Origin of the sequence: Pseudomonas helleri (genome assembly GCF_045830615.1) — a bacterium.
GTDB lineage: Bacteria > Pseudomonadota > Gammaproteobacteria > Pseudomonadales > Pseudomonadaceae > Aquipseudomonas > Aquipseudomonas helleri.
In genome coordinates, this window is the sequence record NZ_CP174501.1 from 5,380,813 (window position 1) to 5,438,483 (window position 57,671).

General features: G+C 56.1%; 43 protein-coding genes, 3 tRNA genes, 6 rRNA genes and 2 pseudogenes (2 of these 54 only partly in view). 17 read left to right on the forward strand and 37 right to left on the reverse strand.

Features of this window, described 5'->3' with window-relative positions:
* Positions 1-229: the 5' portion of a LytTR family DNA-binding domain-containing protein gene (locus ACJJU9_RS24220; protein ID WP_048366914.1), read on the reverse strand. 518 nt of this gene lie to the left of the window's left edge; 229 of the gene's 747 nt are visible here — the first part of the coding sequence; the start codon lies at positions 227-229; its stop codon lies off the left edge, out of view.
* Positions 226-348: pseudogene (locus ACJJU9_RS24225) on the reverse strand (sensor histidine kinase); the annotation flags it as partial. The gene ACJJU9_RS24220 and the pseudogene ACJJU9_RS24225, both read right to left, overlap by 4 nt.
* Positions 349-613: 265 nt before the next feature.
* On the opposite strand from ACJJU9_RS24225, the gene argH reads away from it, so the two are divergent.
* Positions 614-2,008 carry an argininosuccinate lyase gene (argH, locus tag ACJJU9_RS24230; RefSeq protein ID WP_407729711.1) on the forward strand — a complete coding sequence of 465 codons (1,395 nt, stop codon included), beginning with the start codon at positions 614-616 and terminating at the stop codon, positions 2,006-2,008.
* 80 nt (positions 2,009-2,088) lie between these two features.
* On the opposite strand, the gene ACJJU9_RS24235 is transcribed toward argH, so the two are convergent.
* On the reverse strand, positions 2,089-2,748 hold the full coding sequence (locus ACJJU9_RS24235; RefSeq protein ID WP_153326068.1) for a glutathione S-transferase family protein: 660 nt from the start codon (positions 2,746-2,748) through the stop codon (positions 2,089-2,091).
* A 125-nt stretch (positions 2,749-2,873) separates the two neighbouring features.
* Between ACJJU9_RS24235 and ACJJU9_RS24240 the strand changes: the two genes are divergently transcribed.
* Complete coding sequence (locus ACJJU9_RS24240) at positions 2,874-3,158, forward strand: hypothetical protein (protein WP_048366917.1); 285 nt, start codon at positions 2,874-2,876, stop codon at positions 3,156-3,158.
* Between the two features lie 8 nt (positions 3,159-3,166).
* On the opposite strand, the gene dibA is transcribed toward ACJJU9_RS24240, so the two are convergent.
* Complete coding sequence (gene dibA / locus ACJJU9_RS24245; RefSeq protein ID WP_407729712.1) at positions 3,167-5,089, reverse strand: phosphodiesterase DibA; 1,923 nt, start codon at positions 5,087-5,089, stop codon at positions 3,167-3,169.
* A 149-nt stretch (positions 5,090-5,238) separates the two neighbouring features.
* On the opposite strand from dibA, the gene desA reads away from it, so the two are divergent.
* Positions 5,239-6,423, forward strand: a complete 1,185-nt coding sequence (gene desA, locus ACJJU9_RS24250) for a delta-9 fatty acid desaturase DesA (RefSeq protein WP_048390508.1) — start codon at positions 5,239-5,241, stop codon at positions 6,421-6,423.
* Positions 6,424-6,564: 141 nt separating this feature from the next.
* Here desA and ACJJU9_RS24255 read toward each other — a convergent pair whose 3' ends face one another.
* From ACJJU9_RS24255 to gabD, 3 genes are all read right to left on the reverse strand, one after another.
* Positions 6,565-7,791, reverse strand: coding sequence for an HDOD domain-containing protein (locus ACJJU9_RS24255; RefSeq protein WP_407729713.1), 1,227 nt, complete (start codon positions 7,789-7,791; stop codon positions 6,565-6,567).
* A 143-nt stretch (positions 7,792-7,934) separates the two neighbouring features.
* Positions 7,935-9,218, reverse strand: coding sequence for a 4-aminobutyrate--2-oxoglutarate transaminase (gabT, locus tag ACJJU9_RS24260; protein WP_048366921.1), 1,284 nt, complete (start codon positions 9,216-9,218; stop codon positions 7,935-7,937).
* A 176-nt stretch (positions 9,219-9,394) separates the two neighbouring features.
* Positions 9,395-10,837 (reverse strand): NADP-dependent succinate-semialdehyde dehydrogenase, encoded by a 1,443-nt coding sequence (gene gabD, locus ACJJU9_RS24265; protein WP_048366922.1) that lies wholly within the window; start codon positions 10,835-10,837, stop codon positions 9,395-9,397.
* A gap of 348 nt (positions 10,838-11,185) precedes the next feature.
* Here gabD and ACJJU9_RS24270 point away from each other — a divergent pair.
* From ACJJU9_RS24270 to ACJJU9_RS24280, 3 genes are all read left to right on the forward strand, one after another.
* Positions 11,186-11,262: transfer RNA gene (locus ACJJU9_RS24270), tRNA-Arg, on the forward strand.
* Between the two features lie 115 nt (positions 11,263-11,377).
* Complete coding sequence (locus ACJJU9_RS24275; RefSeq protein WP_407729714.1) at positions 11,378-12,055, forward strand: Shufflon-specific DNA recombinase; 678 nt, start codon at positions 11,378-11,380, stop codon at positions 12,053-12,055.
* Positions 12,052-12,459 carry a tyrosine-type recombinase/integrase gene (locus tag ACJJU9_RS24280; RefSeq protein WP_407729715.1) on the forward strand — a complete coding sequence of 136 codons (408 nt, stop codon included), beginning with the start codon at positions 12,052-12,054 and terminating at the stop codon, positions 12,457-12,459. Before ACJJU9_RS24275 ends, ACJJU9_RS24280 begins: the two co-directional genes overlap by 4 nt.
* 123 nt (positions 12,460-12,582) lie before the next feature.
* Here the strand turns inward: ACJJU9_RS24280 and ACJJU9_RS24285 are convergent, their stop codons facing one another.
* The gene (locus ACJJU9_RS24285) at positions 12,583-13,476 is read right to left on the reverse strand and encodes a hypothetical protein (RefSeq protein ID WP_407729716.1); all 894 of its coding nucleotides are present in this window, start codon (positions 13,474-13,476) and stop codon (positions 12,583-12,585) included.
* A 221-nt stretch (positions 13,477-13,697) separates the two neighbouring features.
* On the opposite strand from ACJJU9_RS24285, the gene ACJJU9_RS24290 reads away from it, so the two are divergent.
* Complete coding sequence (locus tag ACJJU9_RS24290; protein ID WP_153331462.1) at positions 13,698-13,958, forward strand: helix-turn-helix domain-containing protein; 261 nt, start codon at positions 13,698-13,700, stop codon at positions 13,956-13,958.
* A gap of 53 nt (positions 13,959-14,011) precedes the next feature.
* On the opposite strand, the gene ACJJU9_RS24295 is transcribed toward ACJJU9_RS24290, so the two are convergent.
* Positions 14,012-14,587 (reverse strand): SLATT domain-containing protein, encoded by a 576-nt coding sequence (locus ACJJU9_RS24295; protein WP_407729717.1) that lies wholly within the window; start codon positions 14,585-14,587, stop codon positions 14,012-14,014.
* A 35-nt stretch (positions 14,588-14,622) separates the two neighbouring features.
* On the opposite strand from ACJJU9_RS24295, the gene drt3a reads away from it, so the two are divergent.
* Positions 14,623-15,888, forward strand: a complete 1,266-nt coding sequence (gene drt3a, locus ACJJU9_RS24300) for an antiviral reverse transcriptase Drt3a (RefSeq protein WP_407729718.1) — start codon at positions 14,623-14,625, stop codon at positions 15,886-15,888.
* 2 nt (positions 15,889-15,890) lie between these two features.
* Positions 15,891-17,879: an antiviral reverse transcriptase Drt3b gene (gene drt3b / locus ACJJU9_RS24305; protein WP_407729719.1), complete on the forward strand. Its 1,989-nt coding sequence runs from the start codon at positions 15,891-15,893 to the stop codon at positions 17,877-17,879.
* A gap of 940 nt (positions 17,880-18,819) precedes the next feature.
* Here drt3b and ACJJU9_RS24310 read toward each other — a convergent pair.
* Positions 18,820-20,463, reverse strand: coding sequence for an RNA-binding domain-containing protein (locus ACJJU9_RS24310; RefSeq protein ID WP_153334440.1), 1,644 nt, complete (start codon positions 20,461-20,463; stop codon positions 18,820-18,822).
* A 518-nt stretch (positions 20,464-20,981) separates the two neighbouring features.
* On the opposite strand from ACJJU9_RS24310, the gene ACJJU9_RS24315 reads away from it, so the two are divergent.
* Entirely contained in the window at positions 20,982-21,449 is a 468-nt protein-coding gene (locus ACJJU9_RS24315) for a helix-turn-helix domain-containing protein (protein WP_407729720.1), read from the forward strand.
* A gap of 82 nt (positions 21,450-21,531) precedes the next feature.
* Here ACJJU9_RS24315 and ACJJU9_RS24320 read toward each other — a convergent pair whose 3' ends face one another.
* Positions 21,532-22,557 (reverse strand): 5'-nucleotidase, encoded by a 1,026-nt coding sequence (locus ACJJU9_RS24320; protein ID WP_407729721.1) that lies wholly within the window; start codon positions 22,555-22,557, stop codon positions 21,532-21,534.
* Between the two features lie 151 nt (positions 22,558-22,708).
* Complete coding sequence (locus tag ACJJU9_RS24325) at positions 22,709-22,972, reverse strand: DUF3077 domain-containing protein (RefSeq protein ID WP_048390979.1); 264 nt, start codon at positions 22,970-22,972, stop codon at positions 22,709-22,711.
* A gap of 456 nt (positions 22,973-23,428) precedes the next feature.
* On the opposite strand from ACJJU9_RS24325, the gene ACJJU9_RS24330 reads away from it, so the two are divergent.
* Together ACJJU9_RS24330 and ACJJU9_RS24335 are read left to right on the forward strand one after the other, a co-directional pair.
* The gene (locus tag ACJJU9_RS24330) at positions 23,429-24,625 is read left to right on the forward strand and encodes a colicin E3/pyocin S6 family cytotoxin (RefSeq protein ID WP_407729722.1); all 1,197 of its coding nucleotides are present in this window, start codon (positions 23,429-23,431) and stop codon (positions 24,623-24,625) included.
* On the forward strand, positions 24,622-24,852 hold the full coding sequence (locus tag ACJJU9_RS24335) for a hypothetical protein (RefSeq protein WP_153375805.1): 231 nt from the start codon (positions 24,622-24,624) through the stop codon (positions 24,850-24,852). The genes ACJJU9_RS24330 and ACJJU9_RS24335 overlap by 4 nt, the downstream gene beginning before the upstream one ends.
* Before the next feature lie 80 nt (positions 24,853-24,932).
* Here ACJJU9_RS24335 and ACJJU9_RS24340 read toward each other — a convergent pair whose 3' ends face one another.
* The 5 genes from ACJJU9_RS24340 to ACJJU9_RS24360 form a co-directional block, all read right to left on the reverse strand.
* Entirely contained in the window at positions 24,933-25,904 is a 972-nt protein-coding gene (locus tag ACJJU9_RS24340) for a biotin-dependent carboxyltransferase family protein (protein ID WP_331368039.1), read from the reverse strand.
* A complete protein-coding gene (locus ACJJU9_RS24345) occupies positions 25,901-26,773 on the reverse strand; it encodes an allophanate hydrolase subunit 1 (protein WP_048390973.1) in 873 nt (290 codons plus the stop codon). The genes ACJJU9_RS24340 and ACJJU9_RS24345 overlap by 4 nt, the downstream gene beginning before the upstream one ends.
* Complete coding sequence (locus tag ACJJU9_RS24350; protein ID WP_407731031.1) at positions 26,770-28,143, reverse strand: acetyl-CoA carboxylase biotin carboxylase subunit; 1,374 nt, start codon at positions 28,141-28,143, stop codon at positions 26,770-26,772. Before ACJJU9_RS24350 ends, ACJJU9_RS24345 begins: the two co-directional genes overlap by 4 nt.
* Before the next feature lie 10 nt (positions 28,144-28,153).
* The gene (locus ACJJU9_RS24355) at positions 28,154-28,399 is read right to left on the reverse strand and encodes an acetyl-CoA carboxylase (RefSeq protein WP_048366929.1); all 246 of its coding nucleotides are present in this window, start codon (positions 28,397-28,399) and stop codon (positions 28,154-28,156) included.
* 88 nt (positions 28,400-28,487) lie between these two features.
* Entirely contained in the window at positions 28,488-29,246 is a 759-nt protein-coding gene (locus tag ACJJU9_RS24360; protein WP_331368038.1) for a 5-oxoprolinase subunit PxpA, read from the reverse strand.
* 124 nt (positions 29,247-29,370) lie between these two features.
* On the opposite strand from ACJJU9_RS24360, the gene ACJJU9_RS24365 reads away from it, so the two are divergent.
* A complete protein-coding gene (locus tag ACJJU9_RS24365) occupies positions 29,371-30,288 on the forward strand; it encodes a LysR family transcriptional regulator (protein WP_262126075.1) in 918 nt (305 codons plus the stop codon).
* A gap of 134 nt (positions 30,289-30,422) precedes the next feature.
* Here the strand turns inward: ACJJU9_RS24365 and ACJJU9_RS24370 are convergent, their stop codons facing one another.
* From ACJJU9_RS24370 to ACJJU9_RS24380, 3 genes are all read right to left on the reverse strand, one after another.
* Complete coding sequence (locus ACJJU9_RS24370; protein WP_407729723.1) at positions 30,423-33,119, reverse strand: TonB-dependent hemoglobin/transferrin/lactoferrin family receptor; 2,697 nt, start codon at positions 33,117-33,119, stop codon at positions 30,423-30,425.
* Positions 33,120-33,219: 100 nt separating this feature from the next.
* On the reverse strand, positions 33,220-34,215 hold the full coding sequence (locus ACJJU9_RS24375; protein WP_407731032.1) for a FecR family protein: 996 nt from the start codon (positions 34,213-34,215) through the stop codon (positions 33,220-33,222).
* Between the two features lie 90 nt (positions 34,216-34,305).
* A complete protein-coding gene (locus ACJJU9_RS24380) occupies positions 34,306-34,812 on the reverse strand; it encodes an RNA polymerase sigma factor (RefSeq protein WP_331368036.1) in 507 nt (168 codons plus the stop codon).
* A 203-nt stretch (positions 34,813-35,015) separates the two neighbouring features.
* Between ACJJU9_RS24380 and ACJJU9_RS24385 the strand changes: the two genes are divergently transcribed.
* The 3 genes from ACJJU9_RS24385 to ACJJU9_RS24395 all read left to right on the forward strand — a co-directional run bounded on the left by ACJJU9_RS24385 (position 35,016) and on the right by ACJJU9_RS24395 (position 39,069).
* Positions 35,016-35,564 carry an RNA polymerase sigma factor gene (locus tag ACJJU9_RS24385; protein WP_407729724.1) on the forward strand — a complete coding sequence of 183 codons (549 nt, stop codon included), beginning with the start codon at positions 35,016-35,018 and terminating at the stop codon, positions 35,562-35,564.
* Between the two features lie 10 nt (positions 35,565-35,574).
* Positions 35,575-36,501, forward strand: coding sequence for a FecR family protein (locus ACJJU9_RS24390; RefSeq protein ID WP_407729725.1), 927 nt, complete (start codon positions 35,575-35,577; stop codon positions 36,499-36,501).
* Between the two features lie 114 nt (positions 36,502-36,615).
* Positions 36,616-39,069 (forward strand): TonB-dependent receptor, encoded by a 2,454-nt coding sequence (locus ACJJU9_RS24395; protein WP_407729726.1) that lies wholly within the window; start codon positions 36,616-36,618, stop codon positions 39,067-39,069.
* A 56-nt stretch (positions 39,070-39,125) separates the two neighbouring features.
* On the opposite strand, the gene ACJJU9_RS24400 is transcribed toward ACJJU9_RS24395, so the two are convergent.
* From ACJJU9_RS24400 to ACJJU9_RS24430, 7 genes are all read right to left on the reverse strand, one after another.
* Positions 39,126-40,607 carry a YdgA family protein gene (locus tag ACJJU9_RS24400; protein ID WP_407729727.1) on the reverse strand — a complete coding sequence of 494 codons (1,482 nt, stop codon included), beginning with the start codon at positions 40,605-40,607 and terminating at the stop codon, positions 39,126-39,128.
* 308 nt (positions 40,608-40,915) lie between these two features.
* Positions 40,916-42,361, reverse strand: coding sequence for an efflux transporter outer membrane subunit (locus ACJJU9_RS24405; protein WP_123750938.1), 1,446 nt, complete (start codon positions 42,359-42,361; stop codon positions 40,916-40,918).
* Positions 42,358-43,260, reverse strand: a complete 903-nt coding sequence (locus tag ACJJU9_RS24410; protein WP_048390953.1) for an HlyD family secretion protein — start codon at positions 43,258-43,260, stop codon at positions 42,358-42,360. The genes ACJJU9_RS24405 and ACJJU9_RS24410 overlap by 4 nt, the downstream gene beginning before the upstream one ends.
* Entirely contained in the window at positions 43,257-43,466 is a 210-nt protein-coding gene (locus tag ACJJU9_RS24415) for a DUF1656 domain-containing protein (RefSeq protein WP_048366939.1), read from the reverse strand. Before ACJJU9_RS24415 ends, ACJJU9_RS24410 begins: the two co-directional genes overlap by 4 nt.
* The gene (locus ACJJU9_RS24420; protein WP_153326104.1) at positions 43,463-45,553 is read right to left on the reverse strand and encodes an FUSC family protein; all 2,091 of its coding nucleotides are present in this window, start codon (positions 45,551-45,553) and stop codon (positions 43,463-43,465) included. The genes ACJJU9_RS24415 and ACJJU9_RS24420 overlap by 4 nt, the downstream gene beginning before the upstream one ends.
* Positions 45,550-45,981, reverse strand: a complete 432-nt coding sequence (locus ACJJU9_RS24425; RefSeq protein ID WP_048366941.1) for a MarR family winged helix-turn-helix transcriptional regulator — start codon at positions 45,979-45,981, stop codon at positions 45,550-45,552. The genes ACJJU9_RS24420 and ACJJU9_RS24425 overlap by 4 nt, the downstream gene beginning before the upstream one ends.
* Before the next feature lie 100 nt (positions 45,982-46,081).
* A complete protein-coding gene (locus ACJJU9_RS24430; RefSeq protein WP_407729728.1) occupies positions 46,082-47,704 on the reverse strand; it encodes a glycosyltransferase family 39 protein in 1,623 nt (540 codons plus the stop codon).
* A 287-nt stretch (positions 47,705-47,991) separates the two neighbouring features.
* Here ACJJU9_RS24430 and ACJJU9_RS24435 point away from each other — a divergent pair, with 287 nt between their 5' ends.
* Positions 47,992-48,690: a GntR family transcriptional regulator gene (locus tag ACJJU9_RS24435; protein ID WP_048390987.1), complete on the forward strand. Its 699-nt coding sequence runs from the start codon at positions 47,992-47,994 to the stop codon at positions 48,688-48,690.
* 47 nt (positions 48,691-48,737) lie between these two features.
* On the opposite strand, the gene ACJJU9_RS24440 is transcribed toward ACJJU9_RS24435, so the two are convergent.
* The 10 genes and pseudogenes from ACJJU9_RS24440 to ACJJU9_RS24485 all read right to left on the reverse strand — a co-directional run.
* Complete coding sequence (locus ACJJU9_RS24440; RefSeq protein ID WP_407731033.1) at positions 48,738-49,523, reverse strand: methyl-accepting chemotaxis protein; 786 nt, start codon at positions 49,521-49,523, stop codon at positions 48,738-48,740.
* Positions 49,524-49,592: 69 nt separating this feature from the next.
* A pseudogene (locus tag ACJJU9_RS24445) lies at positions 49,593-50,618 on the reverse strand (cache domain-containing protein); the annotation flags it as partial.
* 271 nt (positions 50,619-50,889) lie between these two features.
* Positions 50,890-51,005, reverse strand: a 5S ribosomal RNA gene (gene rrf / locus ACJJU9_RS24450).
* Positions 51,006-51,111: 106 nt separating this feature from the next.
* Positions 51,112-51,227 (reverse strand): 5S ribosomal RNA (gene rrf, locus ACJJU9_RS24455).
* 160 nt (positions 51,228-51,387) lie between these two features.
* Positions 51,388-54,279: ribosomal RNA gene (locus ACJJU9_RS24460) — 23S ribosomal RNA — on the reverse strand.
* 245 nt (positions 54,280-54,524) lie between these two features.
* A tRNA-Ala gene (locus tag ACJJU9_RS24465) sits at positions 54,525-54,600 on the reverse strand.
* A 30-nt stretch (positions 54,601-54,630) separates the two neighbouring features.
* Positions 54,631-54,707 (reverse strand) — tRNA-Ile (locus tag ACJJU9_RS24470).
* A 122-nt stretch (positions 54,708-54,829) separates the two neighbouring features.
* Positions 54,830-56,366 (reverse strand): 16S ribosomal RNA (locus tag ACJJU9_RS24475).
* 470 nt (positions 56,367-56,836) lie between these two features.
* Positions 56,837-56,952 (reverse strand): 5S ribosomal RNA (rrf, locus tag ACJJU9_RS24480).
* 160 nt (positions 56,953-57,112) lie between these two features.
* Positions 57,113-57,671 (reverse strand): 23S ribosomal RNA (locus ACJJU9_RS24485) (it continues 2,333 nt past the right edge of the window).
* The 16S, 23S and 5S rRNA genes sit together here with 2 tRNA genes alongside, the layout of an rRNA operon.

Below are 57,671 nucleotides of genomic sequence, written 5' to 3' on the forward strand. Positions count from 1 at the left end.
CGGGTGGCAATTCGCGCTCGCATAATTTGGCAGCGACCTGCAAACCGTCGAGGCCCGGCATGTGGATGTCGAGAAGTACGACATCGGGCTTCAGGCTTTCGATCAGGCTCAGAGCCTCTTCGCCATGAGTAGCGGCGGGCTCCAGCGGCGTATAACCCCCAACAGCATTGAGCAAACGGCTCAAGTGCTCTCGGGCCAAGGTTTCGTCATCAACGATCAGGACATTCATATAGCGCTGTATTCCTGCGTGAGTCTCGCACAAGGATAGCGTAGACAGGTGAAGTGACGGCTGTCACAGCGATCCACGCTAAGACTAGCGTGAAGGCCAAAAAGTGCCGCAAGTCGCACAGCAAAATTCACCTGTGTCTGTTGCTCGATTTAATACCGGATGCGTCCAACAAGCTACAAAGACCTGCAAAGACTGCTCCATACGACCAACTGTAGACGGTTGCCAAGACGAATGGGGCCAATCTATACAATTCGTTTCGGTATTTTGTTTATACCTCAAATCCGTTAAAACCTGCCGACCTGCGTCAACGCCTTGAATGGCAACCCTGTTATGATCCGCAGTAACTTTTTATGTACTCCCCCTCAGCCGATTACGAGCGAATCCATGAGCACCGACAAGACCAATCAGTCCTGGGGCGGCCGCTTCAGTGAACCCGTCGACGCCTTCGTTGCGCGCTTCACTGCCTCGGTCACTTTCGACCAGCGCCTTTATCGCCACGACATCATGGGCTCCGTGGCCCACGCCACCATGCTGGCCAATGTCGGTGTGCTGACCGATGCAGAGCGCGACAGCATCATCGACGGTTTGAAAACCATCCAGAGCGAAATCGAGGCCGGCACTTTTGACTGGCGCGTCGATCTGGAAGACGTGCACATGAACATCGAAGCGCGCCTGACAGACCGCATCGGCGTGACCGGTAAAAAGCTGCACACCGGGCGCAGCCGTAACGACCAGGTCGCCACCGATATTCGCCTGTGGCTGCGTGATGAAATCGACCTCATCCTGGCTGAAATCACACGCCTGCAAAAAGGCCTGCTGGAGCAAGCCGAGCGCGAAGCCGAGACCATCATGCCGGGCTTTACGCACCTGCAAACCGCTCAGCCGGTGACCTTCGGGCATCACATGCTGGCCTGGTTCGAAATGCTCAGCCGCGACTACGAGCGCCTGGTCGACTGCCGTAAACGCACCAACCGCATGCCGCTGGGCAGCGCCGCACTGGCGGGCACCACCTACCCGATCGACCGTGAGCTGACCGCGCAACTGCTGGGCTTTGACGCCGTGGGCGGCAACTCGCTGGACAACGTCTCGGATCGCGATTTCGCCATCGAATTCTGCGCCGCCGCGAGCATTGCGATGATGCACCTGTCGCGCTTCTCCGAAGAGCTGGTACTGTGGACCAGCGCGCAGTTTCAGTTCATTGATCTGCCTGACCGTTTCTGCACCGGCAGCTCGATCATGCCGCAAAAGAAAAACCCCGACGTGCCAGAGCTGGTCCGTGGCAAAAGCGGCCGCGTGTTCGGCGCCCTGATGGGCCTGCTGACCCTGATGAAAGGCCAGCCATTGGCCTACAACAAGGACAACCAGGAAGACAAAGAGCCGCTGTTCGATGCCGCCGACACCCTGCGTGACTCGTTGCGTGCGTTTGCCGACATGATCCCGGCGATCAAGCCCAAGCACGCGATCATGCGTGAAGCGGCGCTGCGCGGCTTCTCGACGGCAACCGACCTGGCCGACTACCTGGTGCGCCGTGGCCTGCCGTTCCGTGACTGCCACGAAATCGTTGGCCATGCCGTGAAATACGGCGTGGAAACGGGCAAAGACCTGGCCGAAATGAGCCTGGAAGAACTGCGCCAGTTCAGCGATCAGATTGAAGACGACGTGTTTGCCGTGCTGACCCTGGAAGGTTCGGTCAACGCCCGTAATCACATCGGCGGCACAGCGCCGGCCCAGGTGAAAGCGGCAGTGGTTCGCGGCAAGGCCTTGCTGGCCAGCCGTTAAACACAGCGCTTGTAGGAGCGAGCTTGCCTCGCGATCTTTTTAAGGTCAAAAGATCGCGAGGCAAGCTCGCTCCTACAGGCTTATTTTTTGCTGCTAATCCACGCCAAAAACTGCGGCATGGCTGCGTCTTTGTCTGCCGCGATGCGTTTAACGTGCGGGTTTTGCTCAAGGTGCTCCAGCAGCGCCTTGGCGCCTGGCAACTCGGCCAGCAGGTCCAGGCCGAAGACTTTCTTGCCCACGCCACAGGCCAGGGTGACGCTGTACAGGAAGTAAATGTCTGCCACGCTCAGGGTGTCGCCTGCAACATAGGGTGCGAATGTTGCGTGACGCGCCAGCGACGCAATGCCGTGCAGCAACTCGGCCTTGGCTTTGGTCTTGATCGCCTCAGGGACTTGCGTGCCGAAGAACGCTTCGGCGTAGCACGCACGGGCGGGCAACTCGATGTACAACTCGATTTCTTTGGCGATGGCCAATACTTGGGCACGCTCGAAGGGATCGGTCGGCAGCAGTTTGGGGCCCGGCTGGGTCTGTTCGATGTAGTCGAGGATCACGCTGGTTTCGTTGACGTAGCCCTGCTCGACGCCCAAGACCGGCACTTTGCCGCAAGGGCTGACCACCAGCGCCTCTGGGGTTTTGCCAGCAAAAAAAGCGACCTCTTCAAACGGCAGGCCCTTTTCCAGCAGCGCCAGCTTGACCATGTTGTAGTAGTTACTGACAGCGAATCCATAAAGCTTGAGCATCGCAAAGCCTCCAGGCCATGTTGGGGTTGGCAGCAGCTGTTATAGAGCTTCGCCGCTAAGCTGACCAGCAGCATCATTGCGCTGAATACCGCTAAACTGCCGGCCTTACCTTAAGGAGCCTGCCCATGAGCGAGCCAACTGATATCGACAACGACGAAGAAGAATTCGCCGAATCCACCCTGACCCAGGCGATTGAAAACCAGATCGAAAGCGACAATCCGCCCGCGGCCAAGGCCACCTTCAATAAGCTGACCTTGGTTGGTTACGAGCGCGAAGAGATTTTGAACTTGATGGCCCACGTACTGGCCATCGAGATCGACGCGATGCTCGACGAGGACCGCGCCTTCAACACCGAGTGGTACGAGACAGCCCTTCGCGCACTGCCTGAGCTGCCACCCGAGAAAGCCTGAGGCAGCGCTCAGGTGCGAATGGCGGGCGCCCGCTGCCAATCCAGTTCGCTGGCAGGCACCGGGCGGCCAAACCAGTAGCCCTGGCCCAGATCGCACTTGAAGTCGAGCAGGAACTGCGCCTGCTCGATGTGCTCGATGCCTTCGGCGTGCACCTGTAAGCCCATGCTTTGGGACAGAGCAATGACCGCGCGCACAATCGCCACGTCGTCATTGTCTTCCGGCAAGCCTGCGACAAAACCCTGATCAATTTTGAGTTTTTGCACAGGCAATTGCTTGAGGCGCAGCAGCGATGAAAAGCCGGTGCCAAAGTCATCAATGGCCAGGCGCAACCCCAGCGCACGCAGACGGTGCATCTGCTCCAGCGCCCCTTGTGAATCTTCCATCACCGCGCTTTCAGTGACTTCCAGCTCCAGCAAGGCCGGGTCCAGGCCGCTGTCGGTCAACACGGTGGACACCAGCGTGTAGAGCTCCGGGCGGGCGAACAGACGGCTGGAGATATTCACCGCCACGAACGACAAATGCACGCCTGCCGATTGCCACTGGCACATCTGCCAACAGGCTTGCTCCAGCACCCAAGCGTCAATTTCGGCTATCAGGCCGGTGCGTTCAGCGATAGGGATAAACTCCCCCGGAGGCACCAGCCCCCGCAGCGGGTGCTCCCAGCGCACCAAAGCTTCAACCCCGATCAGGCGGCTGGTTTTCAGGTCATGCACCGGCTGGTAATACACCCGCAACTCTTGCTGCTCGAGCGCCCGGCGCAAGTCGCTGGCCACCTCGATCCGGTTAAGGGCGTGCACAGTCAGCTCTTCGGTGTACAGCGCGTAGCCTTCGCGGCCCGCACTTTTGGCCTTGAACAGCGCCGAGTCGGCATTGCGCAGCAGTTGCTCGGCGTTCAGCGCATCGCCGGGGAACACACTGATGCCCACGCTGGCGCTCACAAACAGTTGATGGCTGGTGACCTCAAACGCTGCTTTCATGGCCTCCAGCACTTGCTGCGCCAGCACCTCGGCGCGGCTCGCATTGGAGCAATTTTCGATCAGCACGGCGAACTCGTCGCCGCCCAGTCTGGCCACCGTATAGCCTTTGCCGAACACGCGCTGTAAACGCCCGCTGACCGCCTTGAGCAACAGGTCGCCGACGTTATGCCCAAGGCTGTCGTTAATAATTTTGAAATGATCAAGGTCGATCATCAGCAGCGCGCAGCCTGTGTTGTGGCGCTGCGCAGAGGTCAAGGCTTGCTCGGTACGGTCGGTGAACAGCAGGCGATTGGGCAGGTCCGTGAGCGGGTCATGGTGGACCAGCCGCGCCAGGTCTGTTTGAGATTTTTTAATCGCCGAAATGTCGGTGAACACCGCGACATAGTGGGTGAGCTGGCCTTTTTCGTCGGTGATGGCCCGCACGGTTTGCCACTGCGGGTAGATTTCACCGTTTTTGCGCCGGTTCCAGATCTCGCCGTGCCAGTCGCCGGTTTCTTGCAAGGACTTGAAAACACCCTGGTAAAACTCAAGGTCATGGTGACCGGACTTGAACATGTTGGGCCGTTTACCCAGCACTTCTTCGACCGTATATCCGGTGATTTCAACCAGCGCCCGATTCACATGCACAATTGCACCCGTACGGTCAGTGACCAGCACCCCTTCACGGGTGCAGTCAAACACCGCTGCCGCTTGGCGCAGACGCTCGCGATCCTCGCGTTGGCGCTTCAAGCTGGCGCTCCCGCCGAGAAAACTCAACAGTTGGGAGCGGGCGACAAAGATCAAAACGGCGCTGACAAACACCCACACATAGCCATTGATGAGCTGCCAGTGCGCCAACTGCGCCGAATCGTCAAAAAAACTGCTCAAAAAATGATCAGTTATTTGCAGCCAGACTACCGATAACAACCCGTAAAGCAGGGCTGCACGCAAGGCATTGCGAGAAGAAACCGACATGAGAAAGTTATAACGCCTACAAAAAAATGGGAATTATAGAGTAAGAAACATCCAGCCACTCTTATCTCAAAGGGCGACTGGTTTTAAATGGCTGCATGGTGATAATGCGTGTTGCAATTTATTTCATCTTCCCGAGGGCCAAACAGCCTATGTGGTACAACGGTTTTCTTGACTTGTCAGCCTGGCAACTGGTTGCAGTCACCCTGTTGATGACCCACGTGACCATTATCGGTGTCACGGTTTATCTTCACCGCTACTCAGCTCACCGCTCACTTGAACTGAACGGTGGCCTGAAACACTTCTTCCGCTTCTGGCTGTGGCTGACCACCGCGCAGAACACCCGCGAGTGGACGGCCATTCACCGCAAACACCACGCGAAATGTGAAACCGCCGATGACCCGCACAGCCCGGTCGTCAAAGGGTTATCGACCGTTTTGCGAAAAGGTGCAGAGCTGTATCGCGAAGAAGCACAGAATCCTGAAACGCTGCGTATTTACGGCAAAAACTGCCCTGAAGACTGGATCGAGCGCAATCTTTATTCGCGATACAAGCTGCTGGGCGTGGCCTTGATGCTGGTCATTGATTTGCTGCTGTTCGGCGCCATCGGCCTGACCATCTGGGCCGTGCAGATGATGTGGATCCCGGTGTGGGCTGCGGGCGTGGTCAACGGCCTGGGCCATGCGGTCGGTTATCGCAACTTTGAGTGCCGCGATGCTGCGACCAATCTGGTGCCGTGGGGCATCCTCATTGGTGGCGAAGAGCTGCACAACAACCACCACACCTACCCCAACTCGGCCAAGCTGTCGGTCAAGAAGTGGGAGTTCGACCTGGGGTGGGCGTGGATCAAAGTGTTCAGCTTTTTGCGTCTGGCCAAGGTTCAGCGGGTTGCGCCTATCGCCCACCGGGTCGAAGGCAAAGGCAGCCTGGACATGGACACCGCGATGGCGATCCTCAATAACCGGTTCCAGATCATGGCGCAGTACCGCAAGCTGGTGATCGCACCGCTGGTGCAGCAAGAGCTGGCCAAGGTCGATCACTCGGTTCGCCACCAGTTCCGCCGGGCCAAGCGCCTGCTGTCGCGTGAAACCAGCCTGCTGGAAGAGCGCCATCACCAGCGTATCGAAACCCTGCTGGAGCACAGCCAATCGCTCAAAGTGATCTATGAAAAGCGTCTGGCGCTGCAACAGATCTGGATCAAGACCAGCACCAATGGTCACGACATGCTGGCGGCGATCAAGGAGTGGGTCCATGAGGCGGAAGCCAGCGGGATTCATTCGTTGCGTGAATTTGCCAAACAGCTGAAAACCTACTCACTGCGCCCTGCGGCGGTTTAAGAGCGGTTGCGGGCAGCGACTACCACGGTAGTCGCTGACGAAGCATGAGGCTGCGATGGGTTGCGAAGCGACCCAAAACAGCGGTCCTGCGGCCCGCATCGCAGCCTTCGTGCCTCGTCAGCGCCTACAGAGTTGCAAGGGTTAGACGGTGCTTTGCACCTTGCCCATCAGGCGCGACAGTTCTGCCGTGCCTACCCGCAGCAAACGCGCGGTCTTGCTGCTGGCCAGCGCATCCAGGCCTTCTTCTGATTCCAGCACCGCCAGCTGCCCGGCCAGGTTCATGACCAGCGCCTCTCGTGAGTACACCCCGCCTCCCAAGTGATACACCGCCGCGATCAACTCGCGCAGCTCCAGCGGCAAGCGCCAGCGTGTGCGCAACGCAGAGCCGTAGGCGGCCCCGAACTCGGCCAGGGACTCGTCAATCACCTGCGTGTCCAACTCGCCACCCGCCTGCTGCCATTCTTGCAAACAGCGCAGCACCGCCAGATCACCCAGGCGGTACAGCAAACCCGCGCAGTAGCAGCGCTGCTGATCGAGGTTGAGCATGCCTGCCAAGGTGCGACCGTACTCTGCCGCGCGCAACGACACCGCCCACTGGTGCTCGGCGTAATCGGCCAGACGCGGGTCGTTCAGTTGCGCGCTGTGCTTGAGCGTCAGCCCTTGCACCAGGTTCATGCTTTGCGCCGGGCCCAGCCGCTGCAAGGCGTGGGTCAGCGTCTGGGCGGGCCGCGCAAGGTGCTGCGCAGCGCTATTGGCCGCGGCAATCAGCACGGCGGTAATTTGCGGGTCTTTGCACACTTCATCTTCCAGCGCCGCAAGGTTGAGACCTTCAGGGCTGAGGCTGCGCTTGACCGCTGCCCGTGCGTCGATCCACAGCGGCGCGCCGTCCGAAGACGCCCGGCGCTGTGTCAGAAAACGTTTAAGGGTCATGCCGGGCGCCAGTGACGGCACGTCACACAGCACCTCTTGCCCCGCGCTCAGTAGCAGCCCCTGCAGACGCTTGGTCAGACCGCTCAGGTCCAGTGGTTTAGTCAAGTAGGCGGTGGGCGCCAACGGCAAGGCTTCGCGCACGCTGGCGCTGTCATTGCGGCTGCTGACTAAAATAAACGGCAAGGCCGGGCTGCGGCGACGCTGGCGAACACTGCGCAACACATCCAGCCCGCTGACACCGGGCAGGTCGCGGTCTGAAATCACCAGGTCATAACTTTTTTGGCTCAGCAGCAAGAGTGCCTGCTGCCCTTCACCGCACACATCCAACTGCGCGTCACACCGAACACTCAGCACCACTTGCTTGAGTAGATCCCGGGACCACGGATCGGCCTCGGCAATCAATACACTCGGTATAACGGATAAATCTACAACGGCCATTCAATCTGCTCCCAGCGCAATGCCTGCACCTTAGACAATGGCAACGCATGGATACAGAAAAATCACATATCTGAATCGCTTAAAGCAAAAAAAACCGCCGAAGCGGTTTTTTTTGTCTATCGAGTCACACCTTCACGGCGGGCTTACGCCAGCTCAGCAAAGCACTCTTCGATAATGGCCAGGCCTTTGTCCAGCAGTTCGTCTGGAGCGGTCAACGGCACCAGAACACGCAGAACGTTACCGTACGGGCCGCACGACAGCAGGATCAGACCTTTCTCACGCGCTTTAGCAACGACTTGAGCCACGGCTGCTGCGTTTGGCTTGTGTGCGTCGCCGCCTTCGAACAGCTCGACTGCGATCATGGCGCCCAGCGCACGAACGTCGCCGATCACCGGGTACTTGGCCTGGATAGCCTTGAGGCCAGACACCAGGTGCTCGCCCACTGCCTTGGAGCGGTCCAGCAGGTGCTCTTCTTCGAACACCTCCAGCACAGCCAGTGCCGCCGCACATGCGATCGGGCTACCGGCGTAGGTGCCGCCCAGGCCGCCTGGAGCGATGGCGTCCATCAGCTCGGCCTTGCCGCACACGCCCGCCAGCGGGAAGCCGCCAGCGATGGATTTAGCGAAGGTGGTCAGGTCAGCTGCAACACCCATTTGTTCCATGGCGAAGAAGGTGCCGGTACGACCCGCGCCTGTTTGTACTTCGTCAGCGATCAGCAGGATGCCGTGCTTGTCGCACAGTTCACGCAGGCGAGCCATGAACGCTTTCGGCGCCACATAGAAACCACCTTCGCCCTGAACTGGCTCGATGATGATAGCGGCGATGTCTTTAGGCTCGGCATCGTTTTTGAAGATGCGTTCGATGCTGGCGATGGAGTCGTCAACGCTGATGCCATGCAGCTCGCATGGGTACAGAGCGCGGAAGATACCGCCTGGCATCAGGCCCATGCCAGCCGAGTAAGGCACGACTTTACCGGTCAGGCCCAGGGTCATCATGGTACGGCCGTGGTAAGCGCCGGTGAACGCGATCACGCCAGCACGGCCAGTGGCTGCGCGGGCAACCTTGATGGCGTTTTCAACGGCTTCCGAACCGGTGGTCACCAGCAGGGTCTTCTTGTCGAAGTTGCCTGGGACCTTGGCGTTGATTTTTTCGCACAGCTCTACGTACGGCTCGTAAGCCAGTACCTGGAAGCAAGTGTGGGTCAGCTTGGTCAGTTGCTCTTGCACGGCGGCAATGATTTTCGGGTGCAGGTGACCGGTGTTCAGTACCGCGATACCGCCCGCGAAGTCGATGAATTCACGACCTTCAACGTCGGTTACGGTCGCGTTTTTTGCCGACTCGGCAAAAATCGGGTGGATCTGGCCAACGCCGCGAGGGACAGCGGCTTCACGGCGTTTCATCAAAGATGCGTTGGTCTTGTTGCTCATGGTGTTCCTCATTCGCCGTTTATCTAACGGCGTGGTTCAAGGCTGACGCGCCTGGGTAGCACCGATGCCAGCATGCGATGATCGACTGGCATGGCGCGCCCGGCCACAAAAATTAACAGTTTGAAACACAGAGGGAGCATCGCTCTCGTGCCCCTTCTGCTGAACCACCCGCCGAGTTAAATACTCAGGCAGAGATATTTGATTTCCAGGTAGTCTTCGATGCCGTACTTGGAGCCTTCGCGGCCCAGGCCCGACGCCTTGATGCCGCCAAATGGCGCGACTTCGTTGGAAATGAGACCGGTGTTAACGCCGACCATGCCGTATTCCAGTGCTTCTGCAACACGGAAAACGCGGCTCATGTCACGCGCATAGAAGTACGACGCCAGACCGAACTCGGTGTCGTTGGCCATCTCGATCACTTCGGCTTCGTCTTTGAAACGGAACAGCGGTGCCAGCGGGCCGAAGGTTTCTTCTTTGGCCACGGCAGCGTTTTTCGGCACGTTCACCAGAATGGTCGGCTCGAAGAAGCTGCCTTCCAGGCTGTTGCCGCCTGCCAGCAGGGTTGCGCCCTTGCTCAGTGCATCCGCGATGTGTTCTTTGACTTTGGCCACCGCCTTGTCATCGATCAGCGGGCCGGTGGTGGTGCCTTCTTCCAGACCGTTACCGATTTTGAGCTTGGCCACAGCCGCTTTGAGTTTTTCAGCGAACGCGTCGTACACGCCGTCCTGAATGTACAGGCGGTTGGCGCACACGCAGGTCTGGCCGTTGTTGCGGTACTTGGAGATGATCGCGCCTTCGACGGCCTTATCCAGGTCAGCGTCGTCAAACACGATGAACGGCGCGTTGCCGCCCAGTTCCAGAGAAACTTTTTTAATGTCCTTGGCGCATTCGGCCATCAGTTGACGACCGATTTCGGTCGAACCGGTGAAGGACAGCTTGCGCACGATCGGGTTGCTGGTCAGCTCGCCGCCGATGTCGCCAGCGCTGCCTGTCACAACGCTCAACACGCCTTTTGGAATGCCGGCACGGTGCGCCAGCTCAACCAATGCCAACGCGGAGAACGGGGTTTGCGAAGCGGGCTTGATCACCATGGTGCAACCTGCGGCCAGTGCCGGGCCTGCTTTACGGGTGATCATGGCGGCCGGGAAGTTCCACGGCGTAATGGCAGCGGTCACACCGATCGGTTGTTTGATCACGATCAGGCGCTTGTCAGGCTGGTGGCCTGGAATCACGTCGCCATAGACGCGCTTGGCTTCTTCAGCGAACCACTCGATGAACGAAGCGGCGTAAGCGATTTCACCCTTGGCTTCGGCCAGTGGCTTGCCTTGCTCCAGGGTCATGAGACGGCCCAGGTCGTCCTGGTTTTCAATCAACAGCTCAAACCAGCGACGTAGTTTGCCTGCACGCTCTTTGGCGGTCAGTGCACGCCAGGCTGGCAACGCCTTGTCTGCGGCTTCAATCGCACGACGGGTTTCAGCCGCGCCCATTTTTGGCACGGAACCGATGATTTCGCCCGTGGCCGGGTTGTTAACCTTGATCGTCTGACCACCGTCCGCATCGACCCAAGCACCATCGATATAGGCTTGTTGGCGGAACAGTTGTGCGTCTTTGAGCTGCATGTTGGCTTTCCTTAACAGCACCGCACAGAGGCGGGGCGAATTATTGATAGAAGAAAGGCGCCATAGAAGGCTGCCGTCAGGAAGTCATTCACTGCCAAAGTACTTAAAGGCCGCACAAAGAATAAGCCGTGCGATTCAGCACTCAGACAAGAGCGTTTGAAATCTCAAACGAATCCTAGGGTCAACAGGGGTAAAGGACAATAGGCTGTTCGAAAAAAAGAACAAACGGCCTGATTTCATCCTTTTCTCACCTAGTCCTCATTAATACCCCATAACGCACAAAGAAACACCCGACGAATCAGCGGCATGGACGGGCGACACGCAGATGAGTATCATGGCGCCCGCGTTGCACCAGTAGCTCAGCTGGATAGAGTACTGCCCTCCGAAGGCAGGGGTCGTGGGTTCGAATCCCGCCTGGTGCGCCATCTTCTTTCCCTTGTATTACAAAGGGATAGCGCTCCTGACAGAAACCTGTCCTAGTCCTGAAAGTCGTTTTTGCCACAAATTTGCCACAAATTTGCCACACTTAATGTGGCGGGAATGGTCGAAATGGCAACAATCAGGAATCGCGGCGAGTATCAGTGGGAAGTGCAAATTCGCCGTAAGGGCTATCCAGCCCAAAGAAAAACCTTCGAAACCAAAGCCGATGCCCAAGCCTGGGCGCGCATGATCGAAAGCGAAATCGACCGAGGCATCTTTGTCTCTCGTGTCGAGGCTGAACGCACCGCCTTTCATCAACTCATTGATCGCTACATCTCCGAGATTGCTCCGAAGCACAAGGACGCGTATTCCGAAATTAAACGCCTGGAAGCACTCAAGCGTAATCCGCTCGCGACGCGCATCGTTGCCACCCTCACCTCTTCAGACTTTGCCCGCTACCGTGACGAGCGCCTGAAGATTCGCAAAGGCAACACGGTGAAGCGTGAGCTTGCGTTGTTTCAGTGTGTGATCGAGGTCGCCCGCCGCGAATGGGGAATTCACCTTGCGGAAAATCCAGTCAGGATGGTCAGCCGTCCCAGCTACAATGACGAGCGCTCGAGACGGCTTGACCCAATTGAAGAGCAATACATGCTCGGTGCCCTAGAACTACGTGAGCGCTGTGCTGATGGGACCTACGCCGATGCATCACACAATCCATGGATACGGCCCATCGTCCAGTTGGCGATTGAAACCGCCATGCGCCGAGGCGAAATTTTGAGCTGCGCTGGAAGCATGTGAACCTGGATCGTAGAACCGCGCACCTGCCCGCAACCAAAAACGGCTTGTCCAGAACTGTACCGCTTTCGCCGAAGGCTATTCAACTTTTGAAGGACTTGCCGCGCTCACTGTGCGGGCGAGTTTTCACCACCACTGCCGATGCACTCAAGAAAGCCTTTGTCCGAGGTCTGGAGCGTGCAAGGCTGAAATACTTGGGAGATTGCGACGTAGCGCAGGTCAGGCCTCAGGAAGACTTTCTGATCAATCTGCGCTTTCATGACCTTCGGCATGAAGCGACCTGTCGGCTTGCGACCAAGCTGCCGAATCTAATCGATCTGGCCAGCGTGACGGGGCATCGGGAGGTGAACATGCTCAAGCGGTATTACAACATTACTGCTGAAGAGCTGGCGGCCAAGCTGGCATAAGGATTGGACGTTATAAGGTGACACCAGTGCGCGATCAACCTGATGGGAGCGTCTGCAAGCAGCGCGACAACCGCCTAAGCAGCCAGATTTTTTATAGGTCTGGCTGCTTAACAGACCGATTTATTAGCCGCGCAGGTCCGCAGGGAAGTACTGAGGTAGCGTGCAACCGACCTCACCAGCGATGCATAACGCGCTATTTTCATCCATATAGTCTTTGTAAGTTCCCTGACCGATAAATGATGATCCGTCACCACGACAGTTAGGGCCATCCGCCCCTTCATCAGCACAATAGGCAGGCTGACCATCGAATTGAAAAATCACGATTTTCTCCTTGCTTGGATTACCCGCGACAGTGTTGCTTTCAAATTTCCCTGATGTCGATGCTGCAGGTGAGAGAGGTCGGGCAGCCGCCGATTCAAGGTTTTTACTGCGCTCACGCTCCTTGATACCTGCTACGGCCAAGTCGAAACGATTAGTGAGACGCTGTACCGACTCACTCCCACCTTTCCCTGACTTTTCGAATAGAGCCCAGATATAGGTTTCATCAGACGGGTCGTCGACCATGTTGATAGTGTGTTTCCCGTCCGACACCTGTACACCGAGTATTCCTGTGACTGCAGCCCAATCACGTAAGAAACGTTTGGGAACTACAGAAAACAGCATAGCTAGGCGCTTTCCACCTCCCATTTCTGCGCTGGCCTCCACAACCTTCATGCCTGTAGCGGCAAAAATCCTATTGGCATCCGCGGACTCTACATAGTGAATATCTACGTGAGTAAGCGATTTATTCTCCTCAAGCGCATCCCCAAGCTCCATGCCTGTGTCCACGCCGATACTAGCCAAAAGTCTTTCCTTACGTTCCGGATCTTGGCCGCGAATGCCAGTCAGGGGAATCAGATCTTTAGGGGTAAGCTCTTCGACAGCGCTTAGTGCATTGTTCGAAAAAATATACATAGGGAGATAAAAGATCATCCCAAAGAGGAACACGGACAGCCAAATTTTGAACAGGGTACGCATGCGTAATCCTTTACTCGCAAATGAAAAGCCCACGAAACGCTGATGCCCAAGGGCGACTCGGCAACATAGACAGTGGTCGTGCCTTGAGACTATCGGACGAATTGTCGATAGCTTTAAACATACTGGCCATCCGATCTGCTTCGCTGTGCACCCGGCATCGAGAACAAGGCGCTGTCGACGCTGTTCATCCGACATCAGCCGAACCTTGCTAGGACACGGCTATGACCAAGGCTATTTATCGACGCGAGCACGTGATCTTTTTGCAGGTGTTAAAGCGCATGAGGGTTGAATCAGGCATGACCCAAGCCCAGTGCTCTGCCGCGCTGGGAAGGCCGCAATCGTTCATGAGTGATGTGGAAAGAGGGGTACGGCGGCTGGATACGGTTCAGCTTCGTGATTTATGTCATGTATTGGGCGGAGACCTTATCAGCTTTACTAAAACTTTTGAGCAAGCTCTCAGTCCTGACAATGCGCCGGGATGAAGAATTCATGTCGGAAAATATACGTGCATGGGCAGCGGCGAACTCAAATATAGCTAAGTAAAATCAGCTCTACCCACGATGATAAAAAACCAAAAAACAGCCATAGCAATTAAGAGAAAATAAATAAAGAACCTTGAATAATATTTAAAACCACTAACGCCAAGATGACAAAACTCTTTGTTCACTCTATCATTATCAGCATCAGTATGGTTTTCATATTTTTTTAGGATATCGAAGTACTCAGATAGCCGGAGGTCGTAATCCTGATCACTAAGAACCACACCCCACTTGTTCATCAATCTATAGACCAATTCATTTAGTTGAATTCCACATTCATGAAATCTGGATGACCTAAGACTGAAGTCACTCATGCTTATAGCGATAGAAAAACAAAGAATGACTATAGTTAGAAAAACCTGCCCTATATTAATCACTTGATCACTGAAAACAAACTTAAACCCAGCCAACTGAAACAGCGAAACTAAAATCAAGACGATGGAAAACAACGAAATACTAAACAACGACATTCTATTATGAAAATCTAAGCGCCTACTGGCTTGAAATCGAGCAGCAACAGTCTTAGAAATCATTTGCCTCAACGCATCACAATTGGTATCTTTCGAAGACATGGCTTTCTCTATTTGTGACTACAGGAGTGGTTTAAGTGATTGAGTCACCGTTCACTGTACGAAATATTTCTCGCATTGTTGCAAGACACCGCAAGGATGACTCAAAGGATCTTAAAGCAGAGTACGATCTGGCCGCAAGAAAAATATTGGAGAAAATCGAGTCAGGAACTGTATTTCACGAAGCAACTGAAAATTTTTTAATCAACAACAAAACTGTTTTAAGCTACACCACCGAAGACGCTACAGTCGCATCGAGCCTAATTGTTCGCAACTTAGAAATTAACGCGCGCATAAAACAACCAAATAGAAATGAAATAGTTTCAGCACTTATATCATCTTTACAAGATGGAACACCTTACAGAATACATAGATACGACATTAAAAATTTTTATGAAAGCATAAATCGCTCAGCAGTGATAACCATCTTGGAAGATGAAGGTCTTTGCTCACTTAAGACCTTGAAGCTCATACGATCGCTGTTTCAAACCTTTGAAAAAGATGGTATTAAAGGCCTCCCTCGAGGCCTGAACATAAGTGCATACCTCTCGGAAATATATCTGCAAAAATTTGATACGAAGCTGAGAAGGCTAGAGCATGTAAATTTCTATGCCCGCTTCGTGGACGATATAATTGTTTTGACATCTAATGATCAGGCCGATGAGACTACCAACCATGTCAAAGAGTATCTCAGCGACGATTTAACCCTTCATGATGATGGAAAAAGAGCGGACATTTACATTGAAAAATCGGAGACTGACACGCGAGAAAGTATACGCTCGGGGAAATTTGAGACATTCAATTACTTAGGTTATGAATTCAATATATTCAACACGTATCTTTCAAGCTCCGATTTCAGAGTCAAACGTAAAGTAGAAGTAGAAATATCAAAGAACAAGATCAAAAAGATAAAATCGCGACTTTTCAGCTCACTCTTATCTTACCACTCGTCTAGCAAAATGAGTGTTGACTATAGACTTCTATTAAAGAGACTGAAAACACTGACTGGAAATTATGAAATACATTCCTCCGGCACGAACAAAAAAATAAAAACCGGTATCTATTTCAACTATCACCACCGGACCCCGAGAGAAAACTGTCGCCTCTCGGAGCTAGACCGAACATTTCAGCGGTCATTATTTTCACAAAGTCATCCTCTATTTAGCAGAATTTCCAAATCGTTTAGTATTCAAGAAAAACGTGAAATATCTAAATTTAGCTTTGTAACAGGATTTCGAAAAATAACTTACTATTCATTTTCTTATAAAGAACTTTCTGAAATACGCAAGCATTGGAACAATTGACTATGAACAGCAAGGTAATGCGTGTACGAAAAACTGATTACGACCGAGTAGTGCTAACTGAAACCTGCCCCTATGAAGTACCTATCATATTTGAGAACATCGGAATATATAATCTACTGAAGATCTCCGCTGGAAAAATAGCGGTCGAACATGACAAAACAAAATTCTTAATTGATAAAATAATAACAAAAGATCAGTCTGCCTATACAATCCCTATGCCATATAAGATCAGAAAAGACAGCGAGTCATTTAGGGAACTTTCGCTGTTACATCCAGCGTCGCAAAATGAAATAGTCAGCTTTTACAAAGAATTTCAATACAAAATAATAAATTTATGCTGCCTCAGTGACTTCAGCATTAGAGCGCCAAAAAAAATCGCTAGCAAGTACTATAAGAAAAACAACATGGAGTGGGTTAACGAATATAAAAGCGACAAAATGGTAGATACTGAAAATGAGATGACTTACAAACATCTCACATCTTATTTCTCATATCACGGATATCGCAGGCTATATAATTTTTTTGACTCTTACGAATTCATGCGACTAGAAAGAAAATATTCCAATTTTTGGTCTTTAGATGTTAGCAAATGTTTCGACAGTATTTACACGGAATCTATAAATTGGTCGAACCAGGAGAAAGAGTTTTCTAAAAGCAACTCCGATGTTAAGAACACATTTGGATCTGTTTTCAACAGACTAATGAAAACATCAAACCATAACGACTCTTCTGGCATATTGATTGGCCCAGAAGTAAGTAGGATTTTTTCAGAAATAATTTTCCAAAAAATTGATAGCGATATCAAAAATACGCTCAGAGAAAAAAAACTCGAATCTGGCGATCAGTATGAAATAAGACGGTATGTGGATGATATATATGTATTCTCGATGAGCGATCAGCACTCCATGGCAGTCCATGAGGCAATCGACACAAACATCAAAAAATACAAACTAAGCTTAAACAAATCTAAGACTGTAAAGGTCAGAAGACCCTTTGTAACAAAGAAAACACAAACAATGCTAGAAATTAAAGCTAGATTAAAATTTCTAGAAGAGAAATTAGTAGAAAAAAATGACGAAAAGATAAGGCTTTACCCTAAGCGCCTTATGAAGAAAAAGCACATTGTGATTTCATTTGCCAATGAGATAAAGTCACTCTGCTTAGATGACGCTTCGTCGTATACCATGGCTTGCAACTTTTTAATAAAAGCATTAACCAATATAGTAATTAAATTTTGCAAAAAGAACACCAAAAGAGAAATAGTCGCGAAGGATATGGCCTTATTCTCCGATTTCTTTATTGTCATTATAGATCTTCTATTTCACTTCTTCACTGTAAACCCTAGTCACTCGGGCGCAATACAACTTTGCAAGATGACAACCATCTCATCTAAATTTTGTGACAGTTTAATTCCTGACGAGTCCCCACTGATAAAAAGTCAAATATTCAGTAGATGTCTAGACTTTTTCAAAAGCAGTGAGTTCTCCAAAATCTCTATACAACATTCACAAGAAACCTTACTTGAAACCCTTAATATGCTCATAGTTTCTAGCTGCTTGGGAGAAGACTACCTATTATCAACAAAAGATCTAAACTCTATAATTAATTTTAACTCTGGGAGAACACTAAGCTACTTCGAGATAATTGTAATACTTTACTATATTAAAGACAAAGAAATATACTCCACAATCCGCGCCCAGGTTATAACATCAATAAATAAAATCCTTAATGACTTGCAAGATATTAAATCCTCGACAAAAAAAGCTTACCTTTTCTTTGAAGCCACTACCTGCCCCTATATTGAAAAATCCTACAGAGTCGAGCTAGTGAAGCGAGCGTTGGAAAGCACAGGACTAGCTAGCCATCTAACAATAGGATATGACACCTTTTTAGTCACGGAAGATCTTGAACGGCTACGATTCTGTTCATCATGGGATCAAGCTGCGATGATGAGCCTGCTTGAGAAAAAAGAATTGCAGCAGGTTTATTGATGAAGCACAATAACGACGCGCTCGCTGGCTACATTTTCAAGCGGTTACACACGCCATGAAAAGAACGCTACTTTGGATTTATCAGAGTTAGCCCACCGCAAGGTGTCTACACACTACAGCCAGCGTAGTGCACCCTTAATTATTCACAGCTTCAGGTTAACGGTGAATAATCATTAGTTAGCATCGCTTGCGGATCTTACCAAAACTTTGCATAGTTGAGCTCGTAACAAATCACTATGTATGCTTTAAAAGGTCAGCGCAACCATTGATTTTATGGCTTTTGTGTTATTAAGAGTTATCTAGTGGCCATTAGGTCACGCCCCGGCACTGGCCAATAATAGCTGTTTAAGGTCCTATACGAACGGTAGGAAATTCCACAAATTTGCCACACTCACCCCGCTAACCGTGGCGAAAACCCGCTAACCCCAGCTAACGTATTGGTTCTAAACGTCGACTTTTAGGACTTCGAAGGCAGGGGTCGTGGGTTCGAATCCCGCCTGGTGCGCCATCTTTTCTTTGATTGATCGTTTTTTAAGAAAACGATTCTTCAATCCGCTTCAAATCCTGCGTACCCCAAAACCTCAATCACCTGCACTTGAAGTGGCCGATGAGTGCTGCCTGAAAAACTCGTTTCTGCCCAGCTTCCTTGCACATGCCCGTCTTATCGCTGCCAGACGGGCTCAGCACGCAGTGCGAATGTCTAGAAATGTCTAGCTAATGAGTGTTAGACATTTTCCGTCATCCATTTAAAACACCACTAAGCCATTGATTTATAAAGACTAAAAACCATTCTCCAGGCTGACTGAGAACCTGCTGAATGTCTAAGAGCACGGCTTATTCGTCTAAATCTATCTTTTCAATCAAATGAGTTTTCGCCATACCACCGGACATTCTTTGCCTGCGCCAAAAACTCGCCCTAGGCTCGGAAAATGTCTACCCATCAGACTTTAGACATTTGCCAAAGCTTACCCTTGGGTTCGATAACCCCTTGTTTCTTCAAGGCTTGCAGCAGGTTCTTGATCTTATGAGCTTTCTGCTGACTGTTTAAAACATCCGGCAGTTTGTCTACGAGCAGCTTATCGATATCAGCGCGTTTGGCCGTGCCGAATTTCTCGATCAACTGACTGATCAAGCGTTTGTAATGCTCATCATCGAAGCCACGATTGAGGATGTACTGCGCCTTGTCATCGCTATGCCGCGCAACTTGGGCGGAGATATGGAAATTAGGTTTTCGCCCCTCGATCAGCCCCTGCGCCTTGAGGTGACGAACTTGCGCATCGCTCAGTGATTTCTGTTTCTGCACGCGGTCCAGCAGGATGATGTCGTCCAGCGCAAGATTAGGCAGCTCGGCCAGCTTGCGCGCATAACTGATATTCAAAACACGCCCAGTGATTGTCACCTGCACGCGGTTTTGCTCCAGTTGGTATTCCGGCAGTGGGAAGAAACGGTTCTTCTGAATCATAAACATCTTGCGGATGCCGCTGCCGATGGTATCGATCATGTTCAAGTTGACCATGGCATCGGTAAGGAAACGGTTGCGGTAGCGACTTTCCGGCGCGTCGGCCTGGATTACCTGCTCGACCGATCCGGGAATAAAAGCTCCGGGATTGTTAAAGCAAAGCCGGCCGTCTTCGAACTCCACCACCGAGACCTTGCCACCCAGCTCGTAGTCTTGATGGGCAATAGCATTATTCAGGGCTTCGCGAATGATAAAAGGGTCGTACTGGTCGACCTCCTCGGGGAACAGCGAGCCTTCCGACATATAGCGGTATTTCAGGTTGCGGATCTTGCGGTAAAGCTCATTGGCGCTGACCAGCAGCGGGCAGGAAAAGTGCTGGTAGTCGCGCTCCAGGCCGTCGCGGTCCTTGAGAATCCAGCTCAGAGTGGGCGACGCAGGATTAACTCTGTGCGCCGCCTCCGGCTTACCCAGCAGCAGAATAGCGGTACGGGTAATGCTCCCCTGAATGGTCAGCTTGGCCTTATTGAGAAATGCCTCGTCACTCCAAGTTGGCAGTTCAGCCGCTCTCTTGGGGTGCTTGGTGGCGTATTCGCGGCGAGCCAAAGCGATAGCCTCGGCACTCAAATCATCCAGACTTGCGCCGGGACAAATGCCCGCACTCCAGTCTTGCAGACGATTCTGACCACGGATGCGTTCTATCTCATCAAGCGACAGCGGCCCGAGGGATTCGCCGTCGCGGCCGTAGTAATGCCCTTCCCACGTCACCGGCAGACCTTGAGGGGCAGCAGGAATCTCGAGCAACAACACGCGGCCATCTGCATGTTGAACGGTGTAAATGTCGATAAAGGTGAGCCGCTGGCTGACCTTGTCGGCCACTTCCTTCTTTAGCGACTGCAGGTCCTTGAACGCCAAGCGAAACTGTGTGCCCACTACACGCTGATTATCCTTTACACCAAGCACCAGCCAGGCACTCTGCACGCCCTTCAGGTTGGCCTCGTTACTCAGGGCGCAGAAGTATTTACCGAGCTTGGCGAAGTCATAGCTGTTCTTGGCCTCCTTAAACTCCACCACCTCACTTTCACCGTTGCCCTCAAGCAAACGCTGCAGTTGCTGCTGGGCATCCATCACGCCACCTCCCTGTCCGGAGCACCGCCACCACCACGCCCAGCACCAGGACCTGGTCGATAACTGAGCGATTGTTTACGAGTCAAGGAACGCATCTTAACCAATGCAGCCGCGCTTTGGGCGGTAGAGATAAAGCAAAGGGTTTCCCGTCTCTTTCTGGACTTGGTTACGGTGCGTGCTTGCATTTAGAGGCACTCAGCAACGATCAAAATGCCTATGCCGCATTGCCCTCCAAAGGCAGGGGTCGTTGGTTCTAGCCCCGCCTGTTACCCAATAGCAATCTAGATCTATCTCAGACAGTCTACGAATCACTTCAAAAAGCACGCTCTGAGCGCAATCTGATCACTTTAGCGATATCTACCTCTGTTGGAGCACGTGAATAACCCTTCCCAAACAGCCTGCCCAACCGGGTCGTCGTTTCGTTTATTGCGATTTTCGTTTATTTCGAATATACAGTTTTTATTGACTGCTCATCTGCAGCCATAAAAGCAGCTCAATGAACACTTTTGGAGTTAACCATGACCACCGTCGACCTCACTCGCACCCTTCTCCCTGATGAGAAGGAAATTGCCGCGGCCGCGGCGTCTAGCCGCCAGTTAGCCGCCTTCCTCACCTCAAAACTTGAAACACAACGTATTGAGTTAGTTGACGAATCGCAGCAGCGCGAAGTCGTAGAATTGCCCACATTCGCCCTTCGCTTGCTGGGTGAAATTTTAAGCGAACTCGCACTGGGTAACGCCGTGAAGGTCGTGCCGATTCATGCAGAACTGACAACCCAAGAAGGCGCAGACATGCTCAACGTTTCACGTCCTCATTTGGTAAAACTGTTGGATAACGGCGTATTACCCCACACCAAAACCGGAAGGCATCGCAGAATCAAGTTCACAGATCTGATGGCCTACAAAGAACAGCGTGACCGTGCCAGCCGTGATGCCATGGATGAACTGGCCGCCCAAGCCCAGGCGTTAGGGATGGGGTACGAATGAGGCATGCCATGCCTGGATATCTCCGCATCCTTAGTACTTGTTAGAAAACCTGCGGAGCCGCCGCAGGCTGCGATCTTTTGAGCTACGGCTCAGCCGACTCAACCCCCGAATCGGCCGCTTCCAACACACCCCCTTCCTTGTCAGCCGGAGCCGGTAGCTCCAGTACGTTTGTGCGCGTCAGGTACGGTACTTTGCCGGAAGGCACCAGGGTGGCGGCGGCTTCCAGGTGGATGTCTTGATCGTCGAAGAAGATGTGCGGGTTGAAGGCGGTGAGTACTTTGGCTTTGCCGACGCCGCCGAGGAAGAAGGCTTCGTCGACGTAGACGCCCCAAGCGCGCAGGGTGTTGATGACGCGCATTTCTGAGGGGGAATTGCGCGCAGTCACGATGGCGATTCGGATGGGGGAGTCTTTGCTGCCTGTGGGCAGGCGTTCTTGCAGGCTGGCCAGTTTTTTTAACAGGCTGGCGTAGGGCCCTTCTTCCATGGGGGTGTGTTGCAGCGCATCTTCTTGCGCCTGGAAGGCGACCAAACCTTTGGTTTTGTAGACCAGTTCGCTGGCGTCGGAGAACAGGACGGCGTCGCCGTCGAAGGCGATGCGCACTTGGCCTTCGGGGATTTGCGGGGCGTTGGCCGGGGGTGCGGTGAGGATCGCTGCGGCGCATTGTCTGGAGTCGATGACCTTTTGCGCATCTTCGACGTTGGTGGTCAAAAACAGGTCCACATCGAAGGCGTCGATGTAATCAGCCACTGACTCGCCGCCGGTGAAGGCCGAGCGGGTGATTGCCAGTTGGTCGTGACGAATGGTTTTGAGCACGCGGATGCCGGTGTCCGGGCTGTTACGGGACATGACCACCACTTCGACCAGCGGGGCTTGGTCGTCGCTTTTGCGATGCTGGTTCAGGTCCAGCAGGGCTTTGACCAGGTAGTACCCCGTACCGGGCTTCAGCAGTTCGTTTTCACGCTCTTGCATGTAGCGGCGGTAGTTGGGGATCGCGCTCTCAGGGTCGGTTTCGAGGCCTTCCTTGAACATTTGGTCAGACTCGCTCATGTCGAACAGCGCGGTAGCGGAAATACCGACGACCAAGGTGTTGCTCAAATCAAATGCCATGGGGACTTCCTTAATACCGCTGCGCGCTTGCTGAGGCTGCGAGGATAGTCGATTTAGTGCTGTTCATCTGTAGGAGCGAGCTTGTCTCGCGATCTTTTGATCGTTTAAAAGATCGCGAGGCAAGCTCGCTCCTACAGATTGGTGGGGTGGGTTAGAGGTCGTGCAGGCACAGGTCGTCGATGACGGCTTTGCCCATGTCGCACAGGTAGTGCGAGGCCCAGGCATGGCGTTCGCCGTCGTGTTCCAGGGCAGCATCAAGGGCCAGTTTTTTGGCGCAGAACAGTAAGGCTGAGACTTGTTCCAACGCTTGGCGCAGCGGGATATCCGGGTTTACACGAAAGAGCTGATGGTCGTCTGCGCCGCAAGGGCCGAAGGTCACGACGCCAAGGGTTTTGATCGGGGAAGAGGTGGTCATTGGATAAGTTCCTAATTGGGTTGATGACTGTCTCTTTTGTTTCCAGGCAAAAGGCGACAGCCGTACGCAGGCTGGAAAACCGGGACAATTAGGAAACCCGGCAGGTCCGAAGACCTCCCGCGCACAGCCGTCATAACATGAAGACTGACGCACAAAGCCGCCAACTCCCTAAAGGGTGAGTGGCGCTCAAGCGCGTAATTGTTACCCGGGTTTCCAGGCCCGACCACTGTTTATTTCAGTGACGGTGCACAGTACCTCTGCCTTCAACGTCAAGAAGCCATCCATTGCTGCACTTCACGTAGGAGCGTGCGCTTTTCTGTGCCCGCCTCTCAAACTGCGCACTGTAAAAATCCTTCAAGCCTAAGTCTCTCGACCTACACACATTGCCGACCAAGCTGATTTCGGCTGCATTTTGATGCCGATACCGTGCGCCGCTCTCCTACTGGAAGGCGCCCTATGAGCAGCAAGCAAGGTGTGACGCAAACACTAAGGCGTGTGGGTGGCGATGGCGGCCAAGGGGCTTCGTATTTTGATGACATGACCCCGGCCGAACTCAAAGAGCGTGACGCCGGGATCAAGGCCTACGAGGCCATTCAGGCCCGGCAAGAGGCCTACATGGCGCGCCGCCAAACTGAAGCGGCCGCTCAGCAAAGCCAACAGAAACCTGAGCGGCGGGGCTGTGTGTTCGCCAAGTGCAGCAAGCTGCCCGATGCCGTTATCAACTACTCAGACCCGGCGGGTTTCGTGCCGGTTGATAGCCTGAGTGACTACGGCAATTTTGCGATTTTGGGTGGGTCTCAGACCGACAGTTCCGGGTTAGTGCCACTGGCCTTAATCAGTGGCGCGGTACCAGCGGGTATCGGTGGTTTGGCCTTGGGCGGCACCGCCACTGGAGGCGTTGCCGCCGTTGGCGGAACGATGATTGCCAGCACGTTGCTGGGCGTGCTCGCCTTTTTATGGCCGTCTTCACTGGCTGACAGCGCCCTGTACACCGAAGACCAACTGCGCTCACTCAAGCAGGCCCGCACCCGCATGCGCCTGCAGGTTGAGCAGCAGGCTGATGGATCGCTCAAGGGCTATGGCTTTTACACCGGCTCAACACCCGAATGGGAAATGATCGACGTCATCCAGTTCACCCCGCGCGGCTCGCAGCAGGTGGCGGACTTTGGTGATGGTGTGGAGTTGATCTGGACGCCCGCGATAAACCCTCAGGACACACTCGGGATTCCACCGTTGAAAGGTGCGCCGCACACGCCGCAGATATGGATCTACCCGCCGACAAAAGCCGCTGACGCGCTGATCGTTAATCCGATTTATCCACCGGACTACAAAGACTTCATTTTGGTATTCCCGGCTGACTCGGGTGTGGCGCCGCTTTATGTTGTGTTGAATGTGCCGGGGCATGGGTATCACCCAGCGCCCAATGCTTTGCCCGCTTATCCAGATGCCAAAGTTGCACCGGCCAAGACTTTTAAAAGCGGCGGCATGAAGCGTAAACGCTGGAAAGTTTCAGACGGCAGAATACTTGAATGGGATTACCAGCACGGCGCGGTAGAAATGTACGACAAACGCGGCAATCACTTGGGGGAGTTCAATGCAAACACCGGTGAACAAACGAAACCCGCCAAACCCACCAGGAAAGTAGAACCATGAACCATTCTGTTTTGATTTTCGACAAGACCACAGAAGAGCTAATAAACGAAGTGCCTATCCCTGGCGAGCATGCTGAACAGCTCAAAGCGCTCATGGGATGGGCTTCGGATGAAGAAGCAATCTATGAGTACGACCTCACCCCAGCGCAAGTGCGGACTATCCAAACATGGGTAGAGAGCACACTGGAAACCCCGAACGGCCTCTATCAGTTGTCTTGCTCAGCGTAAAAACTGTAGGAGCGAGCTTGCTCGCGATCTTTTGAAGGTCAAAAGATCGCAGCCTTCGGCAGCTCCTACGCGGTGAGGGGTTAGGTGAATAGTTTGCTCAGGCAGGTGAGTTTTTTCTTGTAGGAACGACGGGCTTCGAGGGCTTGGTCGAGGGTGACGCTGACGAAGCGGGCCTTTTGGTTGGGTTGCATTTGGCCGATCAGGTCGAGGTCGGCGCTGATGACGGTGCCGATCATGGCGTAGCCGCCACCCGAGACGGCGTCGCGGTGCAAAACGATGGGTTCAAGCCCGGCAGGGACCTGGATCGAGCCAATCGGGTAGCAGCTGTCGACAATGTTGGACGGGTCGGAACCGGCGCCAAACGGTTGCTCGCGTGGCTGGAAGCTCAAGGCGCTGCCACCCTTGAAGCGGTAGCCAATGCGGTCGGCCTCGGAGCCGACGGTCCAGGGTTCGGCGAAGAAGCTGTGCGCGGCCGCTTCGCTGAGGCGCTCGTAGTACAGGCCCGGGACGACCCGCAGGGTGATTTCGCCACCAATGGCCTGGCGCAAAGCCATGGGCAAGCTGGCACCCGCGCGGCCTTTGCCGCTGGCAATGCCCACAGGCAGTTCGTCGCCCGCCACCAACCGCCGACCGTTGAAGCCGCCCAACCCGCCAAGGGCATAGGTGGAGCGGCTGCCGAGCACAACCGGCACGTCGATACCACCCGCCACCGCCAGGTACATGCGGGCGCCCGCCTTCGGAAAGTCAAAGCGCAGCACTTGCCCGGCCTTCACCGAGAACGCGGTGTCGGGGTGCATTTCTACACCGTCGAGCCGGGGGGTCATGTGGGCGCCGCTGACCGCGACCAGCGCGTCTTGCTGGAACTCGAGTTCCGGCCCCAGCAGCGTGCATTCCAGCGCCGCTGCACCGGCCGGGTTGCCCACTAACTGGTTGGCGGCGCTCAAGGCGTATTGGTCGAGCGCGCCGGATGGCGGGATGCCCAAGTGGTAGTAGCCTTCGCGGCCCAAGTCTTGAACCGAGGTGGCGAGTCCGGGTTTGAGTACTTTGATCATGCCAGCACCTGCGACAAAGACTGTGGATAGCCAACCGGGTCGGCCAGAAACGCGTCCAGCGAGAACTCCACCGGCCGGATCCGCAAATCGAAACGCCCGGCGTCGACCTCGGCCACGGCGTGGTCGTAGTCTTCGCGGCTCATCGGTTTGAATTGCACGATGTCACCGGGGCGGAAGAACACCATGTGTTCCTTGAGGTAGGCGAGGTTCTGCTGCGGGTCGTAGATCGGCGCCGGGGTGACGCCAAACATTTGGTAGCCGCCCGCGCCGCGTACCGAGTAAATGCAGCCAAAACAACCGCCGTGGCCGAGGGTCAATTTGGGCGTGTCGGTGCGCGGCCGCAGGTATTTTGGCACCTGCAATTGCCGCTCGCGCTCCACCATCTGGAACATGAACGGCAGCCCGGCAACAAAGCCGACCATGGAGACAAACCAAGGCGCACCGCTGTGGGCTTCGATGAAGGCCTCGACATCGGCCAGTCCATTGATGCGGGCGGCGTATTCCAGGTCCGTGGCGCTCGGGTCTTGGTGACGATCGCGAAAACGCATCAGGGTTTCGTGGGTCCACGGGTCGTTGTAAAGCACCGGGATTTCGATGATGCGGGTGTGCAACGAGCGCTCGGCGACGGCCCCTGCTTCGGCGCTTTTTACGGCGTCGAGAAGCGTTTGAGGAGCGATGCGGTCCGGGTCAAAACGGATCTGGAATGAAGCGTTGGCCAGGCACACATCAAGCACGCCATCGAGGGCCATGTGCTCCACGGCGCGGGTGACGGCCATGCCTTTGAAGAAGGCCTCCAAGGACATGCTGTCGCTGACTTCGGCAAACAAATGCTCGTCCGCGCCGAAGCTGTAGCGGATTGGGGTATTCATGCGTCACCTCCACCAGAGTGCTCAGCCAACCAGGTTTCCAAGGTGCCGGTGTTGAAGTCCGCGCTGTGCAGCCACGGCTGTTTCAACAACTGGCCATGCAACGACAAGGTGCTGGCCATGCCGGTCAATTGAGTCTGCGCTACCGCGCTTGATGCCCGGGCCAAGGCTTGCGAACGGTCAGCGCCGTGCACAATCAATTTGGCCAGCAACGAGTCGTAGTACGGCGGCACACGGTAGCCTTGATACAGGTGCGTGTCGACGCGAACGCCCTCACCCTGCGGCCAGACCAACGCCTCGACCACGCCGGGGCTGGGGAAGAAATTGCGCGCCGGGTCTTCGGCATTCAGGCGCATTTGCACGGCGGCGCCATTGAGGCGGATATCGCTTTGCTGCAAGCCCAACGGCTCGCCAGCAGCAATGCGCAACATGGCCTGGACCAGGTCGATGCCAGTGATCAATTCACTGACCGGGTGTTCGACCTGAATCCGCGTGTTCATCTCGATAAAGAAGAACTCACCTGTCTCATCGTCGTACAGGTATTCCAGCGTGCCAGCGCCCTTGTAGCCCAGCGACTCGGCCAAGCGTACGGCGCTCTCGCAAAGGGTTTCGCGCTGTTGCTGAGTGAGGACCGGCGACGGCGCCTCTTCAAAAACTTTTTGCCGACGACGCTGCAACGAGCACTCGCGTTCAAACAAATGCACGGCGCGCTGACCGTCGCCCAGTATCTGGACTTCGATGTGCCGCGCCTTGCCGATAAAACGCTCCAGATACACCGCGCCATTGCCGAACGCGGTCTGCGCTTCACGCTGGGCGCGCGGGAATTCTTCGCTCAGTTGCTGGGCGCTTTGTGCCAGGCGAATCCCGCGCCCGCCGCCACCGGCCGATGCTTTGATCAGCAAGGGATAGCCCACAGACTCAGCGGCCTTGAGCGCGGACTCGACGTCGAACAGCTCATCCGCAGAGCCCGGCACCACGGGCACGCCTGCGGCCTGCGCGGTGCGGCGGGCCTCGGCTTTGTCACCCATACGGCGAATGGTGTCGGGGCTCGGGCCGACAAAAATCGCCCCGGCGGCGAGCACGGCTTCGGCGAAGTCGGCGTTCTCGGACAAGAAGCCATAACCCGGATGCACCGCGTTGGCGCCGGTGGCTGTCAGCGCGCCGATCAAGGCCTCGATGTTCAGGTAGCTTTTATCGGCGCGGGCCGGGCCGAGGATGTGGACTTCATCGGCCATGCGCGCAGCTTGGGAGTCGACGTCGGCTTCGCTGCACGCGGCCACGGTGGGAATCCCCAACGCCTGGGCGGCGCGAATAATCCGCACGGCGATCTCGCCACGGTTGGCGATCAGTAATTTATGAATGCCTTGGGTCATGGTCACGCCCTTACTCGTGGTCGAGCGTTGCAATGACCTGGCCCGGCTCGATCGGGTCGCCGTCTTCAACCAGGAAGGCGCTGACCCGACCGGCTGCCCCGGCGGTCAATTCAGAAAACTGCTTCATGACTTCAATCAAGCCAATGACCGTGTCGGCAGTGACCTGCGCGCCCACTTCAACAAAGTTGTCCGAGTCCGGTGAAGCTTTGCGGTAGAACGTGCCCGGCAATGGGGTGATGACGGTGTGTTCGGCCATGTCTGTTCCTCTTGGAATAGTTGTAGAAAGGCAGGCAAAAAATGAATCGATGCGTAAACCCTGGTTTCTGGCGCCAGGTGTTCAGGGATTAACGTGGCGCGCGCACCTTGAGCCCGGCACCGTCCAGTGCGCCGCGCACCGCTTGGGCCAAAGCGAGTGCGCCCGGCGTGTCGCTGTGCAAGCAGATGGAGTCGAACTCGATGGCCAGGTCTTCGCCTTCGACGGTGCGCACCACGCCCTCCTGACAGGCACGCAACGCACGCTCGGCAACGTGGGCCGGGTCGTAAGCGCGCACATTGCGGGTAAACACGATGGAGCCGCTGAGGTCGTACTCGCGGTCGGCATAAAACTCGCGAACCACCGGCTGGCCCAGCGCTTGCGCGATGCGGCAGATCACCGAACCCGGCATGCAAAACAGCAGCAGTTCTGGCTCCAGACGTTGCAGGTTCTCGACCAGCAAGCGCGCCGCTTCTTCGTCGCGGGCCAAGTGCATGTAGAGCGCGCCGTGGGGCTTGATGTGTTGCAGCGCAACGCCTTGAACACGCGCCAGCTCACGCAGGGCGCCGAGTTGGTAAAGGATGTCGTCGACCAGTTCCTGGGCCGGGGCATTGATGTGGCGACGGCCAAAACCGACCAGGTCGCGAAAGCCCGGGTGTGCGCCAATGGCCACGCCCAGTCGCTTGGCTTGTTCGATGGTGCGGCGCATGGTGCTCGGGTCACCGGCATGAAAACCGGTGGCGATATTGGCCGAGCTGATGAAGGCCATCAGTTCGGTGTCGACGCCATCGCCGATGGTCCACGGGCCGAAGCCCTCGCCCATGTCGGAGTTGAAATCTACGGTGTGCATGGGTGCTGCTCCTGGTGCTGATGACTGCATGCAAACTACGTTAGAGTGCTGCCAACCCCGTGGAAAGATCTATTAATAGATAGGATGCCTTCTGAAAAACAGATAGATGTCCTATGGAGAGCCCATGTCACTGACCCTGCGCCAAGTCCGCTATTTCGTCGCCACCGCCGAGATTGGGCAAATCTCTCAGGCGGCGATTTATTTGAATATTTCCCAGTCGGCGGTGACCACAGCGATCAAGGAGCTGGAAAGCACTGTCGGCACGCTGTTATTCCAGCGCTCGGTTCAGGGCATGACCTTGACCGAGGCCGGGCGGCATTTTCTGAACCGCGCCTACGTGATTTTGCGCAGTGTGGATGACGCCTTGAACAGCCCACTGCCGGACATCCGCGCCAGCGGCGTGTTGCGCTTGGCGGCGAGCTACACGGTGATTGGTTATTTTTTGCCGCACCATTTGCAGCGCCTTGAACACTGGCACCCGGACGTCACCATCGAGGTCCATGAACAAGAACGCACGGCGATCGAGCAAGGGTTGCTGGAAGGCCGTTTCGACATGGCGGTGGTGCTGACGGCGAACCTGACGCACCCGGACATAATCTCCGAAACACTCTTCAACTCTGAGCGCCGGTTGTGGCTGCCCAGCCATCACCCGCTGTGCGAGCGCTCGGCCGTGAGCTTGGCCGACGTCGCCAAAGAGCCCTACATTTTGCTCACCGTGGATGAAGCAGAACAGAGTGCGATGCGCTATTGGGAACAGAGCCACCAACAGCCCAACGTGCGGGTGCGCACCAGTTCTGTTGAAGCGGTGCGCAGCATGGTTGCCAATGGCAGCGGCGTGGCGATCCTGTCGGACCTGGTGCACCGGCCATGGTCACTGGAAGGCAAACGCATTGAAACCGTGACCGTCACCGACGCCGTGACGCCCATGAGCGTGGGGTTGGCGTGGCATCGCGAGCGCGACTTGAGCCCGGCGATGCAGGCGTTTCGTACGTACTTCCACGACGCCTTTTTGGCCCCGCAGCAGATATCGGCGCGGCGCTGATGCGGTGGTTGATTTAGGAGCCCCCCTCACCCTAACCCTCTCCCGAAGGAGAGGGAACTGATTGGGGGGATGCTGTCGATTATCGGCGGCCTGCTTGATGCGCGACAGCGCGGCATCGAAGACGGGGATGAAGATTAGAACTGGTATTCGACGCTGCCTTGCAGGGTTCGCCCACGGCCCAGGGTGAAGGCCAGTACGTCGCCCAGCGGGACGAGGTAGGCGCGGTCGGTGACGTTTTCCATGGCGACACGCAGGTTTAACTGGTCGTTGACCCGGTAGCTGCCGTACAGGTCGTAGACGGTGTAGGGCTTCCAGTCTGCCGGGTAGACGCCGCCCTGGGAGACGGTCACGTCCGGGCCGCCGGCGATGGAGTAGCCGCCGCTGTAGCGGGCGCGGGCGCCGATATCCAGTTTGCGCTCGAAGAAGCGCGCGCCCAGGGTGAGGGTGCCGCGGTCCATCGGCATGTGTTCGGCGGAACCGAGGATGGCGCCGCAATGCGAGGAGCCGTTGGCGATGTCATCAGGGACCATTGCATCTACTGGCTGACGGCTGCCGGGTTTTTTGACGATTTTGGTGACGCCGCCCAGCCAGGCGGTTTTGCTGCAGTAGTCGTTGGTGCCGATCATGTGGGTGTAGTTGAACTGGCCATAGGCGCGGCCCGCGTCGTAGTCCAACTGGTACTCAATGCCCTTGAAGCGGGTTTCTTTGAGGTTGTTGACGTAGGCGCTGTTACCCAGGCTGGCCATGCCATAACCCGGCTTTTGCAAGGCCATGTTCATGAAGATGAAGTCGTCGACCCGGGTGTCAAAGTACGACACTTTGGCGCCTATACGGTCGCCGTCCAGGAACAGGCTGTCTTTGAATACGTTGACGCCCACTTCCCAGGTGGTCGAGGTCTCTGGCTTGAGGAACGGGTTGGGGTAGGTGAATTCTGCACCCCCGCCATGGGGCCGCCCGCTGATCAGGGTTTCGGTCACGGCCGGTGGGCGCCAGCCCTTACCGTAAGTGGCGAACAGTTGCATCCAGTCCAGGCCCGGCTTGACCGATAGGCCGAAGGTGGGCGAGAAGCGGCCTTGCTCTTCGTCAACATCGTAGTGCACCGACTCGCCGATCTGCTTGGTGGTGCCAATCACGAACGTGCGGGTTTCAAGGCCGGTTTTGCCGCGCAGCCGGTAACGGTCGTAGCGCAAGCCCGCGTTCACGTTGAACCAGTCGTCGTAGTCGTAATCCAGACGCGTGAACAGGCTGGCCACGCCACGATCGCCCTTGGGTGTCATGTTTTCTGAGTCCGGGGTATCGAGCACGGCGCCTTCAGCCACGGCTTGGGTCGAGTTGGGGCGCACTTTGTCGTAGAAGAACTCCAGCCCGTAGTTGGCTTTGATGATGGAGCGTTCACCCAGTGCAAACAGCGAGGTGTTCTGCGCTTGCAGGCCGTAGGTGTCGGTCTGGTAGGTGACCTTGTAAGCCGGGCTGATGCCGCGCGCCAGGGTGCTCTGTTGGTTGCGGTTGTCGACGTGGTAGACCTTGGCCTTGAAGTCGATCAGCGGGTTTTCCGGCGTGTAGCTGTAGTCCAGCGCCAGGTTCTGCGCCCTGACGCTGTTGCTGCCGAGTTTGTCCCAGAGGTCGGCCTTCTCGACGTTCATCATGTTGGCGTCGGTGTAGTTGACGTTGGTCACCAGGTAGCTGAGTTGCAAGCGCTGGTCTTGTGGCAGGTTGAGGCCGAGTTTGATCAGCCGTGAGCGCATCACCGAGCCTGAGTATTCCACCGGGGAGTTTTTGAGCCGGGTGGCGTTTTCCGGGTGGGTGGCAGAGCCTGTGCGCAGTTCGCCGATGGAGCTTTTGGTGCCGGGGTCATAGTCGCCCAGATGGCGCTCGCTTGCGGCCACCAGCATGTCCCAGACTTCGCCGCCGATGGCAAAGGCCGAGCTGCCAATAAAGTGGGTGCCATTGCCCAGCCCGCCCAGGCCTGTGGTAGCGCGGATACGGCCGCCGATTTCTTTGCCATCGGTAAGCAGGTCCGACGCGTCGAGGGTGCGGAAGTTGGCAATACCGCCAATTACGCCCGCGCCGCCCATGGTGGACGTGGCGCCCTTTTCAATCACGACCTCGGAGAGCAAATCGGGGTCGACATACAGCGTGCCGTTACGTTGCTGGTGGCCGCTTTGTTGATAGTTCTGGCGCATGCCGTCGACCGACATGTTGACCCGGCCATAGTCCTGAATGCCGCGAATGTTGACGGACAAACCGGGGTCTTGCTGACTGACCGCCGAGTACACGCCGGTGGTTTCTTCGAGCATGTCGGCGGCGTGGCGTGGCGGGTTGCGGTCCAGTTGTTCGCGGCTGACCACGTTGACCGAACGCGGCGCCTGGTAGACCCAGTCCCCGGGGTGCGCGGCGTTGACTTGGGTGGCCGACAAGCTCAGCACATTGCCTTCGTGCACCGGCAATTGGAACAACTGCACGGACGGGCGTTTGCTGCCTTGGGCCTGGTTGTGTTCGAAGCGGATGCCGCTGCCGTCGAGCAACTGGCTCAGGGCCGCGGCGATGCTGTAGTTGCCCTGCACGGCGTGGCCCGTGCGGCCTTGCAGCTGTGCGTCGCCGACCAGCAGATCGATCCCGGCTTGAGCGGCCAAGGCGTAGATGGCGGTGTCCAGTGGCTGAGCGGGCACGTTGAACGGACGAACGCTGTCGAGCGTGGCCACCTTGCCCGGCGCCCCCGTTGCCGTGCTTTGCTGAGCGGCCACCTGGCCTGTCGATACCGCGCCAAGCAGCATGATGGCCATGCCTATAGCCCGTCCCAGACGACTGGGGATCGGTCGTTCTACGTTCATCCTTAACCACTCCTTGAATGCTAATGAATTGCATCTGCATTAGCATTGACGGATGGTCGCACACCCTAGGTAAAAATAATTTCCAGCCCGTGGTCGGGGCTTAATACAGCACGGTCACGCCTGCCAGTTGGGCGACCTGAAGCTGGCGTTCGGCTGCCAGGGTACGGATGGCGGCATCGAGGTTGTCGAGGTGGAACAAGCCGCTGACCGGGGTGTGCGCCTGCTCGCTGGCGACCAGTTTGAGCAGGCCGGGGCGGAAGTCCGAGAAGCGTTGCAGCACCTGATCGAGGGGCACATTGCGAAAAATCAGCACGCCCTGAGCCCAGTCGGCGCGCTGTGTCGGGTCGTCGTTGAGGGCGACGATGCCCTGGCCACGTTGGTAGCGGGCGGCCTGGCCTTCACTCAGCGCCAGCTCGCTCTGGGGCTGTTGCAGGCTGACGTTGACGCTGTGTTGCAGCACGCCGACCCAGGCGTTGTCGCTGTCTTGTCGTTGCACCAGAAAGCGCGTGCCCACTGCTTGGGTTCGGCCGCCGGAAGCTTCGACGACGAACGCACGTTTTTCTTCGCCTTGACGCGGCGCCGGGCTGAACAATGCCTCGCCCTGGATCAGCCGCACGCGGCGCTCATGGCCGTCGTAATCGACGTCCAGGGCGCTGCGCGAACTGAGCAACACTTGGCTGCCATCTGCGAGGGTCAAAGTGCGAACTTCGCCGGTGCCGGTGCGGTAATCGGCCATCAATGGGGCCAGGGTGTCGCGGCTGTTCACCGCCAGCATCACCACCAGCAGCACGCCAGCAACGCCCGCCCAGCGCACGGGCATGCGCGGCTCCCACGTGAACAAACCGCGCAGAAAACGCCGCACACGGGTGGCCCGCGCCACGGGTACGGGGGTGGCAAACAGCGGATTGGCGCGCAGGGTTTCAGCCATTTCCCAGAGCATTTCAGCGTCGGCCAGAGCATCGGCATGGGCCGGGTCGGCGTCCAGCCAACGCTCCAGCGCGTCCATTTGTTTCGCATCCAGCCGCTCCATGCGTTGGCGTACGGCCCAGTCAGCGGCCTGCTGGCGGATTCGCTCAGCAGTGGCGTCAGGCGTCATCACAGGATGTTCTCTTTTGTGGGCGTATAGGGAATATGACGGGCAAGGCGGCCACATCCGGTAAATAAACACGCATACGGTGCAGGGTTTTCATCCGCGAGGCTCCATTTTTTGCGCGACGAAGCTGACGGCCATGGCCAGATGCTTCTGCACGGAGCTGGTGGAAATCGCCAAATGTTCGGCGGCCTGTTGATAACTCATGCCTTCGAACCGACACAACTGGAACACCTGACGCGTGCGCAGGGGCAGCGCGGCCATCGCCTGCAACAGGCGTTGCATGTCTTGCTGGGCCTGGGCGCGCATGTCCGGGCCGGGCATCGGGTCGACGACGTCGTGAAGGGTTTCTAGGGGGACGCTGTCGGTGCGGGTCTGTTGATGGCTGCGCCGATGGTCAATGACCAGACGGCTGGCCATGGTAAACAGGAACGCCATGGGTTCTTGCAGGCGCTCTTCACTCTCGCGCATGGCCAGGCGGGCAAAACACTCTTGGGTGAGGTCGTCCGCCAGTTCGGGCTGGCGTGTTTTTAATAGCAGAAAACGCCGCAGACGCGGCGCGCACTCGGCATACCATCGCTCCAGTTCGGTGTCAGAGGCCATGGCGCCTGCGCTGCTCGATTTAAATGAGGTTGATATTCTTTATCATTTGCGCAGTTGGAGGCAAGAGGCTATTACGGGTGAGGAGGCTCTTGGGGCAAAAGCCAGATCAAGAGATCGCGAGGCAAGCTCGCTCCTACAGGAGCGGCCGGTGGGTTGGGCGTTGCGTTGGCGGACGCAATCATGAATGATACGGCTTCTCATTTATGACCCTTTCTCGTCCGGGCTTTCCGTTCATGCCTTCGCCCTCCCCTTCAACGTTGCTGGCCAGCTTTCAGGAGCATTACGACGAGCTGTTGTCGTTCCTGACACGGCGCCTGCGTGATCGGCATCGGGCGGCGGATGTCGCACAGGAAACCTGGATCAAACTGGCGAAGATCGACCCTGATACGGTCACGGTGCTGAACGATCGGCACTTTATTTTCAAGGTGGCGGGTAATTTGGCCATTGATGCGCTGCGGGTTGATCAGCGCCAGACCCGCAATCTGAGCGCCGAGCCGCCGTCCATCGACATCGCCGACCCGGGGTTGCCGCCAGAAGGTTTATTGCTGGCCAAAGAGCGCATCGGCATTTTGGATGAGGCCCTGCAACAGCTCTCACCCAATGCCCGCAAAGCGTTGTTGCTGAGCCGTATCGATGGCATGACCCAAGCGCAGATCGCGGCAGAACTGGGCGTGTCGCCGAGTATGGTGGCAAAATACATCGGCCAGGCGTTGCGCCATTGCCGTGACTGGCTCAAACACAACCATGCCTGAGCCCGCCGCAATGCCTTCTACGCCCTCCTCTGACGACCTCGACGATCAAGCCATTGAGTGGCAAACGCTGCTGCATTCCGGCGACGCCAGCGCTGGTCAACGCCTGGCCTACCAACGCTGGCAACACCTCAGCCCTGCCCACCAGACCGCCGCCCGCGAGGCCGAAGCGCTGTGGGCCGATATCGGCCTGACCGCCACTGCCGAGCAACACCGTACGCGCCCGCATCGCCGCGCGTTTCGCTGGGCCAGCGGGCTGGCAGCGGGCTTGGTCATGGCCGTGTTGGGCTACGGCGGCCTGGAGTACGTGCCGCGTTGGTCTGACACTCATCACACCGGGGTCGGTCAGCGCCAGCAATGGCTGTTGAGCGACGGCACGCGGGTGACGCTGAACAGCGCCACGGCGTTGTCCGTGGATTTCACCGCCAGCCAGCGCACCATCACGCTGCGCAAAGGTGAAGCGCTGTTTGAACTGGCGAATGATCCGGCCCGGCCTTTTGTGGTTGAGGCCGGTCAGGACCGGGTGCAGGCCAAGGATGCGACGTTCAGCGTGCGCCGTGACGCCGACCAGACCCGCGTGCTGGTGGCCACCGGCGCGGCGCAGGTTGAGCATCAGGCCCAGACTCTGGAGCTGCGCCCCAATCAGCAAGCGCTGTATCGCGCTGGCCAGCCCGTTGCCGAGCGCCAGCAGGTGGATGCCAATGCGCTGACGGCGTGGCATCGCGGCAAGCTGATTTTCAACCGCAAGCCACTGCAGGAAGTGCTCAGCGAGCTGGAGCGTTACCAGTACGGGCGCATTGTGCTGCCGGACACTGACTTGGGGGCGATGCAGATCAGCGGGGTGTTTGACCTCAATGATCCGCACAATCTGCTGCACACCCTTGAGCAGCGTTACGGCCTCAACATCACCTATTTGCCGTTTGTGGCGTGGGTACACTGAAAATAATTTCACGTGGGCACTGCAAGATCCTGTCGGGCATATCGTCGTACTAAGACCAAGAGCGAATCCGTTCTCATTAGCGATATAAAAACCCAGACAAGGATTAACACCGCAATGGTCCAGCCCATCAAACAGCCGCGCGGCGCACGCCCCACCGAACAACGACTGCGTCAAACGCTGATGGCCACCACGTTGCTGGCAAGCCTGGCGGGCACGTTCCACGCCACTGCGCACGCGGCTCCGGCAGCAGCGCCCAACGCCTCGGTGAGCACCTGCCAGGTCAACGTTGCCGTCCCGGCCCAAGACCTCGACCAGGCGCTGACGCAGTTTGCTGATCAGGCTGACTTGCACCTGTTGTTCACCTCTGCCGAAGTGCCCGGGCTGCACAGCCCTGCGCTGGACGGCCAGATGAGCATTGAACAGGCGCTGCAAACCCTGTTGGCGGGCAGCGGCCTGAACTGGCAGTTCAGCGACGCGCGCACGGTGATTGTGCGCAAGCCGGACACGGCGGCAAAAGGGCTGCAACTCAAGGCGCTGGAAGTCAGTGTGGGCGCGCGCACCAGCACCGCCATCAGTGAAATTCCCGGTACGGTCTGGGTGGTGGATCAGGTGCAACTGCAAGAGCAACTGGACACCGGCGTCACCCTCAAAGAAGCCATTGGCAAGTTGGTGCCGGGCCTGGATCTGGCCCCCGAAGGCCGCAGCAATTATGGCCAGAACATGCGCGGGCGCAACGTTTTGGTGATGATCGACGGTGTTAGCCAGAACAGCTCGCGCGGCCTGTCGCGGCAGTTCGACAGCATCTCGCCGTTTAACGTGGAGCGGGTTGAAGTGTTGTCGGGCGCCAGCGCGTTATACGGCGGCGGCGCCACGGGCGGGATCATCAATATCGTGACCAAAAAAGGCGCCCCCGGCCCGGCCCAGTTTGAAACCGAAGTGTCGGGCACCAGCGGTTTTAACAAGAGCGATGACCTGTCGAGCCGCATTTCGCAATCGGTGAGCGGCGGGACCGATCGGGTGCACGGCCGCCTGGGGATTTCCGGCGAGCAGAACAAAGCGTTTTACGACGGTAAAGGCGACCAGATCTTTATCGACAACACCCAGACTGACTTGCAGTACAACCGCACGCTGGACCTGATGGGCAGCCTGGCGATCAAGCTCGATGACGTGCAAGATCTCGACCTGCTGGCGCAGTATTACGACTCGGGCAACAACGGCAACACCGGGCTTTACTTCCCCAACCTGCACGACAAGGCTCCGTCCAATCTGGAAGATGCCGAGATCCGCAGCGGCTACCACACCGACCTTGAGCCACGCTCCAAGCGCCTGCTGTTCAACGCCAACTATCACCACAGTGACCTGCTGGGCCAAGACTTCTACTTGCAGGGCTCATACCGCAAGGAAGACAACAATTTCTTCCCGTTCCCGTATTACAACGCGGGCAAACCCCAAGGCGTCAACGGCGTTTACTTCGCCGCGTCGCAACAGAATTTTGAAGTCACCAGCCTCAAGGCGCTGTTCGCCAAACAATGGGACAGCGTGAAGCTGACCTATGGCGTGGACCTGGACCGTGAGCGCTTTAACGCCACGCAAAGCGTGTTCAATTCGGCCATTTCTTCCGAGAGCGGCGGGCTGGATCTGGACACCCAAAGCAAAGCCCCGCGTTACCCGAGCTACCGCGTCGACGGCCACTCGGTGTATGCCCAGGCGGACTGGAAGCTCACCGACGCCCTGACCTTGTCCGGTGGCGCACGCCGCCAGCAAATGGATGTGGACGTGGGGGTGTTCAAAGGCATCCCCGGTGGCAGCAACAATTACGCGGTCAACCTGTTTAACTTGGGCGCCATTTATGACTTCAAGAACGGCCACCAGACCTGGATCAACTACAGCGAAGGCTTTGACCTGCCGGACCCGGCCAAGTATTACGGCAAGGCGGGCCTGAGCGTTAAAGACAATCCGCTGGCCGGGATCAAGAGCCGTCAGGTCGAAACCGGCTGGCGTTTTGCCGATGTGGACTGGGACGCGCAGGCAGCGGTGTATTACATCTGGTCTGACAAAGTCATTACCACCGACAGCGCGACACTGACCATTGATGTGGCCGATAAAAAGAGCCGCGACTTTGGTTTCGAAGGTGCGCTGACCCGTCACTTCAACAACGGCTGGGATGCGGGCGGCACATTGCATCTGGTGCGTTCCGAAGAGGAAGACGCCGATGGCGACTGGATGAAGCGCGATGCCCGTTACGCATCGTTGTCCAAATCAACGGCGTTCGTGGGCTGGCATGGGGACGGTCGTAATGTTCGCTTGCAGGGCAACCACGCCTTCACGCTCAAGGACGATTCTGATCACAAAATCAGCGGTTACACCACGTTCGATTTGATGGGCAGCCAAGAGACAGCATTCGGCACTTTCAGCGCCGGTATCCAGAACCTGCTGGACAAGGAATACAGCACGGTCTGGGGCCAGCGTGCCGCGTTGTTCTACTCACCGACTTACGGCCCGGAGTACCTGTATGACTACCAAGGGCGGGGCCGGACGTACACCTTGACCTGGTCGATGGCGTACTGAGTGCAAACAGGCTGCGAAAGGGCCAAGCCCTTCGCAGCCTGTGGCAGCGACTGCGTTTACTGAGGCGCTACACCGCCAAAGCGGGTGCCCATGAGGGTGACGAAGTCTTCGAGGCTCATTTTCTCCCCGTTGAAATTCACCACGCCGGCGGCATAGTTGAGCGACGCCAGGATGTTGTTGCCCTCAACGTTCGCCAGCCCGGTTTGCACCGCCATGACGCCCGCCAGTTCGCTGGTCATGTTGGCGACCTGGGCGATTTGTTTCGGGTCAGTCTGGCCGGCCAATTGCGCCTGAACGCTCGCCAGATCAGCAATCATCGGCTTGGACAGCTGCAGTTTGGCGTCCAGCGAGGTCAGCATTTGCTTGACCACATCGAGCGGCGGTAACTCGAACGAAGCGGGCTGCGCCAGGCTGGTCGCGATGCTCAGCTGGCTCTCGCCATTGGTGGTTTTGATGTTGAGTTTTTCCAGCGCCAGATTCGGCTTGGCCGCCAGCAGCGTGCTGACATCGGCTTGCACTTGGGTGTCTTCGGCCGGGGTCAGTTGCACCTTGGGCAGGGTGCCGTCGGCTTGTGGCTGGAACTTGTTCTGGTAGATCTGCAACAGCGACTGCATCGCTGGAATGTCCAGGTTGCTGGCAGACATGACCATTTCTGCGCTGCCCACGGGCTTGTCGTTGAACGTGACGTCACCCAGGCTGTAGGTCAGGCGCCCGGACATCAGGCGGTCTTTGGCCGAGGCGGAACCGGTGTATTCAAAGTTTTTGACCTTGAGCACAGACTGGGCCGCGCCGGAGGTCAGTTGCGCCTCGCTCAGCTCCAGCACGTTCTGACCCAGGTAGATACCGTAGGTGCTTTTGTTCAGGTCGCTGGCCAGGGTCAGCCCGCTCAGCTCGATCGATACCGGTGGAGTATCGGAAGGCGTGGCCAGGAGCTTGAGGTAGTCCATGTAGCCTTTGGCTTTGAGGTGCTGGGCGCCTTCATCGGTTTGGGCGCTGAGGTTCAGGCCCGAGAAACTGATGCGGGTGTTGTCGTCCAGCGTGAGGTCGAAGGGCAGCAACTCCAGTTGCCCGTCCACCGAACGACCGTAACCCAAAGTGACCTGGCCGATAAGAGGCGCCTGGTCCTTGGTGGCTGCGAACCATTTTTCGGTGAAGGGGGTTTTCTCAAGGGCGTAGTTGCTGACCGCCATGACCGGCGCCCACTTGAAGGTCTTGATGCGCGACCACGGCAACGGGCCGTGCTCGATGTGATCGACAAACAACAGCTCAACCGGCTGTGGATCAGAACCTTCGGCATCATCCTGAAGGGTCAAGCGATAGTGCGCGGTGCTGCTGTAGAGGTGGGTCTCAATGGACACCAGTTCGATGCTGCCGTGAGTCGCGGAGCCGGCCAGTTGAGCGGCCATTTCTTTGTTGGCTTCTTCGATCGAGGTCTTGAGTTCGCCTTCGATCTTGGTGCCGGTGTACCAGGCGCCAGCCGTGTTCAAAACCCCTGCGATTACAACAATGCCGACCAGTACGCCTAATGGTTTGTTCATCAAGTTGACCCGTTCAATGTCCGTTGTGTTGAAGATATGCGGTCTTTACTGAGCCCTTCATGGGCCGAAAAGTGGCAGCAGGTTATCACTCACGGCGAGTCGACGCTGCGTTTCGGTCGCTGCGAATAAGCGCACAGCGTAGACGCTATTGCGCAAAGCTTGCGAGCGTAGCGCCTGAAATAAGCGGCCCCGAGGACAATCGTGCTGGCTTGGCCGATGACTGCGCAGAATTCTCCTACGCAATTAAAAGCACCATCCTAAAGCCAACATGATAATCCTCAGCCGCTCTCCACTGCGTGACAGTGTTGTCAGGGTTTAGCCGCGGCCGGGGCTTGGGCACGGCTGCTTTCCCAGCCGCCACCCAGGGCCAGGAACAGATCGATCTGGCTCATCGCGACTTGGGTGTTGGCCGCCGCTAACTGAGCCCGCACATCGGTGTAGGTGCGTGTGGCTTGCAGGTCTGCGAGGAACGATTCACGCCCGGCGGCAAAGAACTGATGGGTCTGGTCGGCCGCTGTTTTGGCTGAGGCATCCGCTTCGGCCAAGGCATCGCGGCGTTGCAGTGCAGCGGTGTATTGCACAAGGCTGGTCTGGGTTTCGCGGACCGCGTTCAGCACCACGCCATCAAAGCTTGCCAAGGCGCCTTGGGTGGCGGCTTCGGCTTCGCGGATTCGCGCCCGTGAGCCATTGGTGGGGATGGTCCAGCTCAGCAGCGGGCCAAAGCCCCAGCGGTTGGTGGGCGCGGTGCCGAGGTTGTCGACGATCCCGACCGTGCCGATGGAGGCGCCGATGCTGATGTCCGGATACAACGAGCCGGTGGCTACGCCAATTTCGGCGGTTGCGGCGGCCAAGTGGCGCTCAGCCTGGCGCACGTCCGGGCGACGCTTGAGCAGCGCTGCACCGTCACCCACCGGGAGTAGTTGCGCAATGTGCGGCAGCTCATCACAGGTGGCGAGATGGGCAGGCAGTTGGTCCAGCGGTTTGGCCAGCAGCATCGACAAACGGAACAGCCCGGCCTGACGTTGAGCCTCATAGCGCGGCAGTTCAGCGCGCAACGATTTGACTTGGGTTTCAGAACGCGTGACCTGGGTTTCATCACCGCGCCCGGCATCGCGCAGGCGCTGGGTGAGCGCGGTGGTTTGCGCTTGCAGTTTTAACGACTCTTTGGCGATGCCCAGTTCTTCGTTGGCGGCGCAGACCTGCACGTAAGCACGCACCACGTCAGCGACCACGGTGATACGCGCGGTGTCGGCGGCGGCTTGGGTGGCATCGGCGTTGGCCTGTGCCGCCTCAATGCCGCGCTTTAACGTGCCCCACAAATCGAACTGGTACGAGGTGCTGATGCCCAGGTCACCGACGTTGGCCACCGGGACTTTATCCGCCAGCAAAAAGGCTTCACCCGACTCTTGCAGGCGCTGGGCGCCGGCTTTGACCGAGCCACTCCAGCCGCCCGCCGACTCGGCCTGTTCCACCTGGGCACGCGCCCGCGCTAGGTTCGCCGCCGCTACGCGCAGGTTGGTGTTGGAGGCCATGGCCTGACGCACCAATTCATTCAGCGTCGGGTCTTGGTAGAGCTTCCACCAATCCGTGGGCACCGGCGCCGAGACGACGTTGTCGCCCTCGCCCGCCAACGTGCCTTGCAGGTCTGGACGCTGCTGGGCCGCGTCTTTGGGCAGGTGATAATCCGGCCCGACCATCTGGCAGCCGGCCAGCAGCAACCCCAGCCCTAGGGCTGCCAGGCGAACCGCTTTCATTGCGCCTTCTCCTGTGCCGGCTTGGCTTTGGGCGAGTCCGGGATGATGGAAACGGTCGCCGTGCGGCCCGCGATCATGCGGAAGTCTTCAGGCACATCATCAAAGACGATGCGCACCGGAATCCGTTGCGCCAGCCGCACCCAGCTGAAGGCCGGGTTCACGTTGGGCAACAGGTTCTGGCCGCTGGTGCGGTCGCGGTCTTCGATGCCGGCCACGATGCTTTCGACATGGCCACGCAAGCGGGCGTCGTCGCCGATCACGCGGATATCAACGCTTTGGCCCACGTGAATGCCATCGAGTTTGGTTTCTTCGAAATAGCCGTCGATGTGGAAGGAGCTGCTGTCGACAATCGACAACACGGGCCGCCCGGCGGTTACGAATTCGTTAACCCGAGGGGCGCGATCGTTGACGTAGCCATCAACCGGGCTGCGCACCACGGTGCGGTCGAGGTTGAGCTGGGCGCTGTCGACGGCCACTTCGGCCTCGGTGAGCGCGGCTTGGGCGCGCATTTCTCGCGACTGGCTTTCTTCCAGTTGCTCACGCGCAACGAGGTTGCCCAACCCCCGATTACGGCGGTTTTCACGCTGGGCCTGGGCCAGGGTTTCTTTACGGTCAGCCACGGTCGCCTGCGCTTGGCGCAGGGCCAGTTTGAAGCGGTCCTGGTCGATGACGAACAACACTTGGTCGCGCGTCACGGGCTGGTTGTCGCGCACATCGACTTGCTTGATGAGGCCCGACACGTCAGGGGAGATTTGCACCACGTCTGCGCGGATGTGGCCATCGCGCGTCCAGGGAGCAAACATGTAGTACATGGTCATGCGCCAGACCACGACGCAGGCAAACGCCACCACCAACAAAGTGAGAACAACGCGGCCCAAGGTCAATAAAGGTTTTTTCATGTCATCAAATATCGACTAAACGAATCCACAACGCCGAGTAGCAGAGCGTAGAGACCGACGTTGAACAAAGCCCGGTGCCAGACCAGGCGGTAAAAGTGCAGACGCGTAAGAACCGCGTGAACCGCTAAAAACAGCAGGTAGGTGATGCCCATCAATACCAGGAGCGTAGGCAGGAAAACCCCGCTGATATCGATATCTCCGATCATAGCGGCGCTCCATCAATGCCTTGCACGTGTGGGTGCTGCAGGTCGTCGTTATCCACAATGAATTCCACACCCGGCAGCAGGGCCAGACGCAAGCCGCTGAGTGCATGCAGCAGGTGAACGCGTGCATCGCTTTCGTCTTGCAGGGCATTGGCGTTGAGCGCGCGCCGGGTTCGGTCCATGGTCATTTGCAGACCGCTGGGGATAGGTAAACGCTCACCGGCCATCAGGCAGGTGCGGAAATAATCCCCCACGTCGCTGACCACTTGGCGCAACAGCAATTGCGGCCCGCCGGTGACGCGCGGGGCGTAGGCCAGCAGGTCGAGGAGGTTCAGCGCCACACGCAGTTCACGCAGCGCAATGCCGGTGTCTTGCCCGGTCATGGCCAGACGCGGCAGGTGCTGCATCAAGCGGTCGAGCATTTGCGCGCCCATTTGCCGGTGCTCGGCCAAGGTTGCGGGTTTGGTCAACCGCACGATGTCGCGCCAACTGAACCGGGTCAGCCGTTTAGCCGCCAGCTCTGCGCCGAAGGGGCGCGCAATCAAGGTCCAGATGAAGGCAAACAGCAGCCCGATGGGGCCGGCCAGGTTGGCGTTCATGAAGACCTGAAAGTCAGCGTCGTAGGCACCCTGAATGCTGATGAAGGATGCGGTGTTGACGATGGTCAGCAAAGTGCCCAGGTAAAAGCGCGGCTGGACGGTCAGGGTGCCGACGCAAATAAACGGCACGGCAAACGCGAGCACCAGCATGGGGAAGTCATGCAGGTTGGGCAGGATCACGAACAGGTACAGGCTGGCGAACAGCACTGAGAGCGAGGTCCAGAAAAAGAACCGGTAAATCTGCGGGGCCGGGTCGTCCATGGCGGCGAAAAAGCTGCAGGCGACGGCCGCCAAAATGACTGCGCTGGCGCCGTCTGTCCAACCGAGCAGAATCCACAGCACGCAGGCGACGACGATCGCCGTGACGGTGGATAACGCGGAATAGAGCATGAGGCCGCGGTCCAGAAACGGTGTCAGCCGACCCAGCCGCCAGTGCCGGTAAACCGCTCGCCAGACGGTTTGATCACCGGTGGAAATGGCCAGTTGCAGGCTGCGGCAGTCTTGCCACAAGTCGATCCACTCCCCCAGGCGGTAGAGCACGTTGGAGAGCAATAGCTGGCGGCGATCATCCAGGGCTTCGGCGCTGGGTTGCAGGTGTTGCAGCTCGTTGCGCAGCGCTTGCCATTGTTCGACGGGGGCGCCTTCGCTGGTGGTTTCAAGCCAGGTGCGCGCGTGTTGCAACACCGGCGTGACTTTATCGACCAGCTCCGGGGTTCGGCGCTCAAGGGCATAAAGGGCGTCGTCGAGGGCATCCACCACGGGCAGCAGGTGGATCATGCGCCCGCGCAGTTCTTTAGTGTTGCGCACGGTTTGTGGGTGCGCGCCTTCGTGGGGTAACTGACCGATCATCAGCTCCAGGGTGTTGAAGGTCGAGACCATTGAGGCGCGCAGGCCACTGGCTTTACCGGGGTCGACCTCGCGGGACAAAAAGTACTGACTGTAATTGGCGGCATCGGTGAACCACTTGGCCGATGAGTCGATGAACACCGGTGTGAGGCGTCGAGGCCAGAACATGCTGCCCACCACGGCCGCACAAACGATGCCGAGCATGATCTCTTCGGTACGCGAGACGGCGATGTCAAAGACGTTGAGCGGGTTATCCACAATCGGCAAGGCGATCATCGGCATGGTGTAACCCGCCAGCATGAAGACGTAGCTGTTGGCGGTGCGCAGGTGCAATGACAAGAACAGCAGGATGCCCGTCCACAGCGCAATCACCAGCACCAGCAGAAACGGTGTCTGAACAAACAGCGGGACAAAGAACACCGCTGCCGAAGCCCCCAGCAGCGTACCAATGGCGCGGTAGATCGCCTTGGAGCTGGTGGGGCCGACAAAGGGGCTGGAGACGATGTAGACCGTGGCCATCGCCCAGTAAGGACGGGGCATTTCCATGAGCAGGGCGATGTACAGCGCGATCATGGAGGCGGCAAACGTCCGCACGCCGTAGAACCAGTCACGGGCGGGCGGCATGCTGCTGAAAAAGCCGTTCAAGACGCCGCTCCGTCAGGCAGTTGGCCAGCGGCTTCAAAGGCTTTGATGACTCTCAAGGCAGCTTCTTGATCGGCGACTGAAATATCGGCCAATGCTGCACGCCGCAGTTGCACCAACTGGGCTTCAATGGACTGCACCAAGGTTCGACCGACGGGCGTAAGGCTCAGGGTTTTGGCGCGGCGATCGCTGGCGTCTTCGTTGCGCACCACGTAACCGGCCTTGCACATCTGATCGAGCAGGCGCACCAGCGACGGGCTTTCCATGCCAGCCGCCTGGGCCACGGTCACTTGCCGCACGCCCTCGCCCAAGCGGCCGATTATCAGCAGCGGCATGGCGCAGGCTTCGGAGATGCCGAAGTTGACCAGCGTGGTCTGGCAGACGCGACGCCAATGACGGGTCGCAACCACCATACCGGTGCTGATGCTCATTTGGAGTTGATCTAGAGAGTCAGGCAAGAGACATCACATAATGTTAGTTTGCTAACTATTAATACTGCTCGGCCAGATGATCACAGTCAAGTGTTACGAATTAATTCTGCTGACCTGTTGTCTGTTTTGTGAGCAGATCAGCGCCGCAATCAGCCGCGCCGCAACTCAAATATAGTCGAACCTGGGTGTCATCGATGGTCAGATCCTGGGTTTTGTGCCACCCGGACGGAATGGCCGCGAAGTCGTCCGGCTGCACGCTGCTGCTGATCAGCCAGATGCGCCCTGAGGTGGCGGGCAGGTCGGCCAGATGATCGACGTAGATCTTGGCGCCGTCCTCGTTCACCAGCGTCCCGAAACCATAGGCCGTCGGCCGCCCGGACACACCGTCTGGCGTGGGCGGTGTGTAGAGCATGGGTTGGGCTGGGGTTTTGTTGTAGTAAACGTAACTGAAGTACCAGAACAGATCGCTGACGATGATTCGGTCACCGGGCAGGAACTGCTGATTCACGTGCTCAACCAGTTGGTCAAAGTGGTCGGCGTCGCTGCTGAAGTTGCTGCGCAGGCCCACACTTTCAACGCCCATGAACAGCACAAGCACTGCAATCGCTATAACGCGTTTGTGCACAAGCAGGCGGTCGACCGCGATGGCGACGAGCAACGGCAAGCCCAGCGCGGCAAAACTCACGTAGCGCTCGATGAACATGGGCGAGATAAACGACAGAGCGTAAATCGCCAGGATCGGCAGCAAGGTGTAGATCGCAATGAGCGCGTGAAATTTATAAGGGGATGCATCGCGCACAGCGATCCAGATCACGCTTGCAAATAGCGCCAGGGGGGCCAGCCAAAATACCGGCCAAGGCAGGGTATCGCCTTCGTCTTGTGTCAGAAGCTGCCAGACCATGGCCGGTAAAGAGCGCGCATCGACAGGAGGCTCCCAGCCCACATCGCCACCGGCTTTTAGCTCGTGCATGTGTTGCAGCAGATCTACCAGGCCCGGCAGCCAGGGCAGGAACAAGATGACGATGCCGGTGTTGGCCAGCCACCAGGTCGGCCGCTTGATCACGTTGCCCGCTGCACTGTGACGAGTGCTCAGTAGCAGCAGGTACAGCCAGTGCGCCATGACGCAAAAAGCAGCGAAGTAATGGGTGTAGAACGCTGCGGTCATCAGCGCCGCGTAGACGGCCAGATAGCGCGTTTTATCGGGGTTTTTGACCCAGTAGACCAAGGCAATGGTTGCACCGATCAGCCACATGCCCAGCAGCGAATACATACGCACTTCCTGGCTGTAGCGCACGGCTGTCGGCAACAACGCCAACAGGATACCTGCCAGCAACGCAGCCCTTTGGGTCGCGACCAGTCGCACCAGCCACATCCCGAGAAACACCGTGGCGATCCCGGGTAAAACGCTCAGGGCACGGATCGAGGCCAGGCTGTCACCGAACACGCCCATCCAGCCATGCAGAAGCATGAAATACAGCGGTGGATGAACATCGTGTGCGGCATGAAACCAGATGCCGCTGAGCGAGTAGTTGCTCAGCATCAAGCTAGAGCCTTCGTCACACCAGATGGACGAGCTGGTTGAGCCGTAAAATCGTACGGCCGTGGCCACCAGCAAAATGCACCACAGCCACGGCTGCAGAAACAGTCGAGTCAGTGCGTTGCGGGACGGTTCAGGGCGTTGAAACAGTTGCTCGTCGACATCGCTATTACTGAGTACGCCCATGTTTCACCTGATGTGCATTAAGACTACGACTGGAGCCGTATTAACTGTCGCGATTGTAGGGCACAAACCACAGGAAAAGGGGAACCGCCCACACGGAACAGCGCAAGAAAAAACAGTGGAATCCTTTGTAATCTCTTGGCTTAGCGCCGCGTTAGACTAGCGCGCTTACGGTGGGCACATCGTCATCAAAGCCTATTCGTTACAAGGTTTGACAGAAATAGAGTCAGTGCCTAACGTAATTTGGATCCAAATCAACGTGCTGAATGTCCACAGCGGGTAGCGTCAACGTGACCGTCAAAAAGAACTTATTAAGCAGTATTGAAGTACACGGAGCGATTCCAGCGCATCTGGCGCGATCAGTGATTGAAGAGTCGCTGCGCAACGCTATTCTTGATGGCCGCTTGCCCTGCGGGACGGCTATTCGTCAGCAGGCCCTGGCCGCCTTGTTTGGTGTGAGCCGCATGCCGGTTCGTGAAGCCCTGCGCCAACTTGAAGCCCAGGGATTGCTGCAGGTCGTCCAATACAAAGGCGCGGTGGTTGCGCCTTTGATTCAGGATGATTCGCTGGAAACCTATGCGCTGCGGTTTTTACTGGAAGCGCAGGCTTTGCGCTTGTCATTGCCGCTGCTTGACGAAGAGGATTTTAAGGCCGCGTCGGCTTGTATAGATGCGCTTGAGGTCGAAACGGATTTCGGAAAAATCGGCACGCTCAATCGGCTTTTTCACCAAGCGCTTTACGCTAAAGCGCCTAATAAGAAGCTGTTGGCACTGATCGAAACGGGGCTTGTGGAAGAGGAGCGCTTTTTGCGCTTTAACCTCGAGCAGATGGGCTTGGGCAGATTGCCTCAGGACGATCATCGGGCGTTGCTGCATCATGCCCGGGCGAGGGATGTAGAGGCGTGTGTGAATGAACTGGAGCAGCATTTGCAGCGTGGGGTTAATGCGATTATTCGCTATCTCCAGGACCAGAAATCGAAACAGCCCTGACACATTGAATGCCAGGGCTGTGGATAACTTATTGATGGCGGTGGGGCTCAGATTTTGAAGCTGTCGACCAGTTGCTTGAGGCGGCTGGCTTGCTGCGAGAGCGTATCGCAATCTTTGAGGGTTTCGTTAAGGTTCGCCACCCCCTGCTGATTGAGCAGGTTGATGTGGGTGATATCCAGGTTGAGGCTTTCGACCACGGAGGTCTGCTCTTCCGTGGCGGCGGCAACCGACTGGTTCATCCCGTCAATTTCTTCGATGCGCTGAGTCACGCTGATCAAACGGGCACCGGCCTGGTTGGCCACTTCTACGCTGTCTTCGCTGGAAATCTGGCTGGCATTCATGGTGCTTACCGCCTCGCGAGAGCCGATTTGCAGTGAGGTGATCATTTTATGGATCTCTTCTGCCGACTCCTGAGTGCGATGAGCGAGGTTGCGCACCTCATCCGCCACGACGGCAAACCCACGACCCGCCTCCCCCGCACGCGCAGCCTCAATGGCCGCGTTGAGGGCCAGCAAGTTGGTTTGTTGGGAGATCCCTTTGATCACATCGAGTATGTGACCAATGTTGTCGGTGCTGGCGTTGAGAGTTTCGATCTGCGCGCAGGACACGCTGATCTTTTGCGAGAGTTCGGTCATGGCCTGGATGGTCTGCTCGACCACTTTGCGGCCATCATCCGCTTGCTCACTCGCACCGCTGGCATGCTGCGAGGCATCGGCGGCATTGCGTGCGATCTCCTGGGTTGCAGCGCCCAGTTCATTGATGGCAGCGGCAACGCTGTTGGTGCGTGCGCTTTGCTCGTCTGAACCGACGATGGAGGCGTTGGACGAGCTCATCACACGCTCGGACAAATCATGGACCTGGCGAGTGACCGAGGACACTTCAGAGATGGACGCATGAATACGCTCAACGAATTGGTTGAAGGAGCCGGCCAGTTCGCCAAACTCGTCTTTGTTTTCAATCGCCAAACGACGCGTCAGGTCGCCTTCACCTTGCGCGATGTCTTGCATGGCGCGGCCCATGGTCGTCAGCGGACGCATCAGTACACGAATCAGCAGACTCAACAGGAGCGCAATCACTGCCACAGCAATCACCGTTGCGATGAGTGCCGAAGTCCGAAATTTGGTGAGCGACGCGTAGGCTTTATCTTTATCCAGTGACTGACCGATGTACCAGTCTGCAGAAGGCAAACCTGTGACCGGGGTAAACGAGATGATCCGCTCCTGGCCATTGAGCATCACGTCTTGAATGCCTTTCTCAATCTTTAGCGAACTGCTGGGATAAATATCCCGCAGGTTCTTCATCACTTGGTCCTTTTCGGGGCTGACGATGACCTGGCCATCTCCGCTCACCAAGAAGGCGTAACCCAGGCCGCCGGAGTCTACGGAGTTGATGATGTTGACCAAGCTGTCCAGACTTAAATCGCCACCGACCACGCCCAACAACTCACCGTTCTTTTTGACCGGCATGGCGATGGTGACGATTAGACCGCCTACAGCTGCCATGTAGGGCGGCGTAAGCATTGTCTTGTCTGCCAGGACGCCTTGCTTGTACCAAGGCCGTTCACGTGGGTCATAGCCGTCTGGCATCTTGGCGTCAGGGCGCTGTGTAAATACGCCATTGGCCTGACCGATATAAGTGAACTGGAAATTGGAAGTCAGTGCAGGCTGATCGATGAGCCCGGCGAGGTCGGCTTGATCGCCTTGGTGGGCAATGTTTTGGGCAAGGCTCTCTAATACCAGGATGCGACCGCTCAACCAGTTCTGAATGCTGCTCGCGGTCAGGTTGCCGGCTTGCGCCACTGAGGAGTCGATGTCCTGCCTGATGGTGTTGCGCTGCAGATAGTCGTTGTACAAGGCAAACAACGCAAACGCTAAAACGACGACGCCTGAAGCGGCCAGAAGAATTTTATGACTGAACTTAAGATTCATAGCATGGGACTTCTTATGCCGAAAGGATGGATGCCGGTTGAAGCATGCTTGGGGAATCAGGCAGCCGATCAGGCCCAACCGACTTGCTCAACAGGCTGTCGGCATCAGCGGCTGAAAAATTAGCTGTTTGTGGAAGCTATTTGTGTGATCCGACGAACGCGCCGTCGTAGATGTGGGAATGGTCTGAGGAATTATTGGGACGTTTGGGAATTTACGTCGCGCAAAAACAAAACCCCTATCTGCGTGAGCAGACAGGGGTTTCGGAATTCAATCTTGACGATGACCTACTCTCACATGGGGAAACCCCACACTACCATCGGCGATGCATCGTTTCACTGCTGAGTTCGGGATGGGATCAGGTGGTTCCAATGCTCTATGGTCGTCAAGAAATTCTGTGACAGAGCCGTTAGAACTAACGTGTCTGCGAAAACTTGGTACTTCTATAAAAACAAAATCCCCGTCTGCGTGAGCAGACAGGGATTTTGGAATTTAATCTTGACGATGACCTACTCTCACATGGGGAAACCCCACACTACCATCGGCGATGCATCGTTTCACTACTGAGTTCGGGATGGGATCAGGTGGTTCCAATGCTCTATGGTCGTCAAGAAATTCGGTAGCCAGGTCGTTACGTGCGTAACGCTCCAGCGAATGGGTATGTAATAGAGTCGGTGTTTTGTGAGTTGCAAACTTTCGGTTTGTATCGTCTTCACACACCGCAATCTGGTCGCTTTGCTTACAAAGCCTACTCAAATTGCTTGGGTGTTATATGGTCAAGCCTCACGGGCAATTAGTATTGGTTAGCTCAACGCCTCACAGCGCTTACACACCCAACCTATCAACGTCGTAGTCTTCGACGGCCCTTTAGGGAACTCAAGGTTCCAGTGAGATCTCATCTTGAGGCAAGTTTCCCGCTTAGATGCTTTCAGCGGTTATCTTTCCCGAACATAGCTACCCGGCAATGCCACTGGCGTGACAACCGGAACACCAGAGGTTCGTCCACTCCGGTCCTCTCGTACTAGGAGCAGCCCCTCTCAAATCTCAAACGTCCACGGCAGATAGGGACCGAACTGTCTCACGACGTTCTAAACCCAGCTCGCGTACCACTTTAAATGGCGAACAGCCATACCCTTGGGACCGGCTTCAGCCCCAGGATGTGATGAGCCGACATCGAGGTGCCAAACACCGCCGTCGATATGAACTCTTGGGCGGTATCAGCCTGTTATCCCCGGAGTACCTTTTATCCGTTGAGCGATGGCCCTTCCATACAGAACCACCGGATCACTAAGACCTACTTTCGTACCTGCTCGACGTGTCTGTCTCGCAGTCAAGCGCGCTTTTGCCTTTATACTCTACGACCGATTTCCGACCGGTCTGAGCGCACCTTCGTACTCCTCCGTTACTCTTTAGGAGGAGACCGCCCCAGTCAAACTACCCACCATACACTGTCCTCGATCCGGATAACGGACCTGAGTTAGAACCTCAAAGTTGCCAGGGTGGTATTTCAAGGATGGCTCCACGCAAACTGGCGTTCACGCTTCAAAGCCTCCCACCTATCCTACACAAGCAAATTCAAAGTCCAGTGCAAAGCTATAGTAAAGGTTCACGGGGTCTTTCCGTCTAGCCGCGGATACACTGCATCTTCACAGCGATTTCAATTTCACTGAGTCTCGGGTGGAGACAGCGCCGCCATCGTTACGCCATTCGTGCAGGTCGGAACTTACCCGACAAGGAATTTCGCTACCTTAGGACCGTTATAGTTACGGCCGCCGTTTACCGGGGCTTCGATCAAGAGCTTCGCGTTAGCTAACCCCATCAATTAACCTTCCGGCACCGGGCAGGCGTCACACCCTATACGTCCACTTTCGTGTTTGCAGAGTGCTGTGTTTTTAATAAACAGTCGCAGCGGCCTGGTATCTTCGACCGACGTGAGCTTACGCAGTAAATGCTTCACCCTCATCGGCGCACCTTCTCCCGAAGTTACGGTGCCATTTTGCCTAGTTCCTTCACCCGAGTTCTCTCAAGCGCCTTGGTATTCTCTACCCAACCACCTGTGTCGGTTTGGGGTACGGTTCCTGGTTATCTGAAGCTTAGAAGCTTTTCTTGGAAGCATGGCATCAACCACTTCGTTGTCTAAAAGACAACTCGTCATCAGCTCTCGGCCTTAGAATCCCGGATTTACCTAAGATTCCAGCCTACCACCTTAAACTTGGACAACCAACGCCAAGCTGGCCTAGCCTTCTCCGTCCCTCCATCGCAATAACCAGAAGTACAGGAATATTAACCTGTTTTCCATCGACTACGCTTTTCAGCCTCGCCTTAGGGACCGACTAACCCTGCGTCGATTAACGTTGCGCAGGAAACCTTGGTCTTTCGGCGTGGGTGTTTTTCACACCCATTGTCGTTACTCATGTCAGCATTCGCACTTCTGATACCTCCAGCAAGCTTCTCAACTCACCTTCACAGGCTTACAGAACGCTCCTCTACCGCATCACCTAAGTGATACCCGTAGCTTCGGTGTATGGTTTGAGCCCCGTTAAATCTTCCGCGCAGGCCGACTCGACTAGTGAGCTATTACGCTTTCTTTAAAGGGTGGCTGCTTCTAAGCCAACCTCCTAGCTGTCTAAGCCTTCCCACATCGTTTCCCACTTAACCATAACTTTGGGACCTTAGCTGACGGTCTGGGTTGTTTCCCTTTTCACGACGGACGTTAGCACCCGCCGTGTGTCTCCCATGCTCGGCACTTGTAGGTATTCGGAGTTTGCATCGGTTTGGTAAGTCGGGATGACCCCCTAGCCGAAACAGTGCTCTACCCCCTACAGTGATACATGAGGCGCTACCTAAATAGCTTTCGAGGAGAACCAGCTATCTCCGAGCTTGATTAGCCTTTCACTCCGATCCACAGGTCATCCGCTAACTTTTCAACGGTAGTCGGTTCGGTCCTCCAGTTAGTGTTACCCAACCTTCAACCTGCCCATGGATAGATCGCCCGGTTTCGGGTCTATTCCCAGCGACTAGACGCCCTATTAAGACTCGCTTTCGCTACGCCTCCCCTATTCGGTTAAGCTTGCCACTGAAAATAAGTCGCTGACCCATTATACAAAAGGTACGCAGTCACCTAACAAAGTAGGCTCCCACTGCTTGTACGCATACGGTTTCAGGATCTATTTCACTCCCCTCTCCGGGGTTCTTTTCGCCTTTCCCTCACGGTACTAGTTCACTATCGGTCAGTCAGTAGTATTTAGCCTTGGAGGATGGTCCCCCCATATTCAGACAAAGTTTCTCGTGCTCCGTCCTACTCGATTTCACTGCAAAGATGTTTTCGCGTACAGGGCTATCACCCACTATGGCCGCACTTTCCAGAGCGTTCCGCTAACATCAATACAGCTTAAGGGCTGGTCCCCGTTCGCTCGCCACTACTAAGGGAATCTCGGTTGATTTCTTTTCCTCAGGGTACTTAGATGTTTCAGTTCCCCTGGTTCGCTTCTTAAGCCTATGTATTCAGCTTAAGATACCTAACTTATGTTAGGTGGGTTCCCCCATTCAGACATCTCCGGATCAAAGTCTGTTTGCCGACTCCCCGAAGCTTTTCGCAGGCTACCACGTCTTTCATCGCCTCTGACTGCCAAGGCATCCACCGTATGCGCTTCTTCACTTGACCATATAACCCCAAGCAATCTGGTTATACTATGAAGACAACATTCGCCGAAAATTCGCACACTCAATTAAGAGAATCACAAATTTTACCTTAGCCTGAATAAACACCAGTGAAAGTGTCATTCAGTCTATCTTTCTATCACATACCCAAATTTTTAAAGAACGATCTAATCAAAAGATCAGAAATCAACATTCACCATCGCTTGATGGAATGCTCATTTCTAAGCTTTACGATACAGAAGCAGTTTATGGTGGAGCCAAACGGGATCGAACCGTTGACCTCCTGCGTGCAAGGCAGGCGCTCTCCCAGCTGAGCTATGGCCCCATATTTCTACAGGTACTTTCCACACAAAATTGGTGGGTCTGGGCAGATTCGAACTGCCGACCTCACCCTTATCAGGGGTGCGCTCTAACCAACTGAGCTACAGACCCAATTTCGAGCTTGCAACTGTTAGCGTGAGCTATCAGCTTGTAGCTTAAAGCTGCTTCTATCGTCTTCTTCAATGAATCAAGCAATTCGTGTGGGAACTTATGGAGCAGCTGATGTCGTCGATTAAGGAGGTGATCCAGCCGCAGGTTCCCCTACGGCTACCTTGTTACGACTTCACCCCAGTCATGAATCACACCGTGGTAACCGTCCTCCCGAAGGTTAGACTAGCTACTTCTGGTGCAACCCACTCCCATGGTGTGACGGGCGGTGTGTACAAGGCCCGGGAACGTATTCACCGTGACATTCTGATTCACGATTACTAGCGATTCCGACTTCACGCAGTCGAGTTGCAGACTGCGATCCGGACTACGATCGGTTTTATGGGATTAGCTCCACCTCGCGGCTTGGCAACCCTTTGTACCGACCATTGTAGCACGTGTGTAGCCCAGGCCGTAAGGGCCATGATGACTTGACGTCATCCCCACCTTCCTCCGGTTTGTCACCGGCAGTCTCCTTAGAGTGCCCACCATTACGTGCTGGTAACTAAGGACAAGGGTTGCGCTCGTTACGGGACTTAACCCAACATCTCACGACACGAGCTGACGACAGCCATGCAGCACCTGTCTCAATGTTCCCGAAGGCACCAATCTATCTCTAGAAAGTTCATTGGATGTCAAGGCCTGGTAAGGTTCTTCGCGTTGCTTCGAATTAAACCACATGCTCCACCGCTTGTGCGGGCCCCCGTCAATTCATTTGAGTTTTAACCTTGCGGCCGTACTCCCCAGGCGGTCAACTTAATGCGTTAGCTGCGCCACTAAGAGTTCAAGACTCCCAACGGCTAGTTGACATCGTTTACGGCGTGGACTACCAGGGTATCTAATCCTGTTTGCTCCCCACGCTTTCGCACCTCAGTGTCAGTATCAGTCCAGGTAGTCGCCTTCGCCACTGGTGTTCCTTCCTATATCTACGCATTTCACCGCTACACAGGAAATTCCACTACCCTCTACCATACTCTAGCTTGCCAGTTTTGGATGCAGTTCCCAGGTTGAGCCCGGGGATTTCACATTCAACTTAACAAACCACCTACGCGCGCTTTACGCCCAGTAATTCCGATTAACGCTTGCACCCTCTGTATTACCGCGGCTGCTGGCACAGAGTTAGCCGGTGCTTATTCTGTCGGTAACGTCAAAACAGCAAAGTATTAATTTACTGCCCTTCCTCCCAACTTAAAGTGCTTTACAATCCGAAGACCTTCTTCACACACGCGGCATGGCTGGATCAGGCTTTCGCCCATTGTCCAATATTCCCCACTGCTGCCTCCCGTAGGAGTCTGGACCGTGTCTCAGTTCCAGTGTGACTGATCATCCTCTCAGACCAGTTACGGATCGTAGCCTTGGTGAGCCATTACCTCACCAACTAGCTAATCCGACCTAGGCTCATCTGATAGCGCAAGGCCCGAAGGTCCCCTGCTTTCTCCCGTAGGACGTATGCGGTATTAGCGTCCGTTTCCGAACGTTATCCCCCACTACCAGGCAGATTCCTAGGTATTACTCACCCGTCCGCCGCTCTCAAGAGAAGCAAGCTTCTCTCTACCGCTCGACTTGCATGTGTTAGGCCTGCCGCCAGCGTTCAATCTGAGCCATGATCAAACTCTTCAGTTCAAACATCTTTGGGTTTTTAAGAAACCCTAAACTTGGCTCAGCAATCGTTGGTTACATCTTTGATTTCTCGCGGAGCAACTTGTGATGCTGATAATCTTTTTGACTATCAGTCTGACTCCACAAGCACCCACACGAATTGCTTGATTCAGTTGTTAAAGAGCGGTTGGTTAAGCTTTCGCTCAACCGAGGCGCGCATTCTACAGCAGCCTCTGTTGCTGTCAAGCGGTTATTTTGAGATGTTTTCAAAGTTTCCTCTGTAACATCAACCACTTGCGCTTTCGATCTCTCGTTAGCGGGAGGCGAATTCTACAGCGTTACACGCTGCTGTCAACACCTCATTTCCTGCTACTTTCAATCGACTTGCTAACCAGGTCATTGACCTAACTAGCAGTACAGCTTTTTACAAAGCTTGTACTTATACAAAAACAAAATCCCCGTCTGCGCGAGCAGACAGGGATTTTGGAATTTAATCTTGACGATGACCTACTCTCACATGGGGAAACCCCACACTACCATCGGCGATGCATCGTTTCACTACTGAGTTCGGGATGGGATCAGGTGGTTCCAATGCTCTATGGTCGTCAAGAAATTCGGTAGCCAGGTCGTTACTTACGTAACGCTCCAGCGAATGGGTATGTAATAGAGTCGGTGTTTTGTGAGTTGCAAACTTTCGGTTTGTATCGTCTTCACACACCGCAATCTGGTCGCTTTGCTTACAAAGCCTACTCAAATTGCTTGGGTGTTATATGGTCAAGCCTCACGGGCAATTAGTATTGGTTAGCTCAACGCCTCACAGCGCTTACACACCCAACCTATCAACGTCGTAGTCTTCGACGGCCCTTTAGGGAACTCAAGGTTCCAGTGAGATCTCATCTTGAGGCAAGTTTCCCGCTTAGATGCTTTCAGCGGTTATCTTTCCCGAACATAGCTACCCGGCAATGCCACTGGCGTGACAACCGGAACACCAGAGGTTCGTCCACTCCGGTCCTCTCGTACTAGGAGCAGCCCCTCTCAAATCTCAAACGTCCACGGCAGATAGGGACCGAACTGTCTCACGACGTTCTAAACCCAGCTCGCGTACCACTTTAAATGGCGAACAGCCATACCCTTGGGACCGGCTTCAGCCCCAGGATGTGATGAGCCGACATCGAGGTGCCAAACACCGCCGTCGATATGAACTCTTGGGCGGTATCAGCCTGTTATCCCCGGAGTACCTTTTATCCGTTGAGCGATGGCCCTTCCATACAGAACCACCGGATCACTAAGACCTACTTTCGTACCTGCTCGACGTGTCTGTCTCGCAGT

Excerpts from the sequence above, each read along its gene's own strand:
- argH (WP_407729711.1), top strand. The coding sequence starts at position 614 with ATGAGCACCGACAAGACCAATCAGTCCTGGGGCGGCCGCTTCAGTGAA.
- ACJJU9_RS24235 (WP_153326068.1), bottom strand. The coding sequence starts at position 2,748 with ATGCTCAAGCTTTATGGATTCGCTGTCAGTAACTACTACAACATGGTC.
- ACJJU9_RS24240 (WP_048366917.1), top strand. The coding sequence starts at position 2,874 with ATGAGCGAGCCAACTGATATCGACAACGACGAAGAAGAATTCGCCGAA.
- dibA (WP_407729712.1), bottom strand. The coding sequence starts at position 5,089 with ATGTCGGTTTCTTCTCGCAATGCCTTGCGTGCAGCCCTGCTTTACGGG.
- desA (WP_048390508.1), top strand. The coding sequence starts at position 5,239 with ATGTGGTACAACGGTTTTCTTGACTTGTCAGCCTGGCAACTGGTTGCA.
- ACJJU9_RS24255 (WP_407729713.1), bottom strand. The coding sequence starts at position 7,791 with ATGGCCGTTGTAGATTTATCCGTTATACCGAGTGTATTGATTGCCGAG.
- gabT (WP_048366921.1), bottom strand. The coding sequence starts at position 9,218 with ATGAGCAACAAGACCAACGCATCTTTGATGAAACGCCGTGAAGCCGCT.
- gabD (WP_048366922.1), bottom strand. The coding sequence starts at position 10,837 with ATGCAGCTCAAAGACGCACAACTGTTCCGCCAACAAGCCTATATCGAT.
- ACJJU9_RS24275 (WP_407729714.1), top strand. The coding sequence starts at position 11,378 with ATGGTCGAAATGGCAACAATCAGGAATCGCGGCGAGTATCAGTGGGAA.
- ACJJU9_RS24285 (WP_407729716.1), bottom strand. The coding sequence starts at position 13,476 with ATGCGTACCCTGTTCAAAATTTGGCTGTCCGTGTTCCTCTTTGGGATG.
- ACJJU9_RS24290 (WP_153331462.1), top strand. The coding sequence starts at position 13,698 with ATGACCAAGGCTATTTATCGACGCGAGCACGTGATCTTTTTGCAGGTG.
- ACJJU9_RS24295 (WP_407729717.1), bottom strand. The coding sequence starts at position 14,587 with ATGTCTTCGAAAGATACCAATTGTGATGCGTTGAGGCAAATGATTTCT.
- drt3b (WP_407729719.1), top strand. The coding sequence starts at position 15,891 with ATGAACAGCAAGGTAATGCGTGTACGAAAAACTGATTACGACCGAGTA.
- ACJJU9_RS24310 (WP_153334440.1), bottom strand. The coding sequence starts at position 20,463 with ATGGATGCCCAGCAGCAACTGCAGCGTTTGCTTGAGGGCAACGGTGAA.
- ACJJU9_RS24315 (WP_407729720.1), top strand. The coding sequence starts at position 20,982 with ATGACCACCGTCGACCTCACTCGCACCCTTCTCCCTGATGAGAAGGAA.
- ACJJU9_RS24320 (WP_407729721.1), bottom strand. The coding sequence starts at position 22,557 with ATGGCATTTGATTTGAGCAACACCTTGGTCGTCGGTATTTCCGCTACC.
- ACJJU9_RS24325 (WP_048390979.1), bottom strand. The coding sequence starts at position 22,972 with ATGACCACCTCTTCCCCGATCAAAACCCTTGGCGTCGTGACCTTCGGC.
- ACJJU9_RS24330 (WP_407729722.1), top strand. The coding sequence starts at position 23,429 with ATGAGCAGCAAGCAAGGTGTGACGCAAACACTAAGGCGTGTGGGTGGC.
- ACJJU9_RS24335 (WP_153375805.1), top strand. The coding sequence starts at position 24,622 with ATGAACCATTCTGTTTTGATTTTCGACAAGACCACAGAAGAGCTAATA.
- ACJJU9_RS24340 (WP_331368039.1), bottom strand. The coding sequence starts at position 25,904 with ATGATCAAAGTACTCAAACCCGGACTCGCCACCTCGGTTCAAGACTTG.
- ACJJU9_RS24345 (WP_048390973.1), bottom strand. The coding sequence starts at position 26,773 with ATGAATACCCCAATCCGCTACAGCTTCGGCGCGGACGAGCATTTGTTT.
- ACJJU9_RS24350 (WP_407731031.1), bottom strand. The coding sequence starts at position 28,143 with ATGACCCAAGGCATTCATAAATTACTGATCGCCAACCGTGGCGAGATC.
- ACJJU9_RS24355 (WP_048366929.1), bottom strand. The coding sequence starts at position 28,399 with ATGGCCGAACACACCGTCATCACCCCATTGCCGGGCACGTTCTACCGC.
- ACJJU9_RS24360 (WP_331368038.1), bottom strand. The coding sequence starts at position 29,246 with ATGCACACCGTAGATTTCAACTCCGACATGGGCGAGGGCTTCGGCCCG.
- ACJJU9_RS24365 (WP_262126075.1), top strand. The coding sequence starts at position 29,371 with ATGTCACTGACCCTGCGCCAAGTCCGCTATTTCGTCGCCACCGCCGAG.
- ACJJU9_RS24370 (WP_407729723.1), bottom strand. The coding sequence starts at position 33,119 with ATGAACGTAGAACGACCGATCCCCAGTCGTCTGGGACGGGCTATAGGC.
- ACJJU9_RS24375 (WP_407731032.1), bottom strand. The coding sequence starts at position 34,215 with ATGACGCCTGACGCCACTGCTGAGCGAATCCGCCAGCAGGCCGCTGAC.
- ACJJU9_RS24380 (WP_331368036.1), bottom strand. The coding sequence starts at position 34,812 with ATGGCCTCTGACACCGAACTGGAGCGATGGTATGCCGAGTGCGCGCCG.
- ACJJU9_RS24385 (WP_407729724.1), top strand. The coding sequence starts at position 35,016 with ATGACCCTTTCTCGTCCGGGCTTTCCGTTCATGCCTTCGCCCTCCCCT.
- ACJJU9_RS24390 (WP_407729725.1), top strand. The coding sequence starts at position 35,575 with ATGCCTTCTACGCCCTCCTCTGACGACCTCGACGATCAAGCCATTGAG.
- ACJJU9_RS24395 (WP_407729726.1), top strand. The coding sequence starts at position 36,616 with ATGGTCCAGCCCATCAAACAGCCGCGCGGCGCACGCCCCACCGAACAA.
- ACJJU9_RS24400 (WP_407729727.1), bottom strand. The coding sequence starts at position 40,607 with ATGAACAAACCATTAGGCGTACTGGTCGGCATTGTTGTAATCGCAGGG.
- ACJJU9_RS24405 (WP_123750938.1), bottom strand. The coding sequence starts at position 42,361 with ATGAAAGCGGTTCGCCTGGCAGCCCTAGGGCTGGGGTTGCTGCTGGCC.
- ACJJU9_RS24410 (WP_048390953.1), bottom strand. The coding sequence starts at position 43,260 with ATGAAAAAACCTTTATTGACCTTGGGCCGCGTTGTTCTCACTTTGTTG.
- ACJJU9_RS24415 (WP_048366939.1), bottom strand. The coding sequence starts at position 43,466 with ATGATCGGAGATATCGATATCAGCGGGGTTTTCCTGCCTACGCTCCTG.
- ACJJU9_RS24425 (WP_048366941.1), bottom strand. The coding sequence starts at position 45,981 with ATGAGCATCAGCACCGGTATGGTGGTTGCGACCCGTCATTGGCGTCGC.
- ACJJU9_RS24430 (WP_407729728.1), bottom strand. The coding sequence starts at position 47,704 with ATGGGCGTACTCAGTAATAGCGATGTCGACGAGCAACTGTTTCAACGC.
- ACJJU9_RS24440 (WP_407731033.1), bottom strand. The coding sequence starts at position 49,523 with ATGAGCTCGTCCAACGCCTCCATCGTCGGTTCAGACGAGCAAAGCGCA.